52 protein-coding genes, 1 pseudogene and 2 riboswitches are annotated in these 56,199 nt (G+C 72.9%); of the genes and pseudogenes, 32 read left to right on the top strand and 21 right to left on the bottom strand.

All coding sequences use genetic code 11. The annotated features are described in order from the left end of the window. Positions 1-27: 27 nt before the first annotated feature. Complete coding sequence (locus AB0O09_RS29415) at positions 28-810, top strand: PspA/IM30 family protein (protein WP_344626691.1); 783 nt, start codon at positions 28-30, stop codon at positions 808-810. 43 nt (positions 811-853) lie between these two features. After that, positions 854-1,147, top strand: a complete 294-nt coding sequence (locus tag AB0O09_RS29410; RefSeq protein WP_363546608.1) for a hypothetical protein — start codon at positions 854-856, stop codon at positions 1,145-1,147. Positions 1,148-1,234: 87 nt separating this feature from the next. Here the strand turns inward: AB0O09_RS29410 and nadA are convergent, their stop codons facing one another. Then, positions 1,235-2,416: a quinolinate synthase NadA gene (gene nadA / locus AB0O09_RS29405; protein ID WP_363546606.1), complete on the bottom strand. Its 1,182-nt coding sequence runs from the start codon at positions 2,414-2,416 to the stop codon at positions 1,235-1,237. A gap of 215 nt (positions 2,417-2,631) precedes the next feature. On the opposite strand from nadA, the gene AB0O09_RS29400 reads away from it, so the two are divergent. The 3 genes from AB0O09_RS29400 to AB0O09_RS29390 all read left to right on the top strand — a co-directional run bounded on the left by AB0O09_RS29400 (position 2,632) and on the right by AB0O09_RS29390 (position 5,688). After that, positions 2,632-3,558, top strand: a complete 927-nt coding sequence (locus tag AB0O09_RS29400) for an NADP-dependent oxidoreductase (RefSeq protein ID WP_359983258.1) — start codon at positions 2,632-2,634, stop codon at positions 3,556-3,558. A gap of 88 nt (positions 3,559-3,646) precedes the next feature. After that, positions 3,647-4,111, top strand: coding sequence for an Lrp/AsnC family transcriptional regulator (locus tag AB0O09_RS29395; protein WP_344626696.1), 465 nt, complete (start codon positions 3,647-3,649; stop codon positions 4,109-4,111). A 209-nt stretch (positions 4,112-4,320) separates the two neighbouring features. After that, on the top strand, positions 4,321-5,688 hold the full coding sequence (locus AB0O09_RS29390; RefSeq protein WP_363546602.1) for a pyridoxal-dependent decarboxylase: 1,368 nt from the start codon (positions 4,321-4,323) through the stop codon (positions 5,686-5,688). A gap of 143 nt (positions 5,689-5,831) precedes the next feature. On the opposite strand, the gene AB0O09_RS29385 is transcribed toward AB0O09_RS29390, so the two are convergent. Continuing rightward, positions 5,832-6,707 (bottom strand): GNAT family N-acetyltransferase, encoded by an 876-nt coding sequence (locus AB0O09_RS29385; RefSeq protein ID WP_363546599.1) that lies wholly within the window; start codon positions 6,705-6,707, stop codon positions 5,832-5,834. 206 nt (positions 6,708-6,913) lie between these two features. Here AB0O09_RS29385 and AB0O09_RS29380 point away from each other — a divergent pair, with 206 nt between their 5' ends. After that, positions 6,914-7,267: an iron-sulfur cluster assembly accessory protein gene (locus tag AB0O09_RS29380; protein ID WP_095876996.1), complete on the top strand. Its 354-nt coding sequence runs from the start codon at positions 6,914-6,916 to the stop codon at positions 7,265-7,267. 352 nt (positions 7,268-7,619) lie between these two features. Here AB0O09_RS29380 and AB0O09_RS29375 read toward each other — a convergent pair whose 3' ends face one another. After that, the gene (locus AB0O09_RS29375) at positions 7,620-8,207 is read right to left on the bottom strand and encodes a hypothetical protein (RefSeq protein ID WP_363546596.1); all 588 of its coding nucleotides are present in this window, start codon (positions 8,205-8,207) and stop codon (positions 7,620-7,622) included. Positions 8,208-8,324: 117 nt separating this feature from the next. After that, the gene (locus AB0O09_RS29370) at positions 8,325-8,552 is read right to left on the bottom strand and encodes a hypothetical protein (RefSeq protein WP_363546593.1); all 228 of its coding nucleotides are present in this window, start codon (positions 8,550-8,552) and stop codon (positions 8,325-8,327) included. 238 nt (positions 8,553-8,790) lie between these two features. Between AB0O09_RS29370 and AB0O09_RS29365 the strand changes: the two genes are divergently transcribed. Continuing rightward, on the top strand, positions 8,791-9,765 hold the full coding sequence (locus AB0O09_RS29365) for a carbohydrate kinase family protein (protein WP_363546590.1): 975 nt from the start codon (positions 8,791-8,793) through the stop codon (positions 9,763-9,765). 24 nt (positions 9,766-9,789) lie between these two features. Here the strand turns inward: AB0O09_RS29365 and AB0O09_RS29360 are convergent, their stop codons facing one another. Further along, the gene (locus tag AB0O09_RS29360; RefSeq protein ID WP_363546587.1) at positions 9,790-11,250 is read right to left on the bottom strand and encodes an aminotransferase class V-fold PLP-dependent enzyme; all 1,461 of its coding nucleotides are present in this window, start codon (positions 11,248-11,250) and stop codon (positions 9,790-9,792) included. 340 nt (positions 11,251-11,590) lie between these two features. Here AB0O09_RS29360 and AB0O09_RS29355 point away from each other — a divergent pair, with 340 nt between their 5' ends. From AB0O09_RS29355 to AB0O09_RS29340, 4 genes are all read left to right on the top strand, one after another. Next, positions 11,591-12,472: a cytochrome c oxidase subunit II gene (locus AB0O09_RS29355; protein ID WP_344626703.1), complete on the top strand. Its 882-nt coding sequence runs from the start codon at positions 11,591-11,593 to the stop codon at positions 12,470-12,472. Between the two features lie 89 nt (positions 12,473-12,561). Continuing rightward, on the top strand, positions 12,562-14,244 hold the full coding sequence (gene ctaD / locus AB0O09_RS29350; protein WP_363546637.1) for a cytochrome c oxidase subunit I: 1,683 nt from the start codon (positions 12,562-12,564) through the stop codon (positions 14,242-14,244). Further along, complete coding sequence (locus AB0O09_RS29345; protein WP_363546584.1) at positions 14,244-14,642, top strand: cytochrome c oxidase subunit 4; 399 nt, start codon at positions 14,244-14,246, stop codon at positions 14,640-14,642. Before ctaD ends, AB0O09_RS29345 begins: the two co-directional genes overlap by 1 nt. A gap of 182 nt (positions 14,643-14,824) precedes the next feature. Beyond that, positions 14,825-16,093: an Ig-like domain-containing protein gene (locus tag AB0O09_RS29340; protein WP_363546581.1), complete on the top strand. Its 1,269-nt coding sequence runs from the start codon at positions 14,825-14,827 to the stop codon at positions 16,091-16,093. Positions 16,094-16,107: 14 nt separating this feature from the next. Here the strand turns inward: AB0O09_RS29340 and AB0O09_RS29335 are convergent, their stop codons facing one another. The 5 genes from AB0O09_RS29335 to AB0O09_RS29315 all read right to left on the bottom strand — a co-directional run bounded on the left by AB0O09_RS29335 (position 16,108) and on the right by AB0O09_RS29315 (position 20,890). Next, on the bottom strand, positions 16,108-16,476 hold the full coding sequence (locus AB0O09_RS29335; RefSeq protein WP_363546578.1) for a GntR family transcriptional regulator: 369 nt from the start codon (positions 16,474-16,476) through the stop codon (positions 16,108-16,110). Positions 16,477-16,591: 115 nt separating this feature from the next. Further along, entirely contained in the window at positions 16,592-18,250 is a 1,659-nt protein-coding gene (locus AB0O09_RS29330) for a cytochrome bc complex cytochrome b subunit (RefSeq protein WP_363546575.1), read from the bottom strand. Further along, entirely contained in the window at positions 18,247-19,299 is a 1,053-nt protein-coding gene (locus AB0O09_RS29325; RefSeq protein ID WP_363546572.1) for a Rieske 2Fe-2S domain-containing protein, read from the bottom strand. The genes AB0O09_RS29330 and AB0O09_RS29325 overlap by 4 nt, the downstream gene beginning before the upstream one ends. 8 nt (positions 19,300-19,307) lie before the next feature. Then, positions 19,308-20,114 carry a c-type cytochrome gene (locus AB0O09_RS29320; RefSeq protein ID WP_030262986.1) on the bottom strand — a complete coding sequence of 269 codons (807 nt, stop codon included), beginning with the start codon at positions 20,112-20,114 and terminating at the stop codon, positions 19,308-19,310. Between the two features lie 155 nt (positions 20,115-20,269). Further along, positions 20,270-20,890: a heme-copper oxidase subunit III gene (locus AB0O09_RS29315; RefSeq protein ID WP_030262982.1), complete on the bottom strand. Its 621-nt coding sequence runs from the start codon at positions 20,888-20,890 to the stop codon at positions 20,270-20,272. A gap of 324 nt (positions 20,891-21,214) precedes the next feature. Here AB0O09_RS29315 and AB0O09_RS29310 point away from each other — a divergent pair, with 324 nt between their 5' ends. The 3 genes from AB0O09_RS29310 (at position 21,215) to AB0O09_RS29300 (ending at position 24,493) form a co-directional block, all read left to right on the top strand. Further along, positions 21,215-21,640, top strand: coding sequence for a hypothetical protein (locus AB0O09_RS29310; RefSeq protein WP_263105755.1), 426 nt, complete (start codon positions 21,215-21,217; stop codon positions 21,638-21,640). Between the two features lie 131 nt (positions 21,641-21,771). Beyond that, entirely contained in the window at positions 21,772-22,845 is a 1,074-nt protein-coding gene (gene trpD / locus AB0O09_RS29305) for an anthranilate phosphoribosyltransferase (protein WP_363546568.1), read from the top strand. A gap of 113 nt (positions 22,846-22,958) precedes the next feature. Continuing rightward, a riboswitch (SAM riboswitch) is annotated at positions 22,959-23,076 on the top strand. 49 nt (positions 23,077-23,125) lie between these two features. Further along, positions 23,126-24,493 carry an aminotransferase class V-fold PLP-dependent enzyme gene (locus tag AB0O09_RS29300; protein ID WP_363546565.1) on the top strand — a complete coding sequence of 456 codons (1,368 nt, stop codon included), beginning with the start codon at positions 23,126-23,128 and terminating at the stop codon, positions 24,491-24,493. Between the two features lie 31 nt (positions 24,494-24,524). On the opposite strand, the gene AB0O09_RS29295 is transcribed toward AB0O09_RS29300, so the two are convergent. Further along, complete coding sequence (locus AB0O09_RS29295) at positions 24,525-24,806, bottom strand: Lrp/AsnC ligand binding domain-containing protein (RefSeq protein ID WP_030262969.1); 282 nt, start codon at positions 24,804-24,806, stop codon at positions 24,525-24,527. After that, on the bottom strand, positions 24,803-25,648 hold the full coding sequence (locus AB0O09_RS29290) for a rhomboid family intramembrane serine protease (RefSeq protein ID WP_363546563.1): 846 nt from the start codon (positions 25,646-25,648) through the stop codon (positions 24,803-24,805). The genes AB0O09_RS29295 and AB0O09_RS29290 overlap by 4 nt, the downstream gene beginning before the upstream one ends. Before the next feature lie 149 nt (positions 25,649-25,797). On the opposite strand from AB0O09_RS29290, the gene AB0O09_RS29285 reads away from it, so the two are divergent. The 6 genes from AB0O09_RS29285 (at position 25,798) to AB0O09_RS29260 (ending at position 33,138) form a co-directional block, all read left to right on the top strand. Then, on the top strand, positions 25,798-26,070 hold the full coding sequence (locus AB0O09_RS29285; RefSeq protein WP_363546561.1) for a hypothetical protein: 273 nt from the start codon (positions 25,798-25,800) through the stop codon (positions 26,068-26,070). A gap of 228 nt (positions 26,071-26,298) precedes the next feature. Further along, positions 26,299-27,660 (top strand): NYN domain-containing protein, encoded by a 1,362-nt coding sequence (locus AB0O09_RS29280; protein WP_363546634.1) that lies wholly within the window; start codon positions 26,299-26,301, stop codon positions 27,658-27,660. 191 nt (positions 27,661-27,851) lie between these two features. Then, the gene (locus AB0O09_RS29275; protein WP_344626715.1) at positions 27,852-28,880 is read left to right on the top strand and encodes an NlpC/P60 family protein; all 1,029 of its coding nucleotides are present in this window, start codon (positions 27,852-27,854) and stop codon (positions 28,878-28,880) included. Between the two features lie 359 nt (positions 28,881-29,239). Continuing rightward, positions 29,240-29,428: riboswitch (cyclic di-AMP (ydaO/yuaA leader) on the top strand. A 10-nt stretch (positions 29,429-29,438) separates the two neighbouring features. After that, complete coding sequence (locus tag AB0O09_RS29270; RefSeq protein WP_363546558.1) at positions 29,439-30,506, top strand: NlpC/P60 family protein; 1,068 nt, start codon at positions 29,439-29,441, stop codon at positions 30,504-30,506. A gap of 239 nt (positions 30,507-30,745) precedes the next feature. After that, complete coding sequence (locus tag AB0O09_RS29265; RefSeq protein WP_363546556.1) at positions 30,746-31,804, top strand: NlpC/P60 family protein; 1,059 nt, start codon at positions 30,746-30,748, stop codon at positions 31,802-31,804. A gap of 89 nt (positions 31,805-31,893) precedes the next feature. After that, positions 31,894-33,138 (top strand): hypothetical protein, encoded by a 1,245-nt coding sequence (locus AB0O09_RS29260; protein WP_363546553.1) that lies wholly within the window; start codon positions 31,894-31,896, stop codon positions 33,136-33,138. Here AB0O09_RS29260 and AB0O09_RS29255 read toward each other — a convergent pair. Then, positions 33,123-34,046, bottom strand: a complete 924-nt coding sequence (locus AB0O09_RS29255; RefSeq protein ID WP_363546550.1) for a carbohydrate kinase family protein — start codon at positions 34,044-34,046, stop codon at positions 33,123-33,125. The genes AB0O09_RS29260 and AB0O09_RS29255 overlap by 16 nt on opposite strands. Before the next feature lie 100 nt (positions 34,047-34,146). Continuing rightward, positions 34,147-35,535 carry a glycosyltransferase 87 family protein gene (locus tag AB0O09_RS29250; RefSeq protein WP_344628132.1) on the bottom strand — a complete coding sequence of 463 codons (1,389 nt, stop codon included), beginning with the start codon at positions 35,533-35,535 and terminating at the stop codon, positions 34,147-34,149. A gap of 190 nt (positions 35,536-35,725) precedes the next feature. On the opposite strand from AB0O09_RS29250, the gene AB0O09_RS29245 reads away from it, so the two are divergent. After that, the gene (locus tag AB0O09_RS29245) at positions 35,726-36,859 is read left to right on the top strand and encodes a glycosyltransferase family 4 protein (RefSeq protein ID WP_363546547.1); all 1,134 of its coding nucleotides are present in this window, start codon (positions 35,726-35,728) and stop codon (positions 36,857-36,859) included. Between the two features lie 71 nt (positions 36,860-36,930). On the opposite strand, the gene AB0O09_RS29240 is transcribed toward AB0O09_RS29245, so the two are convergent. Beyond that, entirely contained in the window at positions 36,931-38,724 is a 1,794-nt protein-coding gene (locus tag AB0O09_RS29240; RefSeq protein WP_363546544.1) for an AMP-dependent synthetase/ligase, read from the bottom strand. A 351-nt stretch (positions 38,725-39,075) separates the two neighbouring features. Between AB0O09_RS29240 and AB0O09_RS29235 the strand changes: the two genes are divergently transcribed. From AB0O09_RS29235 to AB0O09_RS29215, 5 genes and pseudogenes are all read left to right on the top strand, one after another. Continuing rightward, entirely contained in the window at positions 39,076-39,510 is a 435-nt protein-coding gene (locus AB0O09_RS29235) for an SRPBCC family protein (protein ID WP_263105767.1), read from the top strand. 6 nt (positions 39,511-39,516) lie between these two features. Next, a complete protein-coding gene (locus AB0O09_RS29230; protein WP_363546541.1) occupies positions 39,517-40,686 on the top strand; it encodes an ArsA-related P-loop ATPase in 1,170 nt (389 codons plus the stop codon). A gap of 430 nt (positions 40,687-41,116) precedes the next feature. After that, positions 41,117-41,278, top strand: a pseudogene (locus AB0O09_RS29225) (DUF5304 family protein); the annotation flags it as partial. A gap of 196 nt (positions 41,279-41,474) precedes the next feature. Beyond that, positions 41,475-42,416, top strand: coding sequence for an ROK family glucokinase (locus AB0O09_RS29220; protein WP_363546538.1), 942 nt, complete (start codon positions 41,475-41,477; stop codon positions 42,414-42,416). 84 nt (positions 42,417-42,500) lie between these two features. Beyond that, complete coding sequence (locus AB0O09_RS29215; RefSeq protein WP_363546535.1) at positions 42,501-43,301, top strand: endonuclease/exonuclease/phosphatase family protein; 801 nt, start codon at positions 42,501-42,503, stop codon at positions 43,299-43,301. A 52-nt stretch (positions 43,302-43,353) separates the two neighbouring features. Here AB0O09_RS29215 and AB0O09_RS29210 read toward each other — a convergent pair whose 3' ends face one another. The 3 genes from AB0O09_RS29210 to AB0O09_RS29200 form a co-directional block, all read right to left on the bottom strand. Then, entirely contained in the window at positions 43,354-44,292 is a 939-nt protein-coding gene (locus AB0O09_RS29210) for a DUF4352 domain-containing protein (protein WP_363546532.1), read from the bottom strand. Positions 44,293-44,358: 66 nt separating this feature from the next. Beyond that, positions 44,359-44,973: a hypothetical protein gene (locus AB0O09_RS29205; protein ID WP_363546530.1), complete on the bottom strand. Its 615-nt coding sequence runs from the start codon at positions 44,971-44,973 to the stop codon at positions 44,359-44,361. A 10-nt stretch (positions 44,974-44,983) separates the two neighbouring features. After that, positions 44,984-45,775, bottom strand: a complete 792-nt coding sequence (locus AB0O09_RS29200) for an alpha/beta fold hydrolase (RefSeq protein WP_363546527.1) — start codon at positions 45,773-45,775, stop codon at positions 44,984-44,986. Positions 45,776-45,978: 203 nt separating this feature from the next. Here AB0O09_RS29200 and AB0O09_RS29195 point away from each other — a divergent pair, with 203 nt between their 5' ends. The 3 genes from AB0O09_RS29195 (at position 45,979) to AB0O09_RS29185 (ending at position 48,727) form a co-directional block, all read left to right on the top strand. Continuing rightward, positions 45,979-46,806 carry a lysophospholipid acyltransferase family protein gene (locus tag AB0O09_RS29195; RefSeq protein WP_363546631.1) on the top strand — a complete coding sequence of 276 codons (828 nt, stop codon included), beginning with the start codon at positions 45,979-45,981 and terminating at the stop codon, positions 46,804-46,806. 134 nt (positions 46,807-46,940) lie between these two features. Next, positions 46,941-48,056, top strand: coding sequence for a DUF5931 domain-containing protein (locus AB0O09_RS29190; RefSeq protein ID WP_363546628.1), 1,116 nt, complete (start codon positions 46,941-46,943; stop codon positions 48,054-48,056). Then, positions 48,056-48,727 (top strand): response regulator transcription factor, encoded by a 672-nt coding sequence (locus AB0O09_RS29185; RefSeq protein ID WP_344625997.1) that lies wholly within the window; start codon positions 48,056-48,058, stop codon positions 48,725-48,727. The genes AB0O09_RS29190 and AB0O09_RS29185 overlap by 1 nt, the downstream gene beginning before the upstream one ends. A 124-nt stretch (positions 48,728-48,851) precedes the next feature. On the opposite strand, the gene AB0O09_RS29180 is transcribed toward AB0O09_RS29185, so the two are convergent. Beyond that, positions 48,852-50,789, bottom strand: a complete 1,938-nt coding sequence (locus AB0O09_RS29180) for an anthranilate synthase family protein (protein ID WP_363546524.1) — start codon at positions 50,787-50,789, stop codon at positions 48,852-48,854. 302 nt (positions 50,790-51,091) lie between these two features. On the opposite strand from AB0O09_RS29180, the gene AB0O09_RS29175 reads away from it, so the two are divergent. Both AB0O09_RS29175 and AB0O09_RS29170 read left to right on the top strand, forming a co-directional pair. Beyond that, positions 51,092-52,441, top strand: a complete 1,350-nt coding sequence (locus AB0O09_RS29175; protein ID WP_363546521.1) for a class II 3-deoxy-7-phosphoheptulonate synthase — start codon at positions 51,092-51,094, stop codon at positions 52,439-52,441. Positions 52,442-52,602: 161 nt separating this feature from the next. After that, entirely contained in the window at positions 52,603-52,857 is a 255-nt protein-coding gene (locus AB0O09_RS29170) for a (2Fe-2S)-binding protein (protein WP_363546518.1), read from the top strand. A 24-nt stretch (positions 52,858-52,881) separates the two neighbouring features. Here the strand turns inward: AB0O09_RS29170 and bfr are convergent, their stop codons facing one another. Continuing rightward, positions 52,882-53,361 carry a bacterioferritin gene (gene bfr / locus AB0O09_RS29165; protein WP_030262899.1) on the bottom strand — a complete coding sequence of 160 codons (480 nt, stop codon included), beginning with the start codon at positions 53,359-53,361 and terminating at the stop codon, positions 52,882-52,884. A gap of 189 nt (positions 53,362-53,550) precedes the next feature. Here bfr and AB0O09_RS29160 point away from each other — a divergent pair, with 189 nt between their 5' ends. After that, a complete protein-coding gene (locus AB0O09_RS29160; protein WP_363546515.1) occupies positions 53,551-54,180 on the top strand; it encodes a sulfite oxidase-like oxidoreductase in 630 nt (209 codons plus the stop codon). 27 nt (positions 54,181-54,207) lie between these two features. Here AB0O09_RS29160 and pknB read toward each other — a convergent pair whose 3' ends face one another. Then, positions 54,208-55,956 carry a Stk1 family PASTA domain-containing Ser/Thr kinase gene (pknB, locus tag AB0O09_RS29155; RefSeq protein WP_344626028.1) on the bottom strand — a complete coding sequence of 583 codons (1,749 nt, stop codon included), beginning with the start codon at positions 55,954-55,956 and terminating at the stop codon, positions 54,208-54,210. Positions 55,957-56,199 lie beyond the last annotated feature (243 nt).

Here is a 56,199-nt window from a genome sequence, read left to right as displayed (position 1 = left end):
GCCCGTAGAAGGGGGCACCCGAGGCCCATGAGCGACGGAATCATGAAGCGTATGGGGCTGATCTTCCGCTCCAAGGCCAACAAGGCACTGGACCGTGCGGAGGACCCGCGGGAGACGCTCGACTACTCGTACCAGAAGCAGCTGGAGCTGCTGCAGAAGGTGCGCCGCGGCGTCGCCGACGTGGCCACCTCGCGCAAGCGCCTGGAGCTGCAGCTGACGCAGCTGCAGCAGCAGTCCGCGAAGTACGAGGACCAGGGCCGCAAGGCGCTCTCGCTGGGCCGTGAGGACCTCGCCCGCGAGGCGCTCACCCGCAAGGCGAACCTGCAGTCCCAGATCACCGACCTGGAGACCCAGTACCAGCAGCTGCAGGCCGAGGAGGAGAAGCTCACGCTCGCCTCCCAGCGGCTGCAGGCCAAGGTGGACGCCTTCCGCACCAAGAAGGAGACCATCAAGGCGACGTACACGGCCGCCCAGGCGCAGACCCGGATCGCCGAGTCCTTCTCCGGCATCTCCGAGGAGATGGGCGACGTGGGCCTGGCGATCCAGCGGGCCGAGGACAAGACCGCGCAGATGCAGGCGCGGGCCGGCGCGATCGACGAGCTGCTCGCCTCCGGTGCGCTCGACGACGCCAGCGGCCTCGGCCGCAAGGATGACATCGAGGCCGAGCTGGAGCGGGTGGCCGGCGGCAGCGACGTCGAGCTGGAGCTGGCCCGGATGAAGGCCGAGCTGACCGGCGGCTCTCCCGCCGCCGCTCCGCAGGCCATCGAGCAGGGCCAGCAGGACTCGTCGAAGATCAACTACAACAAGTAGCAACCGGACAGCACCACGAACCCGGACAGGGAGACGCGCCGGCATGATCATGAGGGTCATGGGTGAGGGGCAGTTCCAGGTCGGCGAGAGCCACCTGAACCGGCTCAACGAGCTGGACGACGAACTGCTCAAGGCAGTGGAGTCGGGCGACGGCGGGCGGTTCAAGGCCGCGCTGGACGCGCTGCTGGGTGCGGTCAAGGAGTTCGGCAGCCCGCTGCCGGACGAGACCCTGGAGCCGTCCGACCTGATCCTCCCGGACGCGGAGGCGACCATCGACGAGGTCCGCGAGATGCTGCGGACCGAGGGCGACGGCCTGATCCCCGGCCTGCCGGAGTAGGTCTCGTGACACCGCGAGGGCGGGCACCCCACGGGGTGCCCGCCCTCCGGCGTGCTGCGCGCCGCCCGCCGGCGGCGCGGCGGAACGTTACGGCAGGGCCAGCATCCGGTCCAGCGCCGCCTTGGCGTACTTCTCGGTCTCCGGGTCGACCGTGATCACGTTCGGCACCCGGCCCTCGACCAGCGACTCCAGCGCCCACACCAGGTGCGGCAGGTCGATCCGGTTCATGGTCGAGCAGAAGCAGACCGTGCGGTCGAGGAAGACGACCTCCTTGTCCGGGTGGGCCTTGGCGAGCCGGCGCACCAGGTTCAGCTCGGTGCCGATGGCCCACTTGGAGCCGGGCTCGGCGGCGTCCAGCGCCTTGATGATGTACTCGGTCGAGCCCACCATGTCGGCCGCGGTGACGACCTCGTGCTTGCACTCCGGGTGCACCAGCACGGTGACGCCGGGGATCCGCTCGCGGACCTCGTTCACCGAGTCCAGGTTGAAGCGGCCGTGCACCGAGCAGTGGCCGCGCCAGAGGATCATCTTCGCGTTCCGCAGCTGCTCGGCGGTCAGGCCGCCGCCCGGCTTGTGCGGGTTGTAGAGGACGCAGTCGTCCAGCGAGAAGCCCATCTCCAGGACGGCGGTGTTGCGCCCCAGGTGCTGGTCCGGCAGGAACAGCACCTTCTGGCCCTGCTCGAAGGCCCACTCCAGCGCCCGCTTCGCGTTGGAGGAGGTGCAGATGGTGCCACCGTGCCGGCCGGTGAAGGCCTTGATGTCGGCCGAGGAGTTCATGTACGAGACCGGCACGGTCACGTCGGCGATCCCGGCGTCGGTGAGCACGTCCCAGCACTCGGCGACCTGCTCGGCGGTGGCCATGTCGGCCATCGAGCAGCCCGCGGCGAGGTCCGGCAGCACGACCTGCTGGGCGTCGGTGGTGAGGATGTCCGCCGACTCGGCCATGAAGTGCACGCCGCAGAAGACGATGTACTCGGCCTCCGGGCGGGCCGCCGCGTCACGAGCCAGCTTGAAGGAGTCGCCCGTCACGTCGGCGAACTCGATGACCTCGTCGCGCTGGTAGTGGTGGCCCAGGATGAACACCCGGTCGCCGAGCGCCTCCTTGGCGGCGCGGGCCCGCGCGACCAGGTCCGGGTCGGAGGCGGCGGGCAGGTCGCCCGGGCACTCGACGCCGCGCTCGCTCGCGGGGTCGGCCTCGCGGCCGAGCAGCAGCAGCGCCAGGGGCGTCGGAGAGGGGTCGACGCCGTAGGTCTCGGTGGTGGTGGTCACGGGCGGGTGCCCTCCTGTGCGGCCGATCTTCCGGCCCCTGCCGAGCTGCGGTGGTACCGCGGGGCCTTCTCGTCTATCTGACGCTATCTATGATAACCCGTTAGCGTCACTCTGACGATGGACGTTCTGTCGATGTGACGAGAACCGCTCTCCGGATCGGAGCCTTCCCGGCGTGGCCGAACCGATATCCGGCCGCGATCGCGTTGTCTTGGAGCATGAAGGCCATTGTGATCAGGCAGTACGGCGGCCCGGACGTCGTCGAGTACACCGACGTGCCCGACCCCAAGGTCGGCCCCGACTCCGTCCTGGTGCGGGTGAAGGCCGCCGGCGTCAACCCGGTCGACTGGAAGCTCCGCGAGGGCCACCTCGACGGCATCATGGACGTCCACTTCCCGCTGATCATGGGCTGGGACCTGGCCGGCGTCGTCCAGGCCGTCGGCGGCGGCGTCACCGAGTTCGCCCCCGGCGACGAGGTCGTCGGCTACGTCCGCAAGGACTCCGCCGAGCACGGCACCTACGCCCAGCTCGTCGCCGCCCCCGTCCGCACCCTCGCCCGCAAACCCGCCTCGCTCGACTGGGCCCAGGCCGGCGGCCTCCCGCTCGCTGGCCTCACCGCCCACCAGGCCCTCGTCAAGGCGCTGCGGATCCGCGCAGGCCAGACCGTCCTGGTGCACGCCGCGGCCGGCGGCGTCGGCAGCCTCGCCGTCCAGATCGCCACCGCCCACGGCGCCCGGGTCATCGGCACCGCCGGCGAACGCAACCACGCCTACCTGCGCGAACTCGGCGCCGAACCGGTCGCGTACGGCGAGGGCCTGGTCGACCGCGTCCGCGCGATCGCCCCCGACGGCGTCGACGCCGCCCTCGACCTGATCGGCGGCGACGCCGTCGAGGTCTCCGCGCAGCTCGTCCGCGACCCCTCCTGCATCGCCTCGATCACCGACTACGGCGTCGCCGCCCGCGGCGGCCACTACGTCTGGGTCCGCCCCGACGCCGCCGACCTCGCCGAACTCGGCCGCCTCGCCGACGCCGGGAAGCTCCGCGTTCCGGTCGCCTCCACCTTCCCGCTCTCCCAGGCCGCCTCCGCCCAGGCCCTCAACGCCGAGGGCCGCACCCGCGGCAAGATCGTGCTGCTGGTGGACTGACCGCAGGAGTCCGCCAGAATGGGGCGGTGCGCCGTCCCACCCCGCGGCCACACCGCCCTCACACGCACCACCAGTGGAGCCCGCAGCCATGAGCACGCACCGACCCACGGACCCGGGCGGGGCGCCGCTCGACGACACCGACCGGCTCCTGCTCGAACACCTCAGCAAGGACGGCCGCGCCTCCTACGCCGAGATCGGCCTGCTCGCCAACCTCTCCGCCACCGCCGTCCGCCGCCGCATCGACCGGCTCCGCGCCCGCGGCGTCGTCCGCGGCTTCACCGTCGTCCTCGACCCCGCCCTGCTCGGCTGGCGGACCGAGGCCTTCGTCGAGATCTACTGCCGCGAACGCACCAGCCCCGAGGAACTCCTCGCCAGCCTCCGCCAGTTCCCCGAGGTCGCCGCCGCCTGGACGGTCACCGGTGATCCCGACGCCCTCGTCCACCTCCGCGCCGCCGACACCCGGCACCTCGAAGCCGTCATCGAACGCATCCGCAAGGAGCCCGGCGTCCAGCGCAGCCGCAGCTCCGTCGTCCTCTCCCGCCTCATCGGCTGACCGCCCCGCACCGGGCCCGGCACCCCCCGGCACGCCACGCAGGAAAGCTGCGCGACCCCCGTCGAACACGCACGAAACCTGCTTGCGCGGCCCCGTTCCGACGCGCGCCGACCGAGCGCCGCTGCCTACGCTGATCGTGTCCGGTACGCCCCAGGAACCCCACCCGTACCGGCCCGCCGCACCCCGCAGCCAGAACGAGAGGGACCACCGTGTCCGCAGCCGCCGACCGCATGCACCAGCCCGACAACCAGCTGGTCGACCTCGTCTTCGACTACATGCGCGAGCGGCTGCAGTACAACCCCGTCCCCCTCGACCACCCCGGCGACGGCGAGCACCTTCGCACCCACCTCGCCGGTCTGCTCAACGAGCACGGCAACGACCCCGGCGACGTCCTCAAGCTCTACGACCACGAGCTCTCCCGCGCCGTCATCTCCGCCGACAGCCCGCGCTACCTCTCCTTCATCCCCTGCGCCCCCACCAAGGCCGCCCTCCTCTTCGACATGGTCGTCTCCTGCGCCTCCCTCCAGGGCATCTCCTGGCTGGAGGCCGCCGGCGCCATCGCCGCCGAGAACCAGGTGCTGCGCCTGATAGCGGACCGCGCCGGACTCCCCGCCTCCGCCGGCGGCACCTTCGTCTCCGGCGGCTCCGCCGGCAACCTCTCCGCGCTCGTCGTCGCCCGCGACACCGCCCGCCGCAAGCTGGGCGTCGGCCCGGAGGCCCGGCTGCGGATCGCCGTCGCCGACCAGGTCCACTCCTCGGTCAAGAACACCTTCAACATCATCGGCGTCGAGGCCTTCGTCGTCCCGACCGTGGACCGCCGCTTCACCGGCGAGGCGCTGCGCGCCGCCCTCGCCGCCGACCCGAACCCGGAGACCGTCATCGCGGTCGTCGGCACCGCCGGCACCACCAACGAGGGCATCGTCGACGACCTCGCCGGCCTCTCCGAGGTCACCCGCGAGCGCGGCCTCTGGTTCCACGTCGACGGCGCGTACGGCGGCGCCGGGCTGTTCGCCCCCTCCGTCCGCGAGCGCTACGACGGCATCGAGCACGCCGACTCCTTCGTCGTCGACCCGCACAAGTGGCTCTTCGCGCCGTTCGACTGCGCCGCCCTGCTCTACCGCAACCCGCAGCTCGCCCGCGCCGTCCACACCCAGGACGCCTCCTACCTCGACGTCCTGCACACCGAGGGCGACGAGTGGAACCCCACCGACTACGCGTACCACCTCACCCGCCGCGCCCGCGGCCTGCCGCTCTGGTTCTCCCTCGCCGTCCACGGCACCCAGGCCTACACCGACGCCATCGAGACCGGCCTGACGCTGGCCCGGGACACCGCGCAGCTGATCCGCGACACCGACCACCTGGAACTGCTGCACGACCCGCAGCTCTCCGCCGTCTGCTTCCGCCGCACCGGCTGGACCCACGAGGACTACTACCGCTGGTCCCAGCAGCTCCTCGCCGACCAGATCGGCTTCGTCACCCCCACCGGCTGGGACGGCGAGACCGTCGCCCGCTTCGCCTTCCTCCACCCCGGCACCACCCTCGACATGGTCAAGGAGATCCTCGCCACCATGGAGTAGGGGGCACGCCGGCCAGGAGGCAGCCACCCCACGGGCGCGGAGAACTGCGCAGTCCGGGGCAAGGCAAGACAGGTGCCCCCACGCGCCCCTGTTCTGCTTCCCCGGACTTGCACAGCTCTCGCCCCCGTTTTCGCGTGCCCGCCCTACAGGAACGCCCCGTCGGGGAGGTACGGCACCGGGGGGCGCATGCCGCGGAGAGCCACGTAGCCGCGGGTGCCGACCGTGAGCCCCACCTCCAGGCCCACGTCGACCGCCCACTCCTGGTCGGCGGTGAGGTGTTCCACCAGCGCCTCCGTCCCCTCCGGGACCCGCGCCAGCGCCTCCCGCAGCAGCCGCACCGCGATCCGCTTCGACGTCGCCGCCAGCAGCTTCACCTCGCCGCCGTCCCGGTAGCAGTAGCCGCTGCCCGCCAGCGAGTCCGCCACCAGCAGTTCCTCGAAGTGGGCCAGCATGAAGCCGTGGTCGGGCCCGTGCGCGGCGCCCCGCAGCCGCCGGTCCACCGAGTCCAGCAGGTGCAGTTGCCCCGGTCCTCCGGGGTGCACCGGGATGTCGCCCGGGTCCTGCAGTCCGGCCCGGTCGACCGGCCCCCGCAGTTGCATCGCCGGGTGCAGGGTGAACCCGCTCAGCCGGTACCGCCGTGCCGCGGCCGGCGACGGCGAGGCGCACAGCATGCCCCGCAGGCAGCCCCGCCCGTGCGCGGCCGCCCGCTGCAGCAGCAGCCGTCCGACGCCCTTGCCCTGCAGCGCCGGGTCGACCACCAGCAGGGCGAGCAGCCACAGCCCTTCGCGCCGCAGCGACAGCGCGGCCCCCACCGCCCGTCCGCCGTCCTCGGCGACCCAGCACCCCTGCGGGTCGGTCCGCACCAGGTGCCGGGTCCGCGCCTCGTGCCGGACGGCGCGGGCGTCCGGTACCGCCGTCCCGTCCCGCCGTGCGGTGTCCGGCTGTCCGAAGGCCGCCGCGGCCACCTCCCGCACGGCGACGGCGTCCGCGGCACTGTCCCTGACCGGCCGAATGATCACGCATCTCATCCTGGCCCGCCGCCGGACCCGCCGAGGGCGGTTTGCCGAGATCGGACGCCGAGCTCGCACCGCCGGTGTGCGAGCATGGGAGACGTAGAGGTGCGGGCGGCGAAAACGTCTCCCGGAATCACCACCGACCGGAAATGAATCCGGGCGGCCGCCGGTTGGCACTGGCGGCACACTGTCGTCACAGACCGGGAGTAAGCATGACCGTCCAGGACGAGACCACCGTCGAGAGTGGCATCCTCCTCACCGACGCCGCCGCGGCCAAGGTCAAGGGCCTGCTCGAGCAGGAGGGCCGCGACGACCTCGCGCTGCGCGTCGCCGTGCAGCCGGGCGGCTGCTCCGGCCTGCGCTACCAGCTGTTCTTCGACGAGCGTTCGCTGGACGGCGACGTCGTCAAGGACTTCGGCGGCGTGAAGGTCGTCACCGACCGCATGAGCGCCCCGTACCTGGGCGGCGCCACCGTCGACTTCGTCGACACCATCGAGAAGCAGGGCTTCACGATCGACAACCCGAACGCCACCGGCTCCTGCGCCTGCGGCGACTCCTTCAGCTGAGCCCCGCGGCCCAGCCGCACCCGCAGCAGCGACAGCAGCGGCGAACCGCCGGAGGGCGGCCCCGACACCCGGGGCCGCCCTCCGGCGGTTCTGCCCACGACTCCTCAGGGCGCGGGAACCGCGCAGTCCGGGACCGGTGCTCCTGGCCGATCCGGCTCACCCCCGGTCCGCGCGGTGGCCCACAGACCCAGTGCCGCGTCAGGCAGCCTTCGCCCCGTCGCGACGCCCGGCACGCACTCTCGCCGCACCGGACGGAAGTCCGAGTACGTCCGGTACGAGGACTTCCGGCCGGCACGCCGACAGCACGCACCGGACGCCGCTCCTTGACGGGCGAAGGTTGCCCGACGCGGCACTAGCGCGGCCCGCCCGGCACGTCACCCGTCATGGTGAGCCCGGTGCCGGAGGTCATGTCGATCACCTTGCGGTCGCCCAGCGGCTGCGCCAGCTCCGCCGAGACCGACTCCTTCTTCGCCAGGGCCGGGCACTCCTTGCCGCGCGGCGCCGGCTTCTCCACCATGACCCGGACCCGCACCAGGCCCGGCGCCTGCTCGTCCGCCTTCAGCCCGTACTGCTCGCAGACGCCGCCGTAGAAGTAGACGGTCAGGTGCGTCCCGCCCTCCAGGGTGTAGGAGATCGCGGGCAGGACCGCCGCGGTCGGCGTCGGCTCGCCGACGGCTATGCCGGGCTGGGTGGGCTGCCCGGGCTGCGGGGCCGAACTGCCCGCGCCGGACGGGCTGGGGGAGGGGCTCGGCGAGGCCGGGGCGCCGGAGGCCGAGGCGCTCGCCGTGGGCGCGGCCGACGGCGCACCGCCCGCTCCGGTCGACGTCTGCGACCCGCAGGCGGACACCCCGCCGACGACGAGCGCCACCCCTGCCGCCAGCACGGCGGCCCGCCGCCGACGAGCGGCCCCGAACGGTACGACTGCGGTCCTTGCGTCCATGGTGCGACTTCCTCCCGAGGGTCCAGCGAACCGCCACCGAAGCGGTGCTGCGCCGGTTTGACGTGCCCCGGAGGAATCCGGTTCCACCCCGTGCCGGGGCGGGACCCGGGGGAGCGGTCAGCTCCCGTAGTCGGCCATCGCCGCCACCAGCCGCTGCGCACCGGACGGCACCGACACCCCCGCCGGGCGGGCGGCGGCGGGCTGTGGGCCGGCCGCGAGCGGCGGCCAGAACCGGCCGAGCCGGCGCGAGGAGCTGACCAGGGCGTCGAGGCTCTCGAAGTCGGCCTCGCCGCCGAGGGCACCCGGGCGGACTACGGGGGGCTGGGTGGGCATCATCGCTGTCATCGCTCCGATCGCCGGGCCGCGGCCTCGTCGCCACGGCACGCATGGCTGGGGACCGGCCGACCGGCCCCCGTGCTGCGACCCTAGGCCGCCGCCGGGCGCCCCACCAGGGCTACTGCGGGGTAGTACCGGTTCGGGTCGTCCGGGTTTCCGGCCGGGGTGGCTGTACCGTAGGTGGGTCCACCACTGCTTCCGGCCGCACCAGGCCACCGCCGCCACCAGGCCTCCCGAGGAGACTCCCGTGCGTATCGCCGTCGCCGGCTCGATCGCCACCGACCACCTGACGACCTTCCCCGGCCGCTTCGCCGACCAGCTCGTCGCGGAGCAGCTGCACACCGTCTCGCTCTCCTTCCTGGTCGACACCCTCGACATCCGGCGCGGCGGCGTCGGCCCCAACATCGCGTTCGGCATGGGCGTCCTGGGCCTGCGCCCGGTCCTGGTCGGCGCGGCCGGCGCGGACTTCGACGAGTACCGCAGCTGGCTGGAGCGCAACGGCGTGGACACCGCCTCCGTGCACATCTCCGAGACCCGCCACACCGCGCGCTTCATGTGCACCACCGACCTGGACCACAACCAGATCGCCTCCTTCTACACCGGCGCGATGGCCGAGGCCCGCAACATCGAGCTCAAGCCGATCGCCGACCGCGTCGGCGGCCTCGACCTCGTCCTGATCGGCGCCGACGACCCGCAGGCGATGGTCCGCCACACCCAGGAGTGCCGCAGCCGCGGCTACGCCTTCGCGGCCGACCCCTCCCAGCAGCTGGCCCGCCTGGAGGGCGACGACATCCGCGAGATCGTCGACGGCGCCGCGTACCTCTTCACCAACGAGTACGAGGCCGCGCTCATCGAGTCCAAGACCGGCTGGGCCGCCGACGAGCTGCTGAACCGCGTCGGCACCCGGGTCACCACGCTCGGCCCCAAGGGCGTCCGGATCGAGCGCAAGGGCGAGCCGGCGATCACCGTCGGCTGCCCCGCCGAGGAGCGCAAGGCCGACCCGACCGGCGTCGGCGACGGCTTCCGCGCCGGCTTCCTCGCGGGCGTCTCCTGGGGCCTTGGCCTGGAGCGCGCCGCCCAGGTCGGCTGCATGCTCGCCACCCTGGTGATCGAGACCGTCGGCACCCAGGAGTACGAGCTGCGCCGCGCCCACTTCACCGACCGCTTCGCCGCCGCGTACGGCGACGAGGCGGCGGCCGAGGTCCGCGCGAAGCTGGCCTGACCCCGCCCGGTCGCGGCCGGGCGGTCAGTCCGTCCGGCGCACCAGGTAGGCCGTGCCCCGGTCGGCGCCGTACCGCGCGGCCGGGGCCTCGCCCAGGTACTCCTGGGCCCGCATGTCGCACCAGGCCGGGATGTCCAGCCGGGCCGCCTCGTCGTCGGCGAGCACCACGACGGTACCGCCCGGCGGCACCTCGCCGATCCGCCGGGCGAGGTCGATCACCGGCAGCGGGCAGCGCTTGCCGAGGGCGTCCAGCACCAGCGCCTCCGCCTCTCCCGCGGGCTCCGGATCCGCCGACGGATCGGCCGACGGATCCGCCGTGCGCACCACCGGTTCCGGTTCCGCTGCGGGCAGCCGAAGGTCGAGCCCGAGCGGGGCCCGGACCGCCGCGACCAGCTCGGGCAGCGCGGCGAGGAAGCGGTCCACGTCCTCCTCCGCGGTGCCGTACGGGAGCGAGACCCGCACGTTGCCCTCGGTCAGCACCCCCATCGCCGCCAGCACGTGGCTCGGCGTCAGCGTGGAGGAGGTGCAGGAGGAGCCCGAGGAGACCGCGAACCCGGCCTTGTCCAGCTCGCCGAGCAGCACCTCGCCGTCCACGTACAGGCAGGAGAAGGTGACGACGTGGGGGAGCCGGCGCACCGGGTCGCCGACCACCTCGACCTCCGGCACCAGTGCGGGCACCCGGGTGCGGATGCGTTCCACCAGCGCGTGCAGCCGGGCGTTCTCCTGCTCGGCCTCGGCGCGGACGGCGCGCAGCGAGGCGGCGGCCGCGACGATCGCTGGCACGTTGACGTAGCCGGGCACCCGACCGCGCTCGCGCTCGTCGGAGGGCAGCGGCGAGGCGTAGCGCACGCCCTTGCGGACGGCGAGCACGCCGACGCCGGCCGGCCCGCCCCACTTGTGGGCGCTGGCGGTCAGCAGCGACCAGCCGTGCGGGACGGGCAGCCGGCCCGCGCTCTGGGCGGCGTCCACCAGCAGCGGGATGCCGACGTTGCCGCACAGGTCGGCGACCTCCTCCACCGGTTGGACGGTGCCGACCTCGTGGTTGGCGCTCTGCAGCACGGCGAGCGCGGTGGCGTCGGTCAGCCGGGCGGCGAACTGGGTGGCCTTCACCCGGCCGTGCCGGTCGACCGGGACGACGCCGACCTCGCCGCCCTGGGCCTCGTGCAGCTCGGCGGTGTGCAGCACGCTGGAGTGCTCGACCGCGGAGTGCACCAGGTGGGCGCCGCGGCGGCGGTTGCCGCGCAGTGCGCCGAGGATGCCGAGCTGGACAGCCTGGGTGCCGCTCGCGGTGAAGGAGATCTCGTCCGCCCGGGCGCCGAGGTCCGCCGCGACTCCCTCACGGGCGGCGTCCAGGAGCATGCGGGCCTGCCGCCCGGAGCGGTAGAGCCGCGCCGGGTCGGCCCACCCCTCGTCGATCGCCGCGTTCAGCGCCTGCCGGGCGACGGGGTGCAGGGGTGCGGTGGAGGCCACATCGAAGTACGACACCCTTCCACGCTATCCCCGCCCGGCCCGCGGCCCGGCTCGGCACCCGATTTCGCCGCATTCGTCCGGTGCGACGATCCGTCACCCGTGTGTCGCAGTCGAGTCCCCCGATCGGGTGTGGGACCCTCGAATGCCTGCCATGACCTGCACCGGAACGCCTGCCGCGGCTGATCGGGTAGGCGGGCGGCGCGTTAGCGGGGGCTGCTCGTGAGTGCCGCATAAGGATGCAGTAGCGTTTGGCCCGCATAAGCATTCAAACCGTGCCCGTGGCCGGGTCGCCGGGGAGGCGAACAGCACTCCCGGAGGCGGCGCGATCGCGGGCGAGACTTCGGGAAGGCGCTACGTGAGTCCCAACGGCTCCGACCGCTCGCCGCGGCGCACGATGCGGCGGAAGCTGCCTCAGGCGCTGGCACTGGGCCTCGTCATCGCGACCGCCACCGGCTGCTCGGCCAACGACCTCCCCAGGCTTGGCCTCCCCTCGCCCGTCACCGAGGAAGGCCCCCTGGTCCTCCACATGTGGCAGGGCTCGTGGATCGCGGCGCTGGCAGTGGGCGCACTGATGTGGGGTCTGATCCTCTGGAGCGTGATCTTCCACCGGCGTAGCCGCACCAAGGTGGAGATCCCCGCTCAGACCCGGTACAACGTGCCCATCGAGGCGCTGTACACCGCGGTCCCCCTCGTCATCGTCTCGGTGCTCTTCTACTTCGTCGCCCGCGACGAGACGCGCCTGACCGCGGTCAGCGCGAAGCCGCAGCACGTGGTGAACGTGGTGGGCTTCCAGTGGAACTGGGCGTTCAACTACGAGAACACCGAGATCCCGGACCCGGCCAACACCAACGCCGCGTACGACGTCGGCACGCCGGCCGAGGTGCCCACCCTGTACCTGCCGATCAACGAGTCGGTGGAGTTCGTCCTGACCTCCAACGACGTGATCCACGACTTCTGGCCCGTCAACTTCCTCATGAAGATGGACGTCGTGCCGGGCGTGGTGAACAAGTTCCAGGTGACCCCGACCTCCTTCGGCACCTTTGCCGGCAAGTGCGCCGAGCTCTGCGGCCAGGACCACTCCCGGATGCTGTTCAACGTCAAGGTCGTCACCCACGACCAGTACGAGCAGCACCTGAAGGAGCTTCGGGCCAAGGGCCAGTCCGGCGCGGTGCCCGCGGGCATCCTCGGAGCCGGCCACGCCGCCGGTGAGAAGACCACGGGAAGTGAAGAGAAGTGACCATCCTCAACGAGCCCGCCGCGGCCGGCGGGGGCGCCGGGGGCGTCACGGCCGGCAAGAGCGCCCGTGTCAACAAGCGGGGCAACGCGATCATCAAGTGGCTCACCACCACCGACCACAAGACGATCGGCACGATGTACCTGGCGACCTCGTTCGCCTTCTTCCTGATCGGTGGCGTCCTCGCCCTGGTCATGCGCGCCGAACTCGCCCGTCCGGGGACCCAGATCCTCTCGAACGAGCAGTTCAACCAGGCGTTCACCATGCACGGCACGATCATGCTGCTGATGTTCGCCACCCCGCTCTTCGCGGGCTTCGCGAACTGGATCATGCCGCTGCAGATCGGCGCTCCCGACGTCGCCTTCCCGCGTCTGAACATGTTCGCCTACTGGCTCTACCTGTTCGGCTCCGTCATCGCGGTGGCGGGCTTCCTGACCCCGCAGGGCGCTGCCGACTTCGGCTGGTTCGCCTACTCGCCGCTGTCCGACGCCGTCCGTTCGCCGGGCGTCGGCGCCGACATGTGGATCATGGGCCTGGCCTTCTCCGGCTTCGGCACCATCCTCGGTGCGGTCAACTTCATCACCACCATCATCTGCATGCGCGCCCCCGGCATGACGATGTTCCGGATGTCGATCTTCGTCTGGAACGTCCTGCTGACCGCCGTGCTGGTCCTGCTGGCCTTCCCGGTCCTGGCCGCCGCCCTGTTCGCCCTGGAGGCGGACCGCAAGTTCGGGGCGCACGTCTTCGACCCGGCCAACGGCGGCGCCATGCTGTGGCAGCACCTCTTCTGGTTCTTCGGCCACCCCGAGGTGTACATCATCGCGCTGCCGTTCTTCGGCATCGTGTCGGAGATCGTCCCGGTCTTCAGCCGCAAGCCGATGTTCGGCTACTCCGGCCTGATCGCGGCCACCATCGCGATCGCCGGTCTGTCCGTGACGGTGTGGGCGCACCACATGTACGTCACCGGCCAGGTGCTGCTGCCGTTCTTCTCCTTCATGACCTTCCTGATCGCCGTCCCGACCGGGGTGAAGTTCTTCAACTGGGTCGGCACCATGTGGAAGGGCTCGCTCAGCTTCGAGACCCCGATGCTGTGGACGATCGGCTTCCTGGTCACCTTCCTGTTCGGCGGTCTGACGGGCGTTCTGCTCGCCTCCCCGCCGATCGACTTCCACGTCTCGGACTCGTACTTCGTCGTCGCCCACTTCCACTACGTGGTCTTCGGCACCGTCGTCTTCGCGATGTTCGCGGGCTTCCACTTCTGGTGGCCGAAGATGACCGGCAAGATGCTCGACGAGCGTCTCGGCAAGATCACCTTCTGGACGCTGTTCATCGGCTTCCACACCACCTTCCTCGTCCAGCACTGGCTCGGCGCGGAGGGCATGCCCCGCCGCTACGCCGACTACCTGGCCTCCGACGGCTTCACCACGCTGAACAGCGTCTCGACCGTCGGCTCGTTCCTGCTCGGCCTGTCGATCCTGCCGTTCCTCTACAACGTCTGGAAGACCGCCAAGTACGGCGAGAAGCTCGAGGTGGACGACCCGTGGGGCTACGGCCGCTCGCTGGAGTGGGCGACCTCCTGCCCGCCGCCGCGGCACAACTTCCTCACGCTGCCGCGGATCCGCTCGGAATCCCCGGCGTTCGACCTGCACCACCCCGAGATCGCCGCGCTGGACTACCTGGAGAACCACGGTGAGCCGGCGAAGCACTTCGCGGGCGTGACCCCGGCGCAGTACGACCGTCCGCAGCTGGACAAGAAGAAGGAGGGCGACGCCTGATGAAGGAGCAGGGCAAGATCTTCGGCGGCTTCGCCGCCTTCATCCTGATCATGGCCGTCGTGTACGGCCTGTGGTCCAAGGAGCCGGCCGGCACCACCGCGCTGTTCCTGGCGTTCGGCCTCTGCGCCTTCATCGGGTACTACCTCGCCTTCACCGCCCGCCGGGTGGACAGCGGCGCGGGTGACAACCCCGAGGCCGAGGTCGCGGACGACGCCGGCGAGGTGGGCTTCTTCGCCCCGCACAGCTGGCAGCCGCTCGCGCTCGCCATCGGCGGCGCGCTGGCCTTCCTCGGTGTGATCTTCGGCTGGTGGCTGCTCTGGTGGTCGCTGCCGATCATCCTGATCGGCCTTTACGGCTGGGTCTTCGAGTTCTACCGCGGCGAGGACCAGAACCAGTAGGTTCCGGCACGTCAGGCCAAGGGCCGGGCACCCCTCGGGGGAGCCCGGCCCTTCGCCGTGCCCGCACTCACGCTCCGTCGCCGCCTCACCCGCCCGGTCCAACCGGGCCGCCTCCCGGGGTGCTGACGGCTCCCCGCCGTTCCTAGGCTCTGGTACATCGTCGGGAGACCTCGGAGGCACCGGTGAACGGTTGTCGGAGACTCGCACACGGCAAGGCCGGCATAACGGCCCTCATCCTGCTGGCCCCGATCGCGGCCTGCTCGTCCGGAAGCCAGGACCGGTCCGTCGGACCGGTCACCCGCACCGTCGACGCCGCACCGCTGGTGCGGACCTCGGCCGGGGAGCGGGTGGACCCCGCCAAGCCCTTCACGGTGACCGCCCAACCGGGCAGCACCCTCACGGACGTCACCGTCTCGGGCCCGGACGGCCGACTGGTGGCCGGTGAGCTGGCCGCCGACGGGCACAGCTGGCACACCACCGGGCGGCTGCGGGCGGGCACCGCCTACACCGCCCGAATAGCCGCCGACGACGGCAAGGGCGGCCGCGGCGAGACCACCACGGCGTTCAGCACGCTCGCCGCGCAGAACCTGCTCACCGCCCAGCTCGGCCCGGACTCCTCCGGCAGCGGCGTCTACGGCGTCGGCCAGCCGCTCACGGTGAAGCTCTCCGCCCCGGTCAAGGACCCGGCGGCCCGCCGCGAGGTCGAACAGGGCCTCACCGTCACCTCCCAGCCCGCCGTGACCGGCGCCTGGTACTGGGTGGACGACAGCAACCTGCACTTCCGCCCCGAGCAGTACTGGCCGGCCAACGCCACGGTGAAGCTCTCCTTCGACCTCACCGGCGCCGCGGTGTCCGACGGCCTGTACGGCGGCGAGCCCAGCAGCCTCTCCTTCCGCACCGGGGACCGCGTGGAGGCCGTCGTGGACGCCGCCACCCACGAGCTGACGTACCGCCGCAACGGCGAGGTGGTCCGCACGATCCCGGTCACCACCGGCAAGCCGGGTTTCGACACCCGCAACGGCATCAAGGTGGTCCTCGGCCAGGAGGCCAGCGTCCGGATGAGCGGCGAGACCATCGGCATCGCCGCAGGCAGCGCCGACTCCTACGACCTGCAGGTGGAATGGGCCACCCGGGTGACCTGGAGCGGCGAGTACGTGCACGCCGCCCCCTGGTCGGTCGGCTCCCAGGGCAAGGCCAACGTCAGCCACGGCTGCACCGGGATGAGCACGGAGAACGCCAAGTGGTTCTTCGACAACACCCGGGTCGGCGACATCGTCCAGGTCGTCAACAGCCTCGGCCACGAGATGGAGCCGTTCGGCAACGGTTACGGCGACTGGAACATCAGCTGGACGGACTACGTGAAGCACTCGGCGACGGGTGCCCGGGTCTCCACCGCGGGCAGCGCCGACACGGCCGTCCAGGCCTCCGGGGACATGCAGCCCCAGCCCTGACACCCCCCTGGGCCTCAGTCGCGGTAGACCGCCTGCAGGGCCGTGTGAGCGGCCGCCAGGGCCTCGTCGCGGCCGAGGCCCAGGCGGTGCACCCGCTCCGCGAACTCGGCGGCCGCGGCGGCGGCCAGCCGGTGGGCGCTGTCCCCGGTGGCGGCGATCGTGGTGCCGCGCCGGCCGTGGGTCTCCACCACCCCGTCGGCCTCCAGCTCGCGGTAGGCGCGGGCGACGGTGTTCGCCGCCAGCCCCAGCTCCTCGGCCAGCGCCCGGACGGTGGGGAGCTTCAGGCCCACGGGCAGCTCGCCGCTGCGGGCGCGCTCCGCGATCTGGCTCCGCACCTGCTCGTACGGGGGAGTGGCGGCGGTGTGATCGATGGTCAGCTGCACGGGCCCATTGTGACAGGGCCCGGGAGGGCCGGCCCGGGTCCGCCCCGGGTGCGGAAAGGCCGAGGGCCCCTGCCGGTTCGGCAGGGGCCCTCGGGCTGTGGCGATCTCTACGGGATCAGTGGTGGCCGTGGCCGCTGGTGATCTCGTGGTGCTCCTCGGCGGTCGGCTTGGCGATCTGGCCGCCCTCGCCGTAGAAGGCCTCGGAGAGCTTGGCGCGGGTCTTCGCGATCCGGCCGGCCTTGCGGGCCACGCCGTTCTCGTCGACCTCGGCCGGGAGCTCCAGCGGCTGCGGCTGCTCGTGCGCGGTGAGCTTGTACAGCTTGTCCTGCGGCAGCTGCTCGTGGATCTCGACGAACTCACCGTGCGGCAGGCGCTTGATGATGCCGCTCTCGCGGCCGTGCAGCACCTTGTCCTTGTCGCGGCGCTGCAGACCCAGGCACCACCGCTTGGTGATGAAGAAGGTCAGCACCGGGACGACGAAGAAGCCGACACGGACGAAGTAGGTGATCGAGTTGATCGACAGGTGCAGGTGCGTCGCCAGCAGGTCGTTGCCACCGCCGATGAGCAGCAGCACGTACAGGCTGATCCAGGCCGCGCCGAAGCCGGTGCGGACCGGGGCGTTGCGCGGGCGGTCGGCGATGTGGTGCTCGCGCTTGTCGCCGGTGACCCAGGCCTCGATGAACGGGTAGACCCAGATGGCCATCAGGACCAGCGGGAAGACCATCAGCGGGATGAACACGCCCAGGTTCAGGGTGTGGCCCCAGGCGCGGATCTCCCAGCCCGGCATGACGCGGATCAGGCCCTCGGAGAAGCCCATGTACCAGTCCGGCTGGGCGTCGGTGGACACCTGGTCGGGGCGGTACGGGCCGTACGCCCAGATCGGGTTGACGGTCGCGATCGCCGAGGCGGCCGCGATGACGCCGAACACCAGGAAGAAGAAGCCACCGGCCTTGGCCATGTAGACCGGCATCAGCGGCATGCCGACGACGTTCTTCTCGGTGCGGCCGGGGCCCGCGAACTGGGTGTGCTTGTGGTAGAAGACCAGGATCAGGTGGGCCACCAGCAGGCCCAGCATGATGCCCGGGATCAGCAGCACGTGGATGGTGAAGAACCGCGGCACGATGTCGGTGCCGGGGAACTGACCGCCGTACAGGAAGAACTGCAGGTACGTGCCGACCAGCGGCACCGCCAGGATCGCGCCCTCCATGAAGCGGATACCGGTACCGGACAGCAGGTCGTCCGGGAGCGAGTAGCCCATGAAGCCGTCGAACATGCCGAGGAAGAGCAGACCGGCGCCGAAGAGCCAGTTGATCTCGCGCGGCTTGCGGAACGCGCCGGTGAAGAAGACGCGCATCATGTGCACCAGCATCGCGGCGACGAAGACGATCGCCGCCCAGTGGTGGATCTGGCGGATCAGCAGACCGCCGCGCACCTCGAAGCTGATGTCCATGGTCGAGGCGTACGCCTCGGACATCCGGATGCCGTTGAGCGGGGCGTACGAACCGTGGTAGACGGTCTCGGCCATGCTCGGCTTGAAGAACAGCGTCAGGTAGACGCCGGTCAGGATGATGATGATGAAGGTGTAGAGGCAGATCTCGCCCAGCATGAAGGACCAGTGGTCCGGGAAGATCTTGCGCAGGTTGGACTTGGCGAGGGTGTAGATACCCAGCCGTCCGTCCGTCCAGTCAGCGGCCGCCTCGAACTTGTTCGCAGGCTTGGCACGGGTGCTGGCCGGCTTGGATGCGCCGGAGTTGGCGCTGTTCGCGGTGCTCACGGCCGCTCCCAGTAGCTCGGGCCGACGGGCTCCTGGAAGTCGCCGGTGGCGACCAGGAAGCCCTTCTCGTCAGTGGTGATCTTCAGCTGCGGCAGCGGGTGGCCGGCCGGGCCGAAGATGACGCGCGCGCCGTCCGCCAGGTCGAAGGTCGACTGGTGGCAGGGGCAGAGCGCGTGGTGGGTCTGCTGCTCGTAGAGGCTGATCGGGCAGCCGACGTGGGTGCAGATCTTCGAGTAGGCCAGGATGCCCTCGAAGCCGAGGTCCGCGGACTTCTGGTCCTTCAGGTCCTCCGGAGCGATCCGGATGATCATCAGGGCGTCCTTGGCGATCTGCTCCTGGAAGAACTCCTGGTCCTCCTCCAGTCCCTCGGGCTTGGCGAAGGTCAGCGAGCCGGTGACGATGTCCTCGGGCTTCATCGGCTCGTTGGTGTTCATGTTGATCAGCTTGAGGGGCTTGGTCGGGGTGGCCACCTCCCAGCCGGTGTGCGCCAGCTTGTCCTCGGGCAGCGGGCCCAGGTCGCGCAGCAGCACCACGCCGGACAGCGGCACCAGGGCCATCGAGCCGATCAGGGTGTTGCGGAGCATCTTGCGGCGGCCGAAGCCGGACTCCGCGGCGCCCGTCCTGAACTGCTCGATGACGTCGGCACGCAGCTCGTCGTCGGCCTCGATCGGGTGACGGTCGGCCGGGATCTCGTGGTCCGACATCAGGGTGCGCGCCCAGTGGACGGCGCCCGCGCCGATGCAGAAGAGCGCCACACCGAGGGTCATGCCGAGCGCGAAGTTCAGCGCGCTGACGTGGCCCAGCGGGAAGATGTAGACGATCTTGTCGATGTCGATGGCCACGTACGAGGCGATGAAGCCCACGGTGGCGAGCATCGAGACGATGAACAGCAGGGAGACCTGCCGCTCCGCGCGCTTGGCGGCGCGCTCGTCGATGTCGGTCCGGCGCGGCTCGTGGGCCGGCAGACCGGGGTCGGCGAACGGGTCGCCGTGAACGGCGACCTCGTGCCCTTCGGAGCCGTGCGACTCCGGCAGCTTCTCGTCAGACATCTCGTGGCTCATGACTTCTTGGCCTTGGTGGTGTGGGCGGCGACCCAGATCGCGGTCACGATGAGCGCACCGAGGGCGAAGATCCAGCCGAACAGGCCCTCGGTCACCGGACCGAGGCTGCCCAGGGACAGGCCACCGGGGCTGGGCTCGTCGTTGGTGTGGCTGACGAAGGCCACGATCTGCTTCTTCTGCTCCTCCGGCATGGTGGTGTCGGGGAACGACGGCATGTTCTGCGGGCCGGTCTGCATGGCCTCGTAGATGTGCTTCGGGGAGGTGTTCTCCAGCGTCGGGGCGTACTTGCCCTTCGTCAGGGCGCCACCCTTGCCCGCGAAGTTGTGGCACTGGGCGCAGTTGGTCCGGAAGAGCTCGCCGCCCTTGGCCACGTCGTTCGGGTCGGTGGAGGTGTACTGCTCCTTGGTCGGAGCGACCGGGCCGGGGCCGAGCGAGGCCACGTAGGCGGCCAGCTGGTCGATCTGCGCCTGGGAGTAGACGACCTTCTTGGAGGGCACCTGGGCGCCGCTCTGCTGGGCCGGCATGCGGCCGGTGCCGACCTGGAAGTCGACCGCGGCGGAGCCCACGCCCACCAGGCTCGGGCCGTCGGAGCTGCCCTGGCCGTCGAGGCCGTGGCAGGAGGAGCAGCCCACGGCGAAGAGCTTCTTGCCCTCTTCGATGGCGAGCGACTGCGCGGAGGTGTCGGCCTGCGCCTTCTCGGCGGGCGCGAACGCGGCGTACAGCCCCCCGGTGGCCGCCAGGGCGAGAAGTAGGACGACCAGCGCCGCCAGTGGGTGGCGCCGTCGTGCGGAGAGCTTTTTCACGGATTAACCCCGGTGTCAGGATCTGGTCGGCTGGGTGGCTGCGCCCGTGGGACCGGTCTGCTCGGGGCCGGTACCCGGGTCGGGGCGGACTGGTCGGCGGGGCTCCCGCGCGGGGCGGGTGCTCTCCGGCCGGCGGCCAGCGACCTGATCAGCCTTTACTTGATCAGGTAGATGGTCGCGAACAGGCCGATCCACACGACGTCGACGAAGTGCCAGTAGTACGACACCACGATCGCGGCGGTGGCCTGCTCGTGCGTGAACCGCCTGGCGGCGTACGTCCGCCCCAGGACCAGCAGGAAGGCGATCAGACCACCCGTCACGTGCAGGCCGTGGAAGCCGGTGGTCAGGTAGAACACCGTGCCGTACGGGTCGGAGGACAGCGACAGGCCGTCCACCTTGACCAGCTCGGTGTACTCGAAGATCTGGCCGCCGATGAAGATCGCGCCCATCACGAAGGTGATCGTGAACCACGAGCGGAGCTTCTTCACGTCACCGCGCTCGGCGGCGAACACGCCGAGCTGACAGGTGAGGGAGGAGAGCACCAGGATCGTGGTGTTCACCGAGGAGAACGGCACGTTGAGGGCGTCCGCCTTCTCCGTCCAGAACTCCGATCCCATGACCGAGCGGAGCGTGAAGTACATCGCGAACAGGGCCGCGAAGAACATCAGCTCGGAGCTCAGCCAGACGATGGTTCCGACGCTGACCAGGTTCGGCCTGTTGACCGCTCCGTGCGCGTGTCCGGTTTCTGTTGCTGTTGCTGTCGCCACGACGGACATTATGTCGGTCCCTTATTCCGTCTTCACGCCGGGGGGTGCTCCTCGGAGTGTCCGGTGCGTGCGGTATGCCCCCCTGGCGCTGGCCTGCGCGGACGTCCGGCGCTGCTCCGCCCGGGTGTCCGTTTTCTGACGGTTGTTCGGGGTGGGTGAGGCGGAGTACCCCGCGCGGGTGAGATTCGGGCGCGGCGGCTTGAGGGAGATCGCGTCAGGGACTCACCGGGAGGGCCCCGCCGGAGTAGCATCCGGAGGTGAACGTGGTCCGGGTCACACTGGGCCGTTCGGAGCGGCACATATTAAGAGGACGAGCACCCGGGAGCAGGGCCCATGGCGCACACGACCGACGAGACGCTCACCGTTCTCGTCTACAGCGACGACCGCAACACCCGCGAGCAGGTCACCCTGGCCCTGGGCCGCCGGCCCGCCGCGGACCTGCCCGCCGTCGAGTACCTGGAGTGCGCCACCACCCCGGCGGTGCTCCGCGCCCTGGAGCGCGGCGGCGTGGACCTCTGCGTGCTGGACGGCGAGGCCGTCCCCGCCGGCGGCCTCGGCCTCACCCGCCAGCTCAAGGACGAGATCTACGGCTGCCCGCCGGTGCTCGTCCTGATCGGCCGGCCGCAGGACTCCTGGCTCGCCGCCTGGAGCCGCGCCGACGCCGCCATCGCGCAGCCGGTCGACCCGGTCGCCCTCGCCGAGGCCGCCGCCACCCTGCTCCGCGCCCGGATCGCCAAGCGGACGCCCGCCCACCGCTGACCGGGCCTGCGGCACCACCCGTCTCATCAGGAGAGAAGGGGCGGCGGGATCGGCACGGCCGCCCGCCGCCGCTCGCTAGGCTGACTCCGTCCCTTGTATCGGCGCACTACCGATGAGAGCTGGAGTCGGCCATGGTGAACGTGAACCCTGCGAACGGCGGCAAGGACCCCGTGCAGGTGGTCCGCACCTGGCCCGACGTCCTGACGGCACTGTTGCGCGGCGAGGACCTCGCGGAGGCGGACACCGCCTGGGCGATGGACCAGATCATGAGCGGCGAGGCCTCACCCGTGCAGGTCGCCGGCTTCATGGTCGCGCTGCGCGCCAAGGGCGAGACGGTCGAGGAGATCGCCGGCCTGGTCGACGCGATGTACGCGCACGCCGAGCCGCTGCACATCCCCGGCCCGGCCGTGGACATCGTCGGCACCGGCGGCGACCGCGCGAAGACCGTCAACATCTCCACCATGTCGGCGATCGTCGCGGCCGCGGCCGGCGCCAAGGTCGTCAAGCACGGCAACCGGGCCTCCTCCTCCGCGTCCGGCTCCTCCGACGTGCTGCAGAAGCTCGGCATCAGCCTCGACCTCGGCGCCCGGCGGGTCGCCGAGGTGGCCGAGGAGGTCGGCCTGACCTTCTGCTTCGCGGCGAAGTTCCACCCCGCGATGCGGCACGCGGCGACCGCGCGGGCCGGGCTCGGCGTGCCGACCGCCTTCAACATCCTCGGCCCGCTGACCAACCCGGCCCGGGTCACCTCGCACGCCGTCGGCTGCTTCGACACCCGGCTCGCCGGACTGATCGCCGGCGTCTTCGCCCGGCGCGGCGCCACCGCACTGGTCTTCCGCGGCGACGACGGCCTGGACGAACTGACCGTCTGCACCACCTCGCACGTGTGGATCGTCAAGGACGGCACCGTCACCGAGACGGACTTCGACCCGCGGGACGTCGGGATCGAACTGGCCGGGATCGAGGCCCTCCGCGGGGCCGACGCCGAGCACAACGCGGCCGTCGCACGGCGGCTGTTCGCCGGTGAGCGCGGCCCGGTGCGGGACGCCGTCCTGCTCAACACGGCCGCCGCGCTGGCGGTGCTCGACCTCACCGACGCACCGCTCGCCGAGCAGCTCGCCGCCGGGATCGAGCGGGCGGCCGCGGCCGTCGACTCCGGCGCGGCGGAGGCGACGCTCAAGCGCTGGGCCGAGGCGACGAACAAGTAGCGGGCCGCCGGCGAGCCGCACGGGGCGCGCGGGAGCATCCGGCCGAGGGCCGGTCCCCCGCGCGCCCCGTCGTGCTTGACCCGTCGCACAGCGGTCACCTAAAGTCCTGCGCAGGTCATGAGTGGCAGCGTCAAGCCCCAGCTTGCTGTCCGGCAACCCTCCGTCCGTGGCGGGGTGCCCTGGGTGAGGACCGGGCCGTGCGGCGAACCGTCCGCGTGGCAAGCGCGGACTTCCGGCGATGCCTCCCCGGGGTCCCCACCCCGTGAAGGAGTGCATCCTCATGTCGCTTTCCACCGACCTCTGCGCCCCGCTCGCCGTCCTCGGCCACGACGTCCAGGTGCCGCTCGCCACCGGTGAGAAGGTCGGCTACGCCGCACTCGACTACGCCGCCAGCGCCCCCGCCCTGCAGCGGGTCTGGGACGACGTCGCCGCCTACGCCCCCTACTACGGCAGCGTCCACCGCGGCGCCGGCTACCTCTCGCAGCTCTCCACCGACCTGTTCGAACAGAGCCGCCGCACCGTCGCCGACTTCCTCGACCTGCGCGAGGGCGACCAGGTGGTGTTCACCCGCGCCACCACCGACTCGCTCAACCTGCTCGCCGGGGCCCTCCCCGCCGGCACCCGGGTGTTCGCCTTCGAGACCGAGCACCACGCCTCCCTGCTGCCCTGGCGCCACGCCGGTCTGACGGTCGAGTACCTGCGCGCCCCGCGCTCGCACGCCGAGGCCGTCGCCGCCTTGGACGCCGCCCTCGCCGCCGGCTCCCCGGACGGCCCGCGCCTGCTGTGCGTCACCGGCGCCTCCAACGTCACCGGCGAACTGTGGCCGATCGCCGAACTCACCGAGACCGCCCACCGGCACGGCGCCCGGGTGGTGCTGGACGCCGCCCAGCTCGCCCCGCACCACCGCCTGTCGGTCCGTGAACTCGACGTCGACTGGGTCGCGTTCTCCGGCCACAAGCTCTACGCGCCGTTCGGCGCCGGGGTGCTCGCCGGCCGCAGCGACTGGCTCGACGCCGCCGAGCCCTACCTGGCGGGCGGCGGCGCCAGCCGCACCGTCGCCCGGGAGGCCGACGGCTCGGTGGCCGTCGAGTGGCACACCGGCCCGGCCCGCCACGAGGCCGGCTCGCCCAACGTGATCGGCGCCTACGCCATCGCCTCCGCCTGCCGGGCGCTCACCGAGGCCGGGTTCGACGCCCTGGAGGCCCGCGAGCAGGCGCTCGTCGAGCGGCTCACCGCCGGGCTGGCCGGGATCCCCGAGGTCAGGGTGCTCAACCTGTTCGGTGAGCGGTCCGCCCGGGTGGGCGTGCTCTCCTTCGTCGTCCGCGGCTGGAACAGCTCGCACTTCTCGGCGGCGCTCTCCGCCGAGTACGGCATCGGCGTCCGCGACGGCCTGTTCTGCGCGCACCCGCTGGTGCGGACGCTGCTCGGCGGGGAGGAGGCGGCGCCGTCCGCGTGCGGTGCGCCGGAGCCGTCGCTGCCGGGGGAGCGGAGCCTCAACGCGATCCGGGTCAGCTTCGGCGCGGGCACCCCGGAGGAGCACGTGGACCGCTTCCTGGCCGCCGTCCGCGAGCTGGTCACCGACGGCGCCCGCTGGTCCTACCGCAACGAGGGCGGCCGCTGCGTCGCGGACACCGACCGCGCGGCCTGAGGCGTTCGGGGTGCGCGCCCCCGGGGTGCACCTACTCGTCGAGGCCGAGGGCGAAGGCGGCTTCCAGGTCGTGCTGGGAGTAGGTGCGGAAGGCGATCTGGGTCTCGGTGTGCTCGACGCCCGGGACCTTGTTGACCTGACCGGGGATCACCTCGGCGAGGTCCTCGTGCTGCCGGACGCGGACCATCGCCACCAGGTCGTAGCTGCCGGTCACCGAGTAGACCTCGCTGACGCCCTCGATCGCGGCGATCGCCTCGGCGATCTCGGGGATCCGGTCGACGCTGGTCTTGATGAGGACGATCGCGGTGATCACTCTTCGGCTCCTGTGTGTGGGGTTCCGCCCAGCGTATCCGCCGTCAGGCGGCGCGTCTGCCCTGTCCGGGGCCGCACCGGGCGCGCGAGCAGCCACCCCGCGCTGAAGCCGATCACGTGCACCAGGTAGGCCACGCCCGGCACCGCCGGGCCCACCGGCCACCACTGCAGGGCGAACCACAGGCCGAGCACCAGCCAGGCCGGGAACCGCAGCGGCAGGAAGAACAGCACCGGCACCAGCGCGGTGACCCGGGCCCGCGGATAGCACCGCAGGTACCCGCCGAGTACCCCGGCGATCGCCCCCGAGGCGCCGACCAGCGCCCGCACCGACTCCGTGGAGTCCGACTCCGCCAGTGCCCAGCCGTACGTCGCCAGGTAGCCGATGCCCAGATAGAAGAGGAGGAAGCGCAGCCGTCCGAGGCGCTCCTCCACGTCCGGGCCGAAGACGTAGAGGAAGAGCAGGTTGCCCACCAGGTGCAGCCAGCCCGCGTGGACGAACAGCGAGCTGAGCACCGACAGGAAGGGGATCTTGTGCGGGGTGGGAGGGACGGTGCAGCCCGGCACCGCCGGGGGCAGCGCCGCCAGCCGGCCGGCGTCCAGCGGCCGGTTGGCGAGCAGCTCCGCGGGGACGGCCCCCCAGTGCTGCTCGAAGCGCTGCTCCGCGCAGACGCGGGCGTTGCCGGTGCCGTACCGCGGATTGAGGCCGAAGCTCGGGCCGGCCAGCAGGACGAGGGCGCTCAGCGCGATCAGCGCGTAGGTGACCACCGGCGTGCGCGCCGGCGCGGCGGCGTCCCGGCCCGCCGTTGCGCGCACGGGGGCGGGGACGGGGGCGGGGACGGCCATGACAGCGAGCATTCCTCGGTGTACCCGCGGTGACACCGCCCGGTGCTGCAAGCGGGTGACCTGTCCGCCCTTCAGGACCGGTGACCGCCGGAAGAGCCGCACGCAATAGGCTTGGAGGACCGGACCCGGACCATCCGAGAGGACCTCCGATGACCATCGCCGCCCCCACCGCCGAGACCCGCTGGCGCTGCACGCTCTGCGGGAACCTCACCCGCTTCGACGTGACGCGCTCGGCCCGGGTGGTGGAGTACCTGCACTTCGACCTCGGCGGCGAGTCCAAGGTGGAGGAGACCGAGGTGCTCAGCGAGACCCTGGAGTCGGTCCGCTGCCGCTGGTGCAACGCGGTCGACCAGGTGGAACTGGTGGCCCGCCCCGGCGCCGACGCCGCCGAGCAGCCGGCCGAGGACGAGCCGAAGGCCTGAGCCTCGCGCTTCCGACACACCCCGGTGGAGCCCCTGGCGCCGCCGGGGTGTGTGGCACGGTGCCCGGCGGGGCACGGTAGACGGGACAATTGCACAGAGCGGTGCATTTCGAGGGCAGCGGCCACCGGCCGCGCGGGCCCGGGGACCAGAATCGGAGCCGAGGACGTGGTGGACGCAGCGAGCGGGCCGGCCGAGCCGCAGGGGCAGCAGCCCGCCGCGGACGCGGAGCTGCCGGACGCCGCCGGGGCCGGGCAGGAGCCCGCGGCCGGGGACGCACCGTCCGAGCAGTTGGACCGGCCGTTGCCCGAAGGGGTCCGCCGCCGGGTCGTGGGCATCGCCGCCGACGCGCTCGGCGCCATCCCGCCCGGCGAACTGCCCGCGGGACTGCGCCCGTACGCCAAGTTCACCCCGGCCCGGCGCGCCAAGTACGCGGCGACCGCGCTGGCCGCGGCGCTGGACGCGGAGCCGGTCTTCCGCGTCCGGATAGCCGATCGGCTGCGGCTCGGCCAGCCCGACCTGGTGAAGGCGCTGGAGTCCGGCGCCGTGCCGGCCGCCGCCGACCCGATGGACGTGGCCGCCGCCGCCTACCTGCTGCGCCCGGCCGGCTGGAGCCGGCTGGTGGTCGAGGCGGGCGACGAGGTCGAGCGGGCGGACGCCGAGGGCGCCGCCGCCGAGGCCGCCCGGGTGGTGGAGAAGCTGCAGGCCGAACTGACGGAGGTGCGTGCCGCCGCCCGCGCGGACCTGGACCGGCACCGCGCAGAGTCGGAGGGCGTCCGCCGGGAGGTGGAGTCGCTGCGCAAGCGCGTCCGGAGCCTGGAGAGCGACACCCGGCGGGCGCAGGCCGAGGCCCGCAAGCTGGCGACCGAGCTGGAGGCGGCGCGGGCCGCCGCGGCCGCCGAGCGCAGTGCGGCGGACGGCGAGGCCCGGCGCCTGCGGCACCGGATCACCGAGCTGGAGACGGCCGCGGAGGCCGGCCGGCGGTCGGCGCGCGAGGGCCGCAGCGTGGAGGACATGCGGCTGCGGCTGCTGCTCGACACGGTGCTGCAGTCGGCGCAGGGCCTGCAGCGCGAGCTGGCGCTGCCGGTGGCGCAGCTGCGCCCGGCCGACCTGGTGGAGGCGGTCGAGCCGGGCTCGGCCAACCCGCACGACGTGGCGCGCCGCGGTCTGGCGGAGGACGACCCCGCACTGCTCGACCAGTTGCTGGCGATCCCTCAGGTGCACCTGGTCGTCGACGGCTACAACGTGACCAAGACCGGGTACCCGACGCTGCCGCTGGAGCAGCAGCGGATGCGGCTGCTGGGCGGTCTGGCGATGCTCGCGCAGCGCACCCAGGCCGAGGTCACCTGCGTCTTCGACGGGCAGGACCTCGACGTCCCGGTGATCATGGCGCCGCCGCGCGGGGTCCGGGTGCGCTTCAGCCGCACCGGGGAGACCGCGGACGAGCTGATCCGCCGCCTGGTGCGGGCCGAGCCGCAGGGCCGGCCGGTCGTGGTGGTCTCCACGGATCGGGAGGTCGCGGACGGCGTACGGAAGGCCGGTGCACGCCCGGTCGCGTCGATCCTGCTGCTCAACCGGCTCGCCCGGCCCTGACGGGCCGTCGGCCCAGGTGGAGGGCCGGGTGGCGGGGTTGTGTCGGGGTGGTGAAATCCAGCGTTCCGCGCCAAGTTCGCCCGGCACGGGAGTGGCGCAGGAGGCGGATCTTCACTAGGGTCTGGCGTCAAACCTATTTTCCGGACGTCCACCCGATCGGGTGAGTCCAGCAGGAAGAAGGAGCTAGTCCCTTGGCCTCCCACCGCCGTCCCAAGCAGCCGAGCCGCGCGCGGGTCACCGTGCTCACCGCTGCCGCCGCGACCGCGGTCGCCCTGTCGGCCCAGGCCGCCGCGCACGCCGCGCCGGCGAAGCCGAGCAAGGACGAGGTGAAGGTCCAGGTCGACAAGCTGCTCGAGGAGCAGGAGCAGGCGGCCGAGAAGTACAACGGCGCCAAGGAGCGGGCCGACCAGCTCCGCAAGCAGGCCGACCAGCTGCAGGACCAGATCGCCCGCAGCCAGGAGCAGCTCTCCCAGGTGGCGTCGGGCCTGTCCGCGGTCGCGGCCGACGAGTACCGCACCGGCGGCGTCGACCCGACGGTCGCGCTGATGCTCTCCTCGAACCCGGACAACTACCTCGCGAAGGCGTCCAGCAACGAGCAGGCCACCGACACCCAGGCCTCGACGCTGAAGGGCCTGCGGGACCAGCAGCGCCGGCTGGACCAGCAGAAGCAGGAGGCCGCCGCCATCCTGTCCGAGCTGGACCGCTCCACCCAGGTCCTGAACGACGCCAAGTCGGAGGTCCAGAAGAAGCTCTCCGAGGCCCAGAGCCTGCTGAGCACGCTGACCGCCGCCGAGCGCGCCGCGGTCCTCGGCACCGACCGCGCCTCGCGCGGCGACAGCCGTTACGACCTGGGCAGCCTGCCGCCGGCCTCCGGTTACGCGGCCACCGCGGTCGCCGCGGCGATGGGCAAGCGCGGCACCCCGTACGTCTGGGGCGCCACCGGCCCGAACTCCTTCGACTGCTCCGGTCTGATGGTCTGGGCGTACGCCAAGGCCGGCGTGTCGCTGCCGCGCACCTCGCAGTCGCAGGCGAGCGTCGGCGCCCGGGTACCCTCCTTGGCCGACGCCCAGCCGGGTGACCTCGTCATCTACTACTCGGACGCGCACCACGTCGGCATGTACATCGGCAACGGCCTCGTCGTCCACGCGCCGCACACCGGCGACGTGGTGAAGGTGATGGACGCCGACACCCTGCCGATCAAGACGATCCGCCGCGTCTGACCCTCCGGTAGCAATTCGGACATAAGCCTCACCTGTGGCGTTTCTGATGCCGCATGACACGCCCGGGCGTGTCGCGATCACCGTGTGATCTCCGACACGCCCGGGCGTCGCGTTTTGTCCGCCGGCGGGTGACATCGCGTCATCCGAGCGTGGATCGCCGGTCACTGGCGGTCGCAATCACATTTTCACGACAACATTTCCCCGTCGTTTTTCTGACAAGGATTTGAACGGATCACGGATCGGTTACTAGGGTCATCCCCACGGATCACCGCACAGTGGTTCGCCCAACCCGGGCGACGGCGGTGGTCGCCGCCGAGTCCGCGACGCAGCAGGACGGTCCCGACCGTCCACGGGGAGCCCCTGCGGGGGTGCTGTCGAACGGAGCCGGGGAACCACGTTTCCCCCGGGGTGAATCGGCGTCAGGTCGGCCGCGCCGGCCGGGCCGCGGTCGGACCGCGGACGGGCGGGTGCGGGCGTGAGGCGTCGTAGGGCAATGCTTCCGGCCCGAACCCGTCAGCTCACCCGGTAGGCGGTGTGAGGAAGAAGGAGTCCGCCTTCGTGGCGTCCCATCGTCGTCCCAAGCCCGTCGGCCGTACCCGCGCCTCGATCCTGACTGCGGCAGCCGCCACTGCGGTGGCCCTCTCCTCGCAGACCGGCGCGCACGCGGACCCGACCCCCACCAAGGAGCAGGTCGCGGCCCAGGTCGACCAGCTCAACGAGCAGGCCGAGGCCTCCAACGAGGCCTACCTCGCGGCCGAGCAGAAGCAGCAGGACCTGCAGAAGCAGGTCACCCAGCTGCAGGACCAGGTCGCCCGCCAGCAGGCGGAGGTCAGCGGCGTCCAGGGCCGCCTCGCCGAGGTCGCGGCCCAGCAGTACCGCGACGGCGGCATCTCGCCGACCGTCCAGCTGATGCTCTCCAGCAACCCGGGCGAGTTCCTGGGTCAGGCCGGCGCGGTCAGCCGGATGAGCGCCACCCAGGCCGACACCCTCAAGTCCTTCAAGGCCGAGCAGGCCAAGCTGGACGGCCAGAAGGCCGAGGCCGAGCACAAGCTCGCCGAGCTGGACACCAGCACCCGCGCGCTGAAGGCCAAGAAGGAGGAGTTCCAGGACAAGCTGGCCAAGGCCAGCGCCCTGCTGAACACCCTCACCCAGAAGGAGAAGGACGACCTCGCCGCGGCCGAGGCGAAGGCGGCCTCCGCGGCCAAGTCCACCGCGGACCGCGCCTCGCGGGACACCGCCCGTCCCGACCTCGGCAGTGCGGACGTGCCCTCGGGCTCGTACACCGCCAAGGCGATCGCGGCCGTCAAGTCCGCGCTGGGCGCCCCGTACGTGTACGGTGCGACCGGCCCGAGCACCTTCGACTGCTCCGGTCTGATGCAGTGGGCGTACGGCAAGGCCGGCGTCTCGATCCCGCGCACCTCGCAGTCCCAGGCCGGCGCGGGCACCAACATCGGCACCAACATCGCCAACGCCAAGCCCGGCGACCTGGTGATCTACTACAGCGACCAGCACCACGTCGGCATGTACGTGGGCGGCGGGCAGGTCATCCACGCGCCGCACACCGGTGCGGTCGTCCGCTACGTCTCGGCGACGGCCATGCCGATCTCGGCGATCGTCCGGGTCTGACGGTCCGTCCGGCGGCTCCCCGCGGGCCCGGCTCCCCCTGTGGGGCCGGGCCCGCGGCCGTTGCCGCACCCGGCGGCCCGGTCGGCAGAATGTCCGATTGAAGGTCAAATATTCGGTGCTGGCAGGGTTTGGACTAGCCCGGCCGGACTCGCTAACGTCTGCCCCCGGATGTCCGCGAGGACGCCCGCCCGACCCGGGCGGCGGCGGCCGTCCGTCCGCAGGAACGGAGCCGCCGCCGCATGTCCGCGCACCGACGCCCCCAACTGCCGGGCGGCCACACCCTCGCCCGGGCCCTGGTGCTCACGGCCGCGGCGACCACGGCCGTCGGCGCCACCGTCGGCACCGCGGCCCACGGCGCCCCCGCCGACCCCGGGCGGCGGACGGCCGACGTCCGGGCGAAGGTCGACCGGCTCTACGAGGAGGCCGAGCAGGCCAGCGAGCGCGCGAACGCCGCGGGGGAGGACCAGAAGCGCCTGCAGACCGAGGCCGGCCAGCTGCAGGACCAGGTCGCCACCGGCCAGGAAGAGCTGAACGGGCTCTACACCGACCTCGCCACCGCCGCCGCCGCCCAGTACCGCGACGGCGGGCTCGACCCCTCCGTCCGCCTCATGCTGGAGTCCGACCCGGCCGGCTACCTCACCCGCGCCCGCGCCCTCGACCAGGCCGCCAGCCGGCAGAGCGACACCCTGCACCAGGTGCTCGACCGGCAGCGCCGGCTCGACCAGCGCCGCGCCGAGGCCACCGCCAAGCTCGCCGAGCTGGAGGAGGTCCGCCGCTCGCTCGCCGACCACAAGGACGAGGTCCGGCGCCGGCTCGGCGACGCCCAGCGGCTGCTCGGCGGCCTCACCACCGACGAACGCGCCCGGCTGGCCGCGGACGACGCCGCCGACGCGGCCAGCCGCGCAGCGCACGGCACCGACCGGATCGACCTCGGCGACCGGCCGCCCTCCTCCGACCGCGCCGCCGCCGCCCTGGCTGCCGCGATCAGCCGGATCGGCTCGCCCTACGTCTACGGATCCACCGGCCCTTCCACGTTCGACTGCTCCGGTCTGATGTACTGGAGCTGGCGGCAGGCCGGAGTCACCCTGCCGCGCACCTCGCAGGCGCAGGCACACGCGGGGAGGCGAGTCAGCCTGTCCGAGGCGCGACCGGGAGACCTGGTGATCTTCTACAAGGACATGCACCACGTCGGCATGTACGCCGGCGGCGGCGTGGTCGTGCATGCCCCGCACCCCGGAGCCCGGGTCCGCTACGAGAGCGTCGCTGCCATGCCCGTCAGCGGGGTGGTGCGGGTCTGAGCGCCTTCCACCGGCAGCCCGGCCCGTCCGGCGGGGAGGCCGAGCCCCTGGTCACCGACCTGCCCCGGTGCGCCGCGGCGGGCCGGTCCGTGCTGCCCGCCGGCGGCCGGATCTCCCGGCGCACCGCCCTGCTGCTGGCCGTCGGCGGCCTCGCCCAGCTCTCCGCGCCCCGCGCCCTGCCCGCCACCGGGGACCGGGCCGGCCTGTCCCCGCAGGGCGCGCCGAGCACCGGCGTCCGGGCCCGCGTCGAGGACCTGCTCGCCGCCCGCGCCCGCGCCCTGCTGCGCGCCGACCGGCCCGCCCTGCTCGCCGGGACGGCCCCCGCGGCGCGGGCCGCACAGGAGCAGGCCGCCGTCCGGGCCGCCGCCGTGCCCTTCTCCGCCGTCGAGTACCGGATCAGCGGCGTCACCGAACCGGACGCCGGCGGGCGGATCATCGTCACCGCCGGCCTCGCCCACCGGCTGCGGGGCGTCGACCAGCACCCCGCGGTGCTCTCCCGGCGGCTCACCTTCGACCGGGGCCCGGCCGGCTGGCTGCTCTCCGCGGACGAGCCGGACGGCAGCGCCGCCCTCTGGGACCTCGGCGAGGTCCGGGCGGCCCAGGGCGAGCACTGCCTGGTGCTCGGCCTCGGCCCCGCCGAGGAGCTCGCCGGGCTGGTCGCCGTCGCCGACAAGGCGGTGCCCGCCGTCTCCGAGCTGTGGGGCCGGGAGTGGCCCGGCCGGCTGCTCGTCCTCACCCCGGCCACCGAGCCGCAGTTCGCCCGGATGCTCGACGTCGCCGCCGGCTCCTACCAGGGCATCGCCGCCGTCACCGTCGCGGCCGGGGGCGAGCCCGCCGCCACCCCCGCCGACCGGATCATGGTCAACCCGGAGGCCTTCCGCGGCCTCAGCGACCTCGGCCGGCAGGTCGTGATCACCCACGAGGCCACCCACGTCGCCACCCGCGCGGCCACCCGCAGCTGGACGCCGCTCTGGCTCTCCGAGGGCGTCGCCGACTACACCGGCTACCGCGGCGCCGGCCGCACCGCCCGCCAGATCGCGCCGGAGCTCGCCCGCGACGTCGCCGCGGGCCGGGTGCCGACCGCCCTGCCGGCCGACGCCGACTTCGCCGCCGGCGCCGCCGGCATCGCCCAGGCCTACGAGCAGGCCTGGCTCGCTTGCGAGACGGTCGCGCACCGCTTCGGACCGCAGCGCCTCGTCGGGCTCTACCGGGCGGTCGGCGCGATGGGCGACCCCGCCCGGCTGGACGGCGTCCTCCAGGCCGAGCTCGGCCTGGACCTGCCCGCCTTCACCAAGGCCTGGTCGGCCGAGCTGGTGCGTCAGCTGCGCCGCTGAGCGGCCGCCAGGCCCGCGGCGATCCCCTCGCCGTCGATCAGGGCGCTGTGGGTGCCCGCCGCGGTGCAGGCGTGGGCGCCGGCCACCGAGCCCGCCAGCATGCACGCGTCCACCGGCCGGCCCGCCAGCCAGCCGGCGAGGAAGCCGCTGACGAAGGCGTCGCCGGCGCCGTTGCTGTCCACCACCGGCACCCCGGGGTCGACCGCCGGCACGTGCCGGACGGTGTCGCTCCCGCGCTCCAGCAGGTAACTGCCGGCCGCGCCCGCGGTCGCGACCACCAGCCGTGCCCGGCCCCCGTCCAGCACCGAGCGCATCACCTCCTCGTGCCGCCCGGGGCAGCCCGCGGCCGAGAGGAAGACCAGGTCGGAGCGGAGCGCGTAGTGCCGGTGGTGCTCGTTCTCGCCGTCCCAGGCGTGCAGGTCGGTGGAGCTGGTGGCGCCGAGCCGCTCGATGTCCGGGTGCATGTCCCGGTTGACGTTGGTGATCGACAGGTGGACGTGCCGGGCCCGCTCCAGGAACGGCAGGTAGAAGGCGGCGGGCAGCCGCAGGTCGGCCGGGTGCCGGCCGTCGTAGAAGGAGAACCGCAGCCCGTCGGCGTCCACCAGGTTCACCCCGCGTGGGGTGCCCGCGGGGGAGACCAGGTGGTGGAAGTCCAGGCCCGCGCGGCGGAAGGCGGCCCGCACCAGCTCGCCCTGCGGGTCGTCGCCGAGGAAGTCGAGGAAGGAGGTGCGCAGGCCCAGCCGGTGGCAGCCGAGCGCGACCCCGCTGCCGGTGTGGCCCGCGTAGTCGTGCACCGGGGGCACCCCGAGAGAGTCGGCCGCGGGGATCTCCAGCCGGTCGACCCGGACGATGGTGTCCACGCCCGCACCGCCCACCACCAGGACGTCGAGCTCGCGGTCGTCGGGCATGCGGAACCTCCACGGGCGGCATCGGCTGACAGCGGACGATGCTGCCAGCCGCGCGGACCCGCCTGCAAGGTCTTTCAGAAACTTGCAGCAAGAGTTGTGTTCAGGAGGTGGTCGCCGGACGGCCCACGGGGCGGTCCAGGTCGTCCAGCAGCGCCTGCTCGTACGCGATGCCCGGGCGCACCGGGTAGCCCTTCACGGGGGGCTCCGGCGGCAGCACCAGGGTGGCCTGGGCGTCCGGACCGCGGGTGGAGCGCCACAGCCGGCGGCAGGACAGCACCGTGGCCGCCAGCAGCAGCAGGTTCCGGGCGGTGAGCACGGCCACGCCCCACGGCTCGCTGTGCTGCACCGCGCCGAACAGGATCGGGAACTCGACGGTGGTCAGCACCGTCGCCGCCAGGATCAGCACCGCCACCGGCTTCTGCCGGGTGCCGCGCACCGTCAGGCAGACCGCGGCCAGGCCGACCAGCCACACCAGGTACTGCGGGCTGATCACCCGGCTGGTCACGGTGAACACCAGCAGCGCCGCCAGCGCCGCGTCGTACGGCGTCGACGGCTGCCAGCGCACCGCCCGCAGCCGCCACAGCAGCAGCCAGCCGAAGCCCAGCAGCGTGCCCGCGACGCACACCTTGGAGACCACCGGCACCCACGGGCCGAGCATCTCCAGCGAACCGTAGTTCATCGTCACCTGGCCGTCCCAGGCGCCGAACAGCTTGGCGAAGTGCAGCGGCAGCGCGCCCAGCGACTCCACCTCGATCCCGCGCTCCTTCTGGAACTTCAGGAACTCGAAGGCGCCGTTCATCCCCGCGGTCAGCAGGAAGCCCAGGGAGGCCGCCGTCGCGGCCGCCGCCGTCCACGCCCGGCGCGTGCGCCGCCCGCGCGGGGTGCCCGCCAGCGCCAGCACCGGCCACACCTTCACCAGCCCGCCCAGCCCCAGCAGGAACCCGCCCAGGGCCGGCCGGCGCAGCACCAGCAGCAGACCGCCCACCGCGAGCGCGGTGACGATGACGTCGTACCGGCAGTAGACCGTCGGACCGAGCAGCGGCACCCCCGCCACCCACATCCAGGCCCCGCTGAAGCTGCGGCCCCGCCGGGTGCCGACCCTCATCAGCGCGCCCACCGTCAGCGCGTCGAAGACGCCGCACAGCACGAAGAAGGAGACCAGGTACGACCAGGGCAGCACGCCCGGCAGCAGGATCACCAGCGCCGCTCCCGGCGGGTACTGCCAGGTCACGTCGTCCAGCGGGAAGGTGCCCGTCCGCAGCACCTCGTACCAGCCGTGGTAGATCACCGAGACGTCGGAGCTCACGTCGGTGCCCGAGATCCGCAGCACACCGACGGCCATCAGCACGATCAGCACCCGGGTGACCACCCAGGACGCCCCGAGCGCCCACAGCGCGCCGCCGGCCGGTGCGGGCGGCGGCGCGCCGGTCAGGGCGAGGCGCTCGGTGCTGCTGGTGCTGCCGGTGCGCCCGGTCGGGGCCAACTCCACTGCGCTCCCTCGTTCGACTCGTGACGCCGGTCGCGGTGGCGCCCGCGCAACGGGGCCCCGGCACATAGGACCGGCCCGGACCGGAAACGGTTGCGCTGTGATCCTTCGTTCCCGGCGGGCCGTGGTGTTGACCTATGGTACGGATCACCGACCCCTGCACCATGCAACCCCCGACCGAGCGAGCCGTGGCATGCACAAGACCCTCATCGTCACCAACGACTTCCCGCCGAGGCCCGGTGGGATCCAGGCGTTCGTGCACAACATGGCCGTCCGCCAGCCCGCGGGTTCCATCGTCGTGTACGCCTCGACCTGGCGCGACGGGAAGGAGGTCGCCGAGTTCGACGCCCGCCAGCCGTTCCCGGTGGTCCGGGACCGGACGAAGATGATGGTGCCCACCCCGCGGGTGACCCGGCGGGCCGCCGAGATCCTCCGTGCCGAGGGCTGCAGCTCCGTCTGGTTCGGCGCCGCCGCCCCGCTCGGCCTGATGGCCCCCGCACTGCGGCAGGCCGGCGCCCAGCGCCTCCTCGGCATGACCCACGGCCACGAGGCCGCCTGGGCCCAGCTGCCCGGCTCCCGGCAGCTGCTGCGGCGGATCGGCGCCGGCACCGACACCCTCACCTACCTCGGCGAGTACACCCGCAGCCGGATCGCCGCCGCGGTCGGCCCCGAGGCGGCCCGGCGCATGGTGCAGCTGCCGCCCGGCGTCGACGAGAAGACCTTCCGGCCCGACTCCGGCGGCGACGGGATCCGCGCCCGGCTCGGGCTCAGCGACCGGCCGGTCGTCGTCTGCGTCTCCCGCCTCGTCAAGCGCAAGGGCCAGGACACCCTGATCGAGGCCATGCCGCAGATCCTCGCGGCGGTGCCCGACACCGTCCTGCTGATCGTCGGCGACGGGCCCTACCGCGGCGACCTGGAGAAGCTCGCCGAGGCCCGCGGGGTCGCCGGCTCCGTCCGCTTCACCGGCGCCGTCCCGTGGGAGGAGCTGCCCGCCCACTACGGTGCGGGCGACGTCTTCGCCATGCCCTGCCGCACCCGGCGGGGCGGGCTCGACGTCGAGGGCCTCGGGATCGTCTACCTGGAGGCCTCCGCGACCGGCCTGCCGGTGGTCGCCGGGGACTCCGGCGGGGCGCCCGATGCCGTCCTGGAGGGCGAGACCGGGTACGTGGTGCCGGGGCGGTCCGCGGAGGCGGCGGCGGAGCGGATCGTGCGGCTGCTGCACGACGAGCAGCTGCGGCGGACGATGGGGGAGGCCGGACGGCGCTGGGTCGAGCGCTCCTGGCGCTGGGACCTGCTGGCACAGCGCCTGACGGGACTGCTGGCCTAGTACGCGGGAAACCACCGAGGGGCGCGTGGGGGACCTCCCCCCACGCGCCCCTGTTTCGGCCGAGCCGTGCTTCAGCGCTGGTAGATGGCCTCGACGTCGGCGGCGAAGTCCTTGAGGACGACGTTGCGCTTCAGCTTGAGGGAGGGGGTGAGGTGACCGCTCTCCTCGGTGAAGGAGGTGTCGAGCAGGCGGAACTTCTTCACGGCCTCGGCGTGCGAGACGGCCTGGTTGCCGTCGTCCACGGCGGCCTGCAGGGCGGCCAGCAGGTCGGCGTCCTGGGCGAGGTCGGCGGGGGTGGCGCCGGCGGGCTTGCCGTTCAGTTCCTTCCACTTGCCGAAGAAGTCCGGGTCGAGGGTGATCAGGCAGGCGACGAACGGCTTGCGGTCGCCGACCACCATGACCTCGCCGATCAGGGCGTGCGCCCGGATCCGGTCCTCGATCACGGCGGGCGCCACGTTCTTGCCGCCCGCGGTGACGATGATCTCCTTCTTGCGGCCGGTGATGGTGAGGTAGCCCTCGTCGTCCAGCGCGCCGATGTCGCCGGTGGCGAACCAGCCGTCCTGCAGGGCGTCGGCGGTGGCTTGCGGGTTGTTCCAGTACCCGGTGAAGACCTGCGGGCCCTTGAGCAGCACCTCGCCGTCCTCGGCGATCTTCACCGCGGAGCCGGGCAGCGGCTGGCCGACGGTGCCGATCTTCGGCTTGTCGTGCGGGTTGAAGGCGGTGGCCGCACAGGTCTCGGTCAGGCCGTAGCCCTCCAGGACGGTGAAGCCGATGCCGCGGTAGAAGTGGCCGAGCCGCTCGCCGAGCGGGGCGCCGCCGGAGATCGCGTGGGTCGCCCGGCCGCCGAGGGCGGCCCGCAGCTTGGCGTACACCAGCTTGTCGAAGACGAAGTGCTTGATTCTCAGGCCGATCCCGGCGCCGCCGGCGTCCAGGGCGCGGCTGTACGCGATGGCGGTGTCGGCGGCCTTGTCGAAGATCTTGCCCTTGCCGTCGGCCTGGGCCTTGGCGCGTGCGGTGTTGAAGACCTTCTCGAAGACGCGCGGCACGCCGAGGATGAGGGTCGGGCGGAAGGAGCCGAGCTCGGCGGTGACGTCCTTGATGTCGGAGACGTGGCCGAGCTTGATCGGCGCGATGGCGGCCGCGATCTCGGCGATCCGGCCGAGCACGTGGGCCAGCGGCAGGAACAGCAGGACGGAGCTCTCGCCGGTGCGGAAGAGCGGCTCCAGGCGGACGGTGACGTTGCCCAGTTCGGCCAGGAAGTTGCCGTGGGTCAGCTGGCAGCCCTTGGGGCGGCCGGTGGTGCCCGAGGTGTAGACGATGGTGGCGATGGTGTCGGCGTCCGGGACGGCCCGGCGCTCGGCGACCGTCCCGTCGGAGACCTCGCTGCCCGCCGCGGTGAGGGCGGCGACGGCGCCGTCCTCGATCTGCCAGGCGTGCCGCAGCTGCGGGAGGCGGTCCCGGACCTCCGCGAGGACGGCGGCGTGGCCGGCGGTCTCGGTGACCACCGCGACGGCGCCCGAGTCGCCGAGGATCCACTGCACCTGCTCGGCGGAGGAGGACTCGTACACCGGCACGGTGATCGCGCCCGCGCACCAGATCGCGAAGTCGAGCAGCGTCCACTCGTAACGGGTGCGGGACATCACCGCGACGCGGTCGCCCGGCTCGACGCCGGAGGCGATCAGGCCCTTGGCCACCGCGTGGACCTCGGCGAGGAACTGCTCCGCCGTCAGGTCCTGCCACTGCCCGGCCACCTTCCGGCTGATCACGGCGACGCCGGGGTGCTGCGCGGCGTTCTGGTGGATCAGGTCGGAGAGGTTTCCCCCGCTCGGAACCTGGTAGCGGGCCGGAAGGCTGAACTCGAGCAAGACTGCTCCTCGTCTGCGACGCTGCGGGACGGCAGGACGTTACTGCTCGGTAGCCGGATTCGACCAGAGCTGTCGGCTCCGTTGTTCGAAGAGTCACACCGCGCAGGACCGGTGGGATGGTGTCGTCTCGCACCCTACGGCAGCGGCCGCCCGACGCGTCGGTAGCCCCCGTCCCCCCCGCCGAACGGCGGGGCCGGGCCGCCTGCCGGCCGGTCCGCCCCGCCGGAGGTCCCGCCGCAGGCCCGCCGAGAGCCCTCCACGAGCCCCGATGACCAGGGCGGCGCCCGGCGTGCACCCACGGGCGCGATAGCCTGCCCTGGGCGCACATCTGAACAGACGCGGAGGGCCGTGATGGCGGAGCACACCAGGTCGAGCATCATCATCGACGCGACCCCGGCCGAGGTCATGGCCGCGATCGCCGACTTCGCCGCCTACCCGGAGTGGACGGGCGAGGTCAAGGAGATCGAGGTGCTGAGCACCGCCGCGGACGGCCGCGGCTCGGAGGTGCGCCTGGTGCTCGACGCCGGCGCGATCCGCGACGAGCACGTCCTCGCCTACACCTGGGACGGCGACCGCGAGGTCCGCTGGACGCTGGTGAAGAGCCAGATGCTGCGCGCCCTCGACGGCTCCTACAGCCTCGCCGCGGTCAAGGGCGGCGGCACCGAGGTCACCTACCAGCTCGCCGTCGACGTCAAGATCCCGATGCTCGGCATGATCAAGCGCAAGGCGGAGAAGGTCATCATCGACCGGGCCCTGGCCGGCCTGAAGAAGCGCGTCGAAGGCTGACGCCGGGTGTCACCCCGCACCGTCCTCGTCACCGGCGAGGGCTCGGCCGTCGTCGCCGCCGCCACCGCCCTGCACAGCGCCCGCACCGGCCGGCGCACCCTGCTGCTGGCCGCCGACGACCCGCACCGCGCCGTCGACGACCTCCTGGACACCCGGCTCACCGCGGAGCCCGCCCCGTACGGGGAGCGCCTCGCGGTGGCCCGGATCGACGAGCAGGCCGCCCTGCGCAGCGCCCTCGACGGCTTCGGCGCCCGGCTCGCCCCGGCCCTCGACCTGCTCGGCGCCGACCCGCTCGACCCCGAGGAGCTCACGCCGCTGCCCGGCACGCGCCAGCTCGCCCTGCTCCGCGCCCTGCGCGCCGCCGACGCCGAGACGGTCGTGGTGGCCGCCCCCGCCCCGGCCGAGCTGATCGCCACCCTGGCCCTGCCCGAACAGCTCGTCCGCTACCTCGACCGGCTGCTGCCCGAGCAGCGCCAGGCCGCCCGGGCGCTGCGCCCGCTGCTGGCCGCCCTCGCCGGGGTGCCGATGCCCGCGGACTGGCTCTTCGACGCTCGGGCCGCCGCCTGCGCCGCCCTTGCCGAGGCCCGCGCCGTGATCGAGGCACCCGGCACCTCCGTCCGCCTGGTCGTGGACGCCGACGCCCACGGCACCGGGGAACTGCGCCGCATCCGCGCCGCCCTCGCCCTGCACGGCCGGCGACTGGACGCCGTCGTCGCCCACCGGGTGCTGCCGTCCGCGGCCGCCGCCTCGCCCGACCCCTGGCTGGCCGGCCGCGCCGCCCGCCAGCGGGAGCGCCTCGCCGACCTGGCGTCCGGGCTCGGTGCCGTCCCGCTGCTCACCGCCGAGTGGCCCGAGGTCGCCCTGGAGGCGATCGCCGACCAGCTGTACGCCGGGGGCGAGCCCGGGCCCGGCGAGGCCCCCGAGCCGTGGGTCGAGGACCGGCTGGCCGAGGACGGGCTGCTGGTCTGGCACCTGGCGCTGCCCGGCGCCGAACGGTCCGGCCTGGAACTGGTGCGCCGAGGGGACGAACTGGTCGTGGGCACCGGCGGCCACCGCCGGTTGCTCCCGCTGCCCTCCGCGCTGCGGCGGTGCACGGTGAGCGGGGCCGGACTGCACGACGGGGTGCTGTCGGTGCGGTTCGCGCCGGACCCCGCCCTCTGGCCGGCGCGCCGCTGACCCCTCACCGCTGACCCCTCACCGCTGACCCCTCGACGCTGGCCCCTCGCGGCGTCGACCCCTCGCGCGGCTGACCCTCGTGCGCGGCCGGACCCGCGGGCGGAACCTCCGTGCGCCGGTCGGCCGTCGCACCGGAGGGGCGTGTGTACAGGGCGTGCGCGCCCGGCGTGCGTCCGGTGCGCCGGGCGGCCCTCGGTGCGCCGTCCGGTAGCGTCTGGATCCCGGCCGGTTCCGGCCGGACGGCCCGGTGCCGCCCCGACGTCGCACCGGAGGCACACCGAGGACGCACCAGGGAGGTCGCCGGATGGCGGACGAGAAGGCGGACGGCACGGCCGGGCAGGGCCTCGGCGCGGAGTTCGGGCCGCTGGTCGACGAGGTCCGGAGGTTCGCCCTCACCCTCGGCGGCAAGGCCCAGGAGTACGGCACCCGGCTGCGCGAGCAGAACCCGGAGGTGTACGGACACCTCGTCGCCGCGGGCGGCGAACTGCTCGCCGCGTACCGCGCAGCCGTCTCAGGTCATGAACGGCGCTGGGCCGGTGCCGGACACGCCGAGGCCGAGCACATCGACCTCGACGGAGTCACCGACAAGTAGTGAAGCCGCAGGTCAGAGGAGGTGACTGTGGCGCCTTCACGCATCACTCAAAGCCGCGAAGTCTACGACTTCTGAACGCATCCGGCCGGGCAATCCGGAAATTGGCTTCGGTTAATGTAGGTCTCGGTGTGTACGGGAGCACCGCTCAGCGGGTACCGTTCCGCTCAGCGGGAACGAGTGAATAGCTGAGGGACACATGGCTCTGACCATCGGCGTCGACGTCGGCGGGACGAAGATCGCGGCCGGCGTGGTCGACGAGACCGGCGAAATCCTTGCGCGTACCCGGGTGCCCACCCCGGCCGACCCCCAGTGGGCGGTCGACGCGATCGCGCAGGCCGTGCGCGAGCTCAAGGAGGAGTACCCGGAGGTCGCGGCCGTCGGTGTCGGCGCCCCCGGCTTCGTGGACCGCGACCGCTCCACCGTGATCTTCGCTCCCAACATCGACTGGGAGAACGAGCCGCTCAAGCAGCGCATCGAGGAGCTCACCGGCCTGGAGACCGTCGTCGAGAACGACGCCAACTGCGCCGCCTGGGCCGAGTTCCGCTTCGGCGCCGCGGCCGGCTACGAGGACATGGTCCTGATCACCGTCGGCACCGGCATCGGCGGCGGCATCGTCCTCGACGGCCGGATGCACCGCGGCCGCTTCGGCGTCGCCGGCGAGATCGGCCACCTCAACATGGTCCCCGACGGCCTCCCCTGCGGCTGCGGCGGCAAGGGCTGCTGGGAGCAGTACGGCTCCGGCCGCGCGCTGCGCCGCTACGGCCGCGAGAAGGCCGCCGCCGACCCGATCGCCGGCAAGCGGATGCTGGAGCTCAACGACTTCGTCGCCGAGACCATCCGGGGCATCCACATCACCGAGGCCGCGGCCGAGGGCGACCCGCTCGCCCTGGAGTGCTACGCGGAGCTCGCCGACTGGCTCGGCCGCGGCATGGCCGACCTCGCCGCGCTGTTCGACCCGGGCGTCTTCGTGCTCGGCGGCGGCGTCTCCGACTCGGGCAGCCTGCTGCTCGACCCGGTCGCCGCGGCCTTCGAGACCTACCTGACCGGTGGCGTGCACCGCCCGCGCGCCGAGGTCCTGCTCGCGACCATGGGGTCCGCCGCCGGCATCGCCGGTGCCGCCGACCTCGCGCGGGTCTGACGGCCCGACGGAACCGACGGCTCGTCCGGACTCCGACGGCGAGGCTGGGGCAGCGGCCCCGGCCTCGCCGTTAGCATGACCGGCATGCCTGCCGAGCAGCCGTCCGCAGCCCCCGGACCCGTGCCGCCGACCGGGCCGGCCGCCCTGCCCGACTCCGGCGCCGAACCCGACGGCGCCGAGCGGGTCCGCATCCTCAGCTACAACGTCCGCTCGCTGAGGGACGACCGGGACGCCCTCGTCCGGGTGATCCGTGCCTGCGATCCGGACGTGGTCTGCATCCAGGAGTCCCCGCGGTACTGGCGGCCCCGGAAGCAGGCCGCCCGGCTCGCCCACCGCACCGGCACCGTCGTCCTCTCCGGCGGCGGCCGGATCGCCGCCGGACCGCTGCTGCTCGGAAAGCTCCGGGTCGAGGTCCTCGCCGTCCGCGACCGCCTGCTCCCCAAGACCCGAGGCCTGCACGCCCGCGGATTCGCCACCGCCCTGCTGCGGGTGGGCCGTTCGGCCCCGTTCGCGGTGACGAGCTGCCACCTCTCCCTCGACCCGGCCGAACGGCTCCGCCAGTTCGCGCTGCTGCCCGGCCAGTTCGACCCCGGCGAGCACGGCATCGTGGCCGGCGACTTCAACGAGCACCCCGATGGCCCGGGCTGGCGCCGCCTGGCCGCCGAGTACCAGGACGCCCACACCGTCGCCCCCTGGGGCGGCACCTTCACCTCCGTCCCCGCCGACCCCCACCAGCGGATCGACGCGGTCTTCGCGACTCCCGGGGTCGAGGTGTTGGCCTGCGGGGTGCCGCAGGGGTTGGTGGGGGTGTCGGGGGCGGACCTGGTGGCGGCGACGGATCATCTGCCGGTGGTGGCGGTGGTACGGATCCCCGCCGGGGGCTGAGGCGGGTGGGGGAGCGGGGGCCGGTGGCGGACCCCTGCCGGGGCCGAGGCGGTCAGTGGATCGAGGCGGCGACGATCACGCCGTTGCGGACGGTGTAGGTGCCGGCGTAGTGGCGGTGGGTGCCGTCGGTCTGCAGGGCGTCGAGGAGGACGGAGACTTCGTCGCCGTTGACGGCGGTGACGGTCACCACGTCGGCCGCGGTGCCGGCGAAGCCGTTGACGAACTGCCCGTAGCCCGGCGACAGGTTGCGTCCGCCGAGGGCCCAGGCGCGGGCGTAGTCGTGCGCGTTGATCGCCGCGTAGTAGTCCTCGACGACCTGGCGCGGTGCGGCGGCGGAGGTCCGGGGACCGGCGGTGGTGGTGGCCGTGGTGGTGACGGTCGCGGTCCGGGCGGCCGTGGCGGTCGGGGCCGCGGTGGCGGCGGGCAGCGCCCACTGGCCGGTCTGGTTCGCGAAGCCGGAGTTCAGGGTGAACTGGGCCTTGGCGAGGCGGGAGTCCGCAGGGATCTCGAAGGAGATGTAGCCGAGCGCGGTGTCCCCGGGGGCGACGACCACCCCGGCGGGGAACGCGGGGCCGGCGGTGACGTCGGTGGCGGGCACCGCGTCGAAGCCCTGTCCCCGGTCGTCGACCACGGTGGCGCCGTTGGACGGGCTGTCCGAGTAGGTGGTGGAGCCGGTGTTGTGGAGCCGGAACTGCACGGCGACCAGCCGTCTGCCCGCCTCGGGGGTGTCGAAGGAGTGCGCCGCGGTCGCCGGGTCGGCGACCGCCGTCACCGTCACGGCCATCCGGGCGCCCTGCTCGTTGCCGGCCAGTTCCAGGGTGTCCCCGACCTGCGCCGACTGCGGTGACCCGGCAGGACCGGAACTCGCGCCGCTCGCCGGGGTGCTCGCCGGGGCCGTCACCACGGAGTGGCTGCTGCAGCCGGTGGCGGCCGCCGAGAGCAACGCCGCCAGTAACGCCGCCGTTCCTGCCAGGGTGCTGATCCGTGCCATGGCCGTCGCCTCCCGCCCTTCCAGGCTACGGGCGGGCGACGGCCACTGCTCGGGGGCGGCGGGCGGTCAGACGACGGCGCCGCCCATCGGGTCGTCCGGCTCGTCGTCGTCCTTGTCCTTCATCCGGGCGACGAGGGTGACGAAGCCGCCGAGGAAGGCGGTGACGCCGACCCAGGCGGGCCAGCCGGCCACCTCGTGCCAGACGACGGTGTCGATCAGCAGCAGGGCCGGGCCGCCGAGCACGGCGAGCCAGGCGAACTTGGCGGTGGTGTCGGCCTTGGGCAGCGGCGGGGGCTCCGGCGGGACGAAGTGGCCCTCGTCCGGGTCCTCGTGGAGGTCGTAGTCGCGCGGGCCGGACACCGGCCCGGCCACCTGCTCGGGAGCGGTCGGTCTCGGCCGCGGCCGGGGGCGGGGCGCGAACTCGTCGAAGGAGTCCGCGGCCGGGGACTCCCGGGCGCGGAGGTTCTCGATCTCCGGCCACTCCGGGTCGGTCAGGTCGACGGGGTCGTCGAACTGCGCGACCAGGGCGGCGAAGATCGCGTCCTGTTCGGCCTGGCTGCCGGCCGCGGGCCGCCGGGCGGGCGGTTCGGAACCGGCGGTGGTCTCCTGGTCCTGTCCGGGCTTCGCGGTGCCGTCCTCGGGCAGCTCCTCGCCGCCGCCCGCCTTGCTGGTCTCGTTCACTACCGGCCCTTCAGCCCAGGTGGTGCTCGGCATCGTTCGTCGCATCGGTCTTCGCCGCCGGTGCCAGCCGCCGCACGAACTCGAGGCTCTCCTCGAAGATCATCGCGGCGTCGTGGTCCAGCGTGGCGACGTGGTAACTGCGTTCGCACAGTTTTTCCGTCACGTCCGTCGAGGATATCCGGGCGAGCACCAGTTCCGAGTTGGCCGGGGAGACCACGTGGTCCTGCGGACTGCGCAGCAGCAGCACCGGCTGCCGGACGGCGGGCAGTTCGGCCTGGACGGTGCGCCAGAGACGGGAGAGCGACCAGGCGGCGTGCAGCGGGGTGCGGTCGTAGCCGTACTCGGAGACGCCCTCCAGGGCGATGTCGTCGGCGATGCCGGGCAGGCTGGGGACGAGGTGCCGCAGGGCGGGCAGCAGGACGGTGGCCGGGTTGTCGGAGCGGACCGACGGGTTGACCAGCACGACGCCGGAGACCGCCTCGCCGTGCCGGGCGGCGAGCCGCAGTGCGAGGGCGCCGCCCATCGAGAGCGCACAGACGAAGACCTGCTCGCAGCCGTCCAGCAGGGCCCGCAGTTCGCGGTCGACCTCGGCGTACCAGTCCTCCCAGCGGGTCTGCTGCATGTCCTGCCAGCGGGTGCCGTGGCCGGGCAGCAGCGGCAGCGCGACGGTCAGGCCGGCGGCGGCGAGGTGGTCGGCCCACGGCCGCATGGACCGCGGTGAGCCGGTGAAGCCGTGGACGAGGAGCACGCCGACCGGCCCGCCCTTGTGGTGAAACGGTTCTGCGCCGGGCAGCAGCGGCATCCTCGGAGCTCCTTCGCTCGGGCGGGGTCGGAGGGCGGCCCGGCTACCCGCGGGTACCCGGAGCGGCATCGTCCCACGGCCGCGACGACCCGTACAGGGTCGCAGCCGCCGCATCACGGGCCTGCCGGTGCACACGTGCGGGGCCGTGGGCATTAGGATCGACCGGTCCGTACAACAGGAGGCCCGGGTTGTTCTACCGACTGATGAAGATGATCGTCGCGCCGTTGCTGCGGATCTTCTTCCGGCCGTGGCTCGAGGGCGCGGAGAACATCCCCGACGAGGGTCCCGCGATCATCGCGAGCAACCACCTGTCCTTCTCGGACTCCTTCTTCTTCCCCGCGCTGATCAAGCGCCGGATCACCTTCATCGCCAAGGCCGAGTACTTCAACACCCCCGGCCTCAAGGGCAAGCTGACCGCCGCCTTCTTCAAGGGCGTCGGCCAGCTGCCGGTCGACCGGTCCGGCGTGCGCGGCGCCGGCGAGGCGGCGATCCGCAGCGCCGTCGCCGTCCTGGAGCGCGGCGAGCTGTTCGGCGTCTACCCGGAGGGCACCCGCTCGCCCGACGGCAAGCTCTACCGCGGCAAGGTCGGCGGCCTCGCCCGGGTCGCGCTGCAGACCGGCGCCCCGGTCATCCCGGTCGCCATGATCGACACCGAGAAGGTGCAGCCGCCCGGCCAGGTCGTCCCCAACTTCGGCATCCGCCCCGGCATCCGGATCGGCCGCCCGCTCGACTTCTCCCGCTACCACGGCATGGAGAACGACCGCTTCATCCTCCGCTCCGTCACCGACGAGGTGATGTACGAGATCATGCGGCTCTCCGGCCAGGAGTACGTGGACATCTACGCCACCGCCGCCAAGCGCCAGATCACCGAGGACAAGAAGCGCGCCGACGCCGAGCGCCGCGCCGCGCAGAAGGCGGAGAAGGCGGCCGAGAAGGAGGCCGAGAAGGCCGCCAAGGAGGAGGCCGCCCGGCTGGAGCAGGAACAGCAGCAGGGGCAGCAGGAGCAGGACAAGCAGGACAAGCCGGAGTAGGGCTCACCGGGGCCGGGGGACGAGGGGTCGGGGGACGACGGATGGCGGAGGACCACAGAGCCGGGCTCGCGACCCGGGCGGCCGGAGCCGTCGCGGCCGCGGTGCAACGGCCCGGCGCGCTGACCGTCGGCGGGATGTCCGTCGAGATGCCGCTGTGGCGGGCGATCGGCTACTTCCGGGTGCTCGCCCTGGCCTACGCGATCCTGCGCTACCTCAACTCCTTCCACGACTTCCTGCACCCGGTCTCCGGCTGGATCTACCTCGGTGCCCTCACCCTGTGGACGCTCGCCAGCTCCCGGGCCTTCGCCGGACCGCAGCGCTGCACCTGGTACGTGCTCGGCACCGACCTCGCGTTCGCCGTCACCGGCATCGTCATGAGCGGGATCATCGACAATCCGGAGCGCGTCCACGGCGGCGCCCCCACCCTGCCCACCATCTGGGCGGCCGGCACCGTGCTCGGCTTCGCCGGCAAGGGCGGCTGGAAGCCCGCCGCCTTCGCCGCCACCGTCGTCGGCCTCGCCAACATCCTCGGCCACGGCGGCATCACCCCGGACAACATCCACAACATCGTGCTGCTGATGGTGGCCGGCTGCGCCATCGGCTACGTCATCGAACTCGCCCGCGCCAGCGAGGCGGTGCTCACCCGGGCGCTCCAGGTCGAGGCCGCCACCCGCGAACGCGAGCGGCTCTCCCGGGACATCCACGACGGCGTCCTCCAGGTGCTCGCGCTCGTCCAGCGCCGCGAGGGGGACCTCGGCGACCTCGGCCGGCTCGCCGGCGAACAGGAACGCGCACTGCGGACGCTGATGACCGGCGGACCGCTGCCCGCCCAGGCCGCCGGCGATCCGCTGCCCGCCGAGCGGGACCTCCGTCAGCTGATCGCGCCGCACACCGGCGAGCGGGTCACCCTCTCCGCCCCCGGCACCCCCGTGCTGCTGCCCGCACACGCCGCCGGCGAACTCGCCGCCGCGGTGGGCGCCGCCCTGGACAACGTCCGCCGCCACGCGGGCGAGGACGCCCGGGCCTGGATCCTCGTCGAGGACGAGCCGGACGCGGTCACCGTCTCCGTCCGCGACGACGGCGCCGGCTTCGCCGCCGGGCGGCTCGGCGAGGCGGAGCAGGCCGGGCGCCTCGGCGTCTCGCAGTCCATCCGCGGCCGGATGCGCGACCTCGGCGGCACGGCCGAGCTGTACTCGGTGCCCGGCGAGGGCACCGAGGTCGAGATGCGGGTGCCCAGGAAGGGGCAGTGATGTCGGATCAGGTGCGGGTGATGGTCGTGGACGACCACCCGATGTGGCGGGACGCCGTCTCCCGGGACCTCGCCGACGCCGGGTTCGCCGTCGTCGCCACCGCGGGCGACGGCGAGGAGGCCGTGCGCCGCGCCCTGGCCACCGTGCCGCAGGTCGTCGTGCTCGACCTCAACCTGCCGGCGCTGCCCGGCGTCGAGGTCTGCCGCCGGATCGTCACCCACGACCCGACCGCCCGGGTGCTGGTGCTCTCGGCGAGCGGCGAGCACGCCGACGTCCTGGAGGCGGTCAAGTCCGGCGCCACCGGCTACCTGGTGAAGTCCGCGGGCCGGGACGAACTGATCGACGCCGTCCGCCGCACCGCGCTCGGCGACCCGGTCTTCACCCCGGGCCTGGCCGGGCTCGTCCTCGGCGAGTTCCGCCGGCTGGCCACCGAGCCCGCGCCGGCCGCGTCCCCCGCGGCGCCGCAGCTGACCACCCGGGAGACCGAGGTGCTGCGGCTGGTCGCCAAGGGGCTGTCGTACCGCCAGATCGCCGACCGGCTGGTGCTGTCGCACCGCACCGTGCAGAACCACGTGCAGAACACCCTCGGCAAACTGCAGCTGCACAACCGCGTCGAACTCGTCCGCTACGCGATCGAGCAGGGCCTGGACGACGAACTGAGCCAGGGCTAGCACGCGCCCCCGGAGACACCTCCCGGTGCGCACTTCCGAGGTGTACTCGTAGGCCGCGTGGTCCGGTGCCTGCGCCGGCCCCGGACGGTGGTGTTCCGGGGCCGGGCGGTGGACGTGCGGATGCTCAGCCGGCGACGGGGGCCGTGCTGCTGAGGAGTCCGGCGACGATGTCGACGCCCTCGCGGGTGAGGACGGACTCGGGGTGGAACTGGAGGGCGGCGAAGCCGGGGCCGCGCAGGGCGTGGACGTCGCCGGTGAGCGGGTCGCGGGCGACCTCGACGCCCTCGGCGGCGAGCCGTTCGGCAGCGGCGTCGTCGCAGCGGGCGGTGAAGGTGTTGTAGAAGCCGACGGTGCGGCGGGTGCCGAACAGGTCGACGCTCTCCTGGGCGCCCTGGTAGGGGACGGCCTTGCGGGCCAGCGGCAGCCCGAGCTCGGCGCTGAGCAGCTGGTGGCTGAGGCAGACGGCGAGCAGCGGCGCGGTGCGGGTGCCGGCGCGGACGGCGGCCAGGGCGTCGGCGACGACCGGGCGGAGGACGGCCATCTTGGGGTCGGCGGGGTCGGCCGGATCGCCGGGGCCGGGGCCGAGGACGAGCGGCCCGGTGTGGGCGGCGACCCGTTCGCGCAGGCCGGGGGTGTCGTAGCGCAGCACGGTGACCCGGTGCCCGAGCGAGGACAGCAGGTGGGCGAGCATCGAGGTGAAGGTGTCCTCGCCGTCGACGACCAGGGTGTCCGGGCCCTCGACGGGCGCGGTGGGCTGCTGCATCCGCAGCCAGAACGGGGCGAGGCCGGCCCGGCGGGCGTCGAGGGCGGCCTGCACCCGGTGGTCGTCGGCGAGGCGCGGACCGGCGCCGCGTCCGGCGGGCCCGGAGGGGGCGGGGCGGGCGCCGATCGCGGTGAGCACGCCGGCGGCCTTGGCGTGGGTCTCGGCGACCTCGGAGTGCGGGTCGGAGTGCCGGACGAGGGTGGCGCCGACCCGCACCACCAGGTCGCCGGTGGCGGGGTCGATGTCGGCGGTGCGGATGCAGATGGGGGAGTCGAGCTGCTGGCCGCCGCTGGCGGAGCGGCCGATCAGGGCGAGCGCGCCGGAGTAGTAGCCGCGGCCGGTGGCCTCGTAGCGGCGGATGACGCGGGTGGCGTTCTGCACGGGGCTGCCGGTGACGGTCGCCGCGAACATGGTCTCCTTGAGGACCTCGCGGACGTCCAGCGAGGTGCGCCCGCGCAGCTCGTACTCGGTGTGGGCGAGGTGGGCCATCTCCTTGAGGCGGGGGCCGAGCACCTGGCCGCCGAGGTCGCCGACGGTGCACATCATCTTGAGTTCCTCGTCGACCACCATGGTGAGCTCCTCCAGCTCCTTGGGGTCGTGCAGGAACTCCAGCAGCGAGTCGAGGGTCGGCCCGCCGGCCGGGTGCCGGTAGGTGCCGGAGATCGGGTTCATCACGACGGTGCCGCCGGACTGCCGGACGTGCACCTCCGGCGAGGCGCCGACCACGATCCGCTCCCCGGTGTGCACCAGGAAGGTCCAGTACGCGCCCCGTTCCTGCTCCAGCAGCCGCCGGAAGAGCGTGAGCGCCAGCGCCGTGTCGAAGCCCTCCAGCCGGCCGCGGAAGTCCCGGCGGACGACGAAGTTGGCGCCCTCGCCGCGGCCGATCTCGTCCCGGATGACGCGGCGGACGATCTCCGCGTACTCCTCGTCGGCGATGTCGAAGCCGCCGCCGGTGAGCCGGACGGGGCTCTGCGGCAGCGCGGGCAGCAGTTCGTCGAGGGCGAGGGCGTACTGCTCCTCGACGGCGAGCGCCTGCAGGGGGGTGCCGTCGTCGTGGGCGTCGAAGCCGCGTTCGCGGATCTGCCGGTAGGGGACGAGGGCGAGCAGGTCGTGCCGGGGGCCGCCGGCGGGCACGCCGTCCGGCACCGGCAGGTCGGCGAGCGTGTCGTGCACGCCGACGGTGCCGATCAGCACCTCGACGGTGTCCGGGGCGAGCCGGGGTGCGCGGCGGTGCAGCAGGGCGAACGCGGGGGCGCCGGGTGCGGTGAGGCGGGCGACCAGGTCGGCAGGACGGGTCACGGTGCGGCGTTCCTTCCGGGAGGCGGGCGGGTCGGTCGCTCTTCGCGGGAGGGCCGCCTGCTCCTTCGGAACACGCAGACGGCCGCCCCGAGGGGCGGCCGTCGTGTCGTCTTAGGGACGCGCGAGCTGTGGGCCGCCCATCGGGCTGGCCCACCACCAGGAGAAGGTGTGCGGTGCGGTCACGGGGACGAGCGTAGCGGATGCCCCGGGTGTGTGAAGTCGCTCACCGAAATGTCCATCACCCGTCTCACCCATCGGGCGGCGGGCACAATTCGGTTGTCACACCCCGTAGCCTTGCTTCCGTGACCGTGACAACTGAGACAAACGGGGCTGCCTTCTCCTGGCAGTCCCTGCCCGCGGCGCAGCAGCCCGAATGGCCGGACCACGAGGCACTGCGCAAGACCCTTGCGGACCTCGCCTCGTATCCGCCGCTCGTCTTCGCCGGCGAGTGCGACCAGCTGCGCGCCCGGCTCGGTGCCGTCGCGCGCGGAGAGGCCTTCCTGCTGCAGGGCGGTGACTGTGCCGAGGCGTTCGACGGCGTGTCCGCCGAGCAGATCCGCAACAAGCTGAAGACCCTCCTGCAGATGGCGGCCGTGCTCACGTACGCCGCCTCGGTGCCGGTGGTCAAGGTCGGGCGGATCGCCGGCCAGTACTCCAAGCCGCGCTCGAAGTCGACCGAGACCCGGGACGGCGTCACCCTGCCGGTCTACCGCGGCGACTCGGTGAACGGCTTCGACTTCACGCCGGAGTCGCGCATCCCGGACCCGGAGCGCCTCAAGCGGATGTACAACGCCTCCGCCGCGACGCTCAACCTGGTGCGCGCCTTCACCACCGGCGGCTACGCCGACCTGCGCCAGGTGCACGCCTGGAACCAGGACTTCGTGCGCAACTCGCCCTCCGGTCAGCGGTACGAGCAGCTCGCCCGGGAGATCGACAACGCGCTGGCCTTCATGAACGCCTGCGGGGTGGCCCCGGAGGAGTTCCGGACGGTCGAGTTCTACTCCTCGCACGAGGCGCTGATCCTGGACTACGAGACGGCGCTGACCCGCACCGACTCGCGCACCGGCGACCTCTACGACGTCTCGGGCCACATGGTCTGGATCGGCGAGCGCACCCGGCAGCTGGACCACGCGCACATCGAGTTCGCCTCGAAGATCCGCAACCCGATCGGCGTGAAGCTCGGCCCGACCACCACGGTCGACGAGGCGCTCACCCTGATCGACCGGCTCGACCCGGACCGCGAGCCGGGCCGGCTGACCTTCATCACCCGGATGGGTGCGGGCAAGATCCGCGAGCACCTGCCCGCCCTGGTCGAGAAGGTCACCGCCTCCGGCGCCCAGCCGGTGTGGATCTGCGACCCGATGCACGGCAACACCTTCGAGGCCGAGACCGGCCACAAGACCCGCCGCTTCGACGACGTGCTCGACGAGGTCAAGGGCTTCTTCGAGGTGCACCGCGCGCTCGGCACCCACCCGGGCGGCATCCACGTCGAGCTCACCGGTGACGACGTCACCGAGTGCGTGGGTGGCGGCGACGAGGTCCTCGTCGACGACCTGCACCAGCGCTACGAGACGGCCTGCGACCCGCGGCTCAACCGCAGCCAGTCGCTCGACCTGGCCTTCCTGGTCGCGGAGATGTACCGCAGCCAGTGAGTCCGGCGGCCGCGATGATCGCAATGTGACAAAGGCCCCTCCGCTTTCCCGGTCTCCGGGGGCGGAGGGGCTTCGCTTTGCGGGTACCTTGGGTAAGGTAAGGCTTAGCGAGGTAAGGCCAGCCTTGCCGATCAAGGAACACCAGCCCGGGAGAGCCGCCGATGTACGTGTGCATGTGTCATGCGGTCACCGAGGCCCAGGTCAAGCAGGAGATCGACGGCGGCGCCGTCACTCCGCGGCAGATAGCCAAGGGCTGCAAGGCCGGCACGGACTGCGGTTCCTGCGTCCGCCGGATCCAGGCCCTGCTCGGGGAGCACGGTGCCCGCCCGTGCCCGACGGCCAGGCTGGCCGCAAAGCTGGGGCTGGCCGATCCCGCGGTTGAGACCGCGCCCGAGCGCGGTCTCGAAGCCGCCTAGGAGCCCCGCCGGCGGCGCGGGCCCTCAGCTCTCCGGCTGCTCGATGAGCTGGGCCAGGTAGAGCGGTTCGCCGAGCTTCTCCAGCAGTTCGAGCTGGGTGTCCAGGTAGTCGATGTGGTGCTCCTCGTCGGCGAGGATCGCCTCGAAGATGTTGGCCGAGGTGACGTCGTTCTTGGCCCGCATGACGACGATGCCGCGGCGCAGCCGGTCGATCGCCTCGACCTCGACCTGCCGGTCGGCCTCGAACATCTCCTTGACCGTCTGGCCGATCCGGACGTGGAACAGCCGCTGGTAGTTGGGCAGGCCGTCCAGGAAGAGGATCCGGTCGGTCAGCGTCTCCGCGTGCTTCATCTCGTCGAAGGACTCGTGCCGGGTGTAGGCGGCGAGCTTCGTCCAGCCGTTGTTCTCCTGCATCTTGGCGTGCAGGAAGTACTGGTTGATGGCGGTGAGCTCGGCGGTGAGCTGCTCGTTGAGGAACTCGATGACCTCGGGGTCGCCCTGCATGGCGTGCCTTCCTGATAGCCGTCCGTCGCTTGCCCGCATGGTGGCACTGGAGCGGGCGCGGTTTCCAGTAAGTTCACACTTACCCCGGTCTATGGCTAATGTCCGATTTCCCGATGTGCGGGTTCGATGGAGGGGGCGTGCACGAGGGGCGCGCGACACGGACCGCCCGCCGTCTGCGACCATGGAGGCATGGGTCAGTACGAACCGGAACCACCGCAGCCGTCCGACCCGCGGCTCCCTCCCGGCCAGCGCCTCCAGCGCGGCTGGCCGGTGCTGCACTACGGACCGGTGCCCCGCTTCAAGCCGCAGAGCTGGGACTTCCAGGTGTTCGGGGCGACCGCCTCGGCCGAGAAGCACCGCTGGGACTTCGAGGGCTTCCACGCCCTGCCGCGGGTGACCGTCCGCGGCGACCTGCACTGCGTCACCCGCTTCTCGATGCTCGGCAACGAGTGGGGCGGCGTCGCCGCCAAGACCGTCCTCGACCTGGTGCCGCCGGCCCCCGGCGTCACCCACGTCATGGTCTGGGCCGAGTACGGCTACAGCGCCAACCTGCGGCTCGCCGACTTCACCGACCCGCAGACCGTCTTCGCCACCCACCGCAACGGCGAGCCGCTCACCGTCGAGCACGGCTTCCCCGTCCGCCTCGTGGTGCCGCACCTGTACGCCTGGAAGGGCCCCAAGTGGGTCCGCGGGGTCGAGTACATGCGGGCCGACCGCCGCGGCTTCTGGGAGGAGCGCGGCTACCACAACCTCGCCGACCCGTGGGCCGAGCAGCGCTACTCCTACCAGGAGGAGCCGGGCGACGGACCGCTGCGCTGACGGCCGCCGCCGGCCCCCGGCGACCCGCTAGAACAGCCCGAAGCTGATCACCACGGTGCTGCCCTGCGCACGGGGGGTGCCGGCCTTGGGCACCTGTGCGGAGACCTTGCCGGTGCCGAACAGGTTCAGCCCCGTGGCCTGCACCTTGAAACCGGCGTCGGTCAGCGCCTTCGTGGCGTCGTCCTTGCTCAGGCCGACCACGTCCGGCACCGGCTGCATGCCCTTGCTGACCACCAGCGCGACCGGCGTGTTCGGGCTGACCGAGGTGCCGGCGCCCGGCTCCGCGCTGATCACCGAACCCTCGGGCACGTCGTCGTCGAACGCCTCCCGGGTCGTCCCCGGGGTCAGCCTGGCATCGGTGAGCGCCTTGCGGGCCTGCTCCAGCGGCAGGCCCTCCAGCGGCGGCACCGCCACCCGGTCCGGCCCCTTGGACAGCACCACCTTCACCGGATCGCTCTTGCGGGCCCGGGCACCCACCCCGGGATCGGTGGAGATCACCTGCCCGGCCGTCACGGTCTCGCTGAACTGCTGGCTGAACGTGCCGCGCAGCCCCGACCTGTCCAGGGTCGCCACCGCCTGCGCCTCGGTCTGCCCGAGCACGGTCGGCACCGTCGTGTACAGCCCGTCCGAGAGCAGGTACGTCGCCCCGCCGACCAACAGCAGCACCACCGCGATCACCGCACCCCAGATCAGCGGGGCGCGCGAACGCGGCGGCCGCGGCGCACGGGGCGGCCGGGCCGGCACCGACTCGTCGTACGGCCGCGGCGGCGTCAGCAGGTCGGCCGGCACGTCCAGCACGCTGGTGCGCTCCACCGGGCGGTCCACCACCGCGGTGACCTCACCGGTCGGGTACTGCGGGGTCGGCCGGGTCGAGGCCGGCGGCTCGGCGTCCAACTGCGCCGGGGTGAGCGCCCGGCGGGCCCGCTGCAGCGCGGCCAGCATCTCCACCGCGTCCCACGGACGGGCCTGCGGGTCGCGGGCGGTCGCGGCGGCCACTATGGCGTCCAGCTCGCGGCCCACCCCGGGGGCGGCCAGCGACGGCGCCGGGACGTCCTCGTTCAGGTGCCGGTAGATCACCTGCATGGCGTTCTCACCGGTGTGCGGCTTGGCGCCGGTCAGCATCTCGTACAGCAGGATGCCGGCCGCGTACACGTCGACCCGCTGGTCGGTCGGGCCGTCCTGGCGGATCTGCTCCGGCGCGAGGTAGGAGACGGTGCCGAGCACCGTGCCGGTCGAGGTGGTGCTGGTGACGGCGTCGCCCGCGCCCTCCGTGCCGGTCAGCAGCCGCACCAGGCCGAAGTCCGCGACCTTCACCATGCCGCCGTCGGTGATCAGCACGTTCTCCGGCTTGACGTCCCGGTGCACCAGGCCCGCCCGGTGCGCCGCGCCGAGCGCCGCCAGCACCGGCTCCAGGATGTCCAGCGCGGCCCGGGCCGACAGCGCCCCGCGGTCGCGCAGCAGGTCGCGCAGGGTCCGCCCGGGCACGTACTCCATCGCCAGGAACACCGCCCGGCCGTCCGCGCCCTGGTCGAAGACGTTCACCACGTTCGGGTGGGACAGCCGCGCCACGGCCTTCGCCTCGCGGATGAACCGGCCGGTGAACTCGTTGCCGCCGTCGGCGGCCAGCGCCGGGTGCATCACCTTCAGCGCGACGACGCGGTCCAGCCGGGTGTCCGTCCCGCGGTACACCGTGGCCATACCCCCGACGGCGATGCGCCGATCAACCCGGTACCGGCCGTCGAGCAGGGCACCGATCAGGGGGTCGTCGAGCGTCATGTCCACCCGAGGAGTGTAGGACGCAGGGGTGACCCCCGGCCCGGCACGGCGCCGCCTCCGGTGCGGTTGTGCCGATGTTGAGACATGCGACCGCGCCCCCGGGGCGGCCGAGCCGGGGGCGCGCGCGGCGGGAATTGTCAGACAAGCCCTAGGCCGTGTCTCATAATTGATCTTGTTGGTGTGAGTCATTGCTCCTCGGCTCGCAGCCACAGGATCAGCGCGGCGAGGACCACGCCGGCTCGG

It is taken from the genome of Kitasatospora sp. NPDC093679 (genome assembly GCF_040683455.1).
In the GTDB taxonomy this organism is placed as follows: Bacteria; Actinomycetota; Actinomycetes; order Streptomycetales; family Streptomycetaceae; genus Kitasatospora; species Kitasatospora arboriphila.
This window is presented reverse-complemented; position numbering and strand designations above follow the sequence as displayed.

Bases quoted from the DNA above. Each gene is read 5' to 3' on its own strand.
- AB0O09_RS29415 (WP_344626691.1), top strand. From the start codon at position 28: ATGAGCGACGGAATCATGAAGCGTATGGGGCTGATCTTCCGCTCCAAG.
- AB0O09_RS29410 (WP_363546608.1), top strand. From the start codon at position 854: ATGATCATGAGGGTCATGGGTGAGGGGCAGTTCCAGGTCGGCGAGAGC.
- AB0O09_RS29400 (WP_359983258.1), top strand. From the start codon at position 2,632: ATGAAGGCCATTGTGATCAGGCAGTACGGCGGCCCGGACGTCGTCGAG.
- AB0O09_RS29395 (WP_344626696.1), top strand. From the start codon at position 3,647: ATGAGCACGCACCGACCCACGGACCCGGGCGGGGCGCCGCTCGACGAC.
- AB0O09_RS29380 (WP_095876996.1), top strand. From the start codon at position 6,914: ATGACCGTCCAGGACGAGACCACCGTCGAGAGTGGCATCCTCCTCACC.
- AB0O09_RS29375 (WP_363546596.1), bottom strand. From the start codon at position 8,207: ATGGACGCAAGGACCGCAGTCGTACCGTTCGGGGCCGCTCGTCGGCGG.
- AB0O09_RS29370 (WP_363546593.1), bottom strand. From the start codon at position 8,552: ATGACAGCGATGATGCCCACCCAGCCCCCCGTAGTCCGCCCGGGTGCC.
- AB0O09_RS29345 (WP_363546584.1), top strand. From the start codon at position 14,244: ATGAAGGAGCAGGGCAAGATCTTCGGCGGCTTCGCCGCCTTCATCCTG.
- AB0O09_RS29325 (WP_363546572.1), bottom strand. From the start codon at position 19,299: ATGTCTGACGAGAAGCTGCCGGAGTCGCACGGCTCCGAAGGGCACGAG.
- AB0O09_RS29315 (WP_030262982.1), bottom strand. From the start codon at position 20,890: ATGTCCGTCGTGGCGACAGCAACAGCAACAGAAACCGGACACGCGCAC.
- AB0O09_RS29310 (WP_263105755.1), top strand. From the start codon at position 21,215: ATGGCGCACACGACCGACGAGACGCTCACCGTTCTCGTCTACAGCGAC.
- trpD (WP_363546568.1), top strand. From the start codon at position 21,772: ATGGTGAACGTGAACCCTGCGAACGGCGGCAAGGACCCCGTGCAGGTG.
- AB0O09_RS29300 (WP_363546565.1), top strand. From the start codon at position 23,126: ATGTCGCTTTCCACCGACCTCTGCGCCCCGCTCGCCGTCCTCGGCCAC.
- AB0O09_RS29290 (WP_363546563.1), bottom strand. From the start codon at position 25,648: ATGGCCGTCCCCGCCCCCGTCCCCGCCCCCGTGCGCGCAACGGCGGGC.
- AB0O09_RS29285 (WP_363546561.1), top strand. From the start codon at position 25,798: ATGACCATCGCCGCCCCCACCGCCGAGACCCGCTGGCGCTGCACGCTC.
- AB0O09_RS29265 (WP_363546556.1), top strand. From the start codon at position 30,746: ATGTCCGCGCACCGACGCCCCCAACTGCCGGGCGGCCACACCCTCGCC.
- AB0O09_RS29255 (WP_363546550.1), bottom strand. From the start codon at position 34,046: ATGCCCGACGACCGCGAGCTCGACGTCCTGGTGGTGGGCGGTGCGGGC.
- AB0O09_RS29245 (WP_363546547.1), top strand. From the start codon at position 35,726: ATGCACAAGACCCTCATCGTCACCAACGACTTCCCGCCGAGGCCCGGT.
- AB0O09_RS29235 (WP_263105767.1), top strand. From the start codon at position 39,076: ATGGCGGAGCACACCAGGTCGAGCATCATCATCGACGCGACCCCGGCC.
- AB0O09_RS29220 (WP_363546538.1), top strand. From the start codon at position 41,475: ATGGCTCTGACCATCGGCGTCGACGTCGGCGGGACGAAGATCGCGGCC.
- AB0O09_RS29215 (WP_363546535.1), top strand. From the start codon at position 42,501: ATGCCTGCCGAGCAGCCGTCCGCAGCCCCCGGACCCGTGCCGCCGACC.
- AB0O09_RS29210 (WP_363546532.1), bottom strand. From the start codon at position 44,292: ATGGCACGGATCAGCACCCTGGCAGGAACGGCGGCGTTACTGGCGGCG.
- AB0O09_RS29200 (WP_363546527.1), bottom strand. From the start codon at position 45,775: ATGCCGCTGCTGCCCGGCGCAGAACCGTTTCACCACAAGGGCGGGCCG.
- AB0O09_RS29195 (WP_363546631.1), top strand. From the start codon at position 45,979: ATGAAGATGATCGTCGCGCCGTTGCTGCGGATCTTCTTCCGGCCGTGG.
- AB0O09_RS29190 (WP_363546628.1), top strand. From the start codon at position 46,941: ATGTCCGTCGAGATGCCGCTGTGGCGGGCGATCGGCTACTTCCGGGTG.
- AB0O09_RS29185 (WP_344625997.1), top strand. From the start codon at position 48,056: ATGTCGGATCAGGTGCGGGTGATGGTCGTGGACGACCACCCGATGTGG.
- AB0O09_RS29170 (WP_363546518.1), top strand. From the start codon at position 52,603: ATGTACGTGTGCATGTGTCATGCGGTCACCGAGGCCCAGGTCAAGCAG.
- bfr (WP_030262899.1), bottom strand. From the start codon at position 53,361: ATGCAGGGCGACCCCGAGGTCATCGAGTTCCTCAACGAGCAGCTCACC.
- AB0O09_RS29160 (WP_363546515.1), top strand. From the start codon at position 53,551: ATGGGTCAGTACGAACCGGAACCACCGCAGCCGTCCGACCCGCGGCTC.
- pknB (WP_344626028.1), bottom strand. From the start codon at position 55,956: ATGACGCTCGACGACCCCCTGATCGGTGCCCTGCTCGACGGCCGGTAC.